This is a genomic window from Cellulomonas timonensis, from assembly GCF_900046455.1.
GTDB classification, from domain to species: Bacteria; Actinomycetota; Actinomycetes; order Actinomycetales; family Cellulomonadaceae; genus Cellulomonas_A; species Cellulomonas_A timonensis.
Genome location: NZ_FCOT01000011.1, coordinates 169,677 through 227,347 on the forward strand (window position 1 = coordinate 169,677; position 57,671 = coordinate 227,347).

The 57,671-nt window shown below is 71.0% G+C and carries 46 protein-coding genes and 3 tRNA genes (2 of these 49 cut by a window edge); 20 read left to right on the top strand and 29 right to left on the bottom strand.

The genetic code is table 11. From position 1 onward, the window contains the following. The 5 genes from BN3788_RS06315 to BN3788_RS06335 all read right to left on the bottom strand — a co-directional run. Nucleotides 1–739 carry the 5' portion of a VWA domain-containing protein gene (locus BN3788_RS06315; protein ID WP_066583205.1) on the bottom strand. The gene continues 404 nt to the left of window position 1, outside the view, so the window shows 739 of its 1,143 coding nt (coding positions 1–739); its start codon is at nucleotides 737–739; its stop codon lies off the left edge, out of view. Between the two features lie 13 nt (nucleotides 740–752). After that, nucleotides 753–3,191 (bottom strand): DUF5682 family protein, encoded by a 2,439-nt coding sequence (locus BN3788_RS06320; RefSeq protein ID WP_147525069.1) that lies wholly within the window; start codon nucleotides 3,189–3,191, stop codon nucleotides 753–755. Further along, the gene (locus BN3788_RS06325; protein WP_199824746.1) at nucleotides 3,188–4,294 is read right to left on the bottom strand and encodes an ATP-binding protein; all 1,107 of its coding nucleotides are present in this window, start codon (nucleotides 4,292–4,294) and stop codon (nucleotides 3,188–3,190) included. Before BN3788_RS06325 ends, BN3788_RS06320 begins: the two co-directional genes overlap by 4 nt. Before the next feature lie 2 nt (nucleotides 4,295–4,296). After that, the gene (locus BN3788_RS06330; RefSeq protein ID WP_066583237.1) at nucleotides 4,297–7,563 is read right to left on the bottom strand and encodes a DUF4132 domain-containing protein; all 3,267 of its coding nucleotides are present in this window, start codon (nucleotides 7,561–7,563) and stop codon (nucleotides 4,297–4,299) included. An 830-nt stretch (nucleotides 7,564–8,393) separates the two neighbouring features. Beyond that, nucleotides 8,394–8,476: transfer RNA gene (locus BN3788_RS06335), tRNA-Leu, on the bottom strand. A 381-nt stretch (nucleotides 8,477–8,857) separates the two neighbouring features. Between BN3788_RS06335 and BN3788_RS06340 the strand changes: the two genes are divergently transcribed. The 7 genes from BN3788_RS06340 to pknB are packed head-to-tail and all read left to right on the top strand — an operon-like array spanning nucleotide 8,858 to nucleotide 17,847. Next, nucleotides 8,858–9,568: an FhaA domain-containing protein gene (locus tag BN3788_RS06340; RefSeq protein WP_066583242.1), complete on the top strand. Its 711-nt coding sequence runs from the start codon at nucleotides 8,858–8,860 to the stop codon at nucleotides 9,566–9,568. Between the two features lie 9 nt (nucleotides 9,569–9,577). Then, the gene (locus BN3788_RS06345; RefSeq protein WP_066583244.1) at nucleotides 9,578–10,081 is read left to right on the top strand and encodes an FHA domain-containing protein FhaB/FipA; all 504 of its coding nucleotides are present in this window, start codon (nucleotides 9,578–9,580) and stop codon (nucleotides 10,079–10,081) included. Between the two features lie 6 nt (nucleotides 10,082–10,087). Continuing rightward, complete coding sequence (locus BN3788_RS06350) at nucleotides 10,088–11,383, top strand: Stp1/IreP family PP2C-type Ser/Thr phosphatase (RefSeq protein WP_082812650.1); 1,296 nt, start codon at nucleotides 10,088–10,090, stop codon at nucleotides 11,381–11,383. Continuing rightward, nucleotides 11,383–12,894 carry an FtsW/RodA/SpoVE family cell cycle protein gene (locus tag BN3788_RS06355; protein WP_066583247.1) on the top strand — a complete coding sequence of 504 codons (1,512 nt, stop codon included), beginning with the start codon at nucleotides 11,383–11,385 and terminating at the stop codon, nucleotides 12,892–12,894. Before BN3788_RS06350 ends, BN3788_RS06355 begins: the two co-directional genes overlap by 1 nt. Continuing rightward, entirely contained in the window at nucleotides 12,891–14,351 is a 1,461-nt protein-coding gene (locus BN3788_RS06360) for a peptidoglycan D,D-transpeptidase FtsI family protein (RefSeq protein ID WP_066583249.1), read from the top strand. Before BN3788_RS06355 ends, BN3788_RS06360 begins: the two co-directional genes overlap by 4 nt. Continuing rightward, entirely contained in the window at nucleotides 14,348–15,808 is a 1,461-nt protein-coding gene (locus BN3788_RS06365) for a serine/threonine-protein kinase (RefSeq protein ID WP_082812651.1), read from the top strand. The genes BN3788_RS06360 and BN3788_RS06365 overlap by 4 nt, the downstream gene beginning before the upstream one ends. A gap of 2 nt (nucleotides 15,809–15,810) precedes the next feature. Then, the gene (pknB, locus tag BN3788_RS06370) at nucleotides 15,811–17,847 is read left to right on the top strand and encodes a Stk1 family PASTA domain-containing Ser/Thr kinase (protein WP_082812652.1); all 2,037 of its coding nucleotides are present in this window, start codon (nucleotides 15,811–15,813) and stop codon (nucleotides 17,845–17,847) included. A 110-nt stretch (nucleotides 17,848–17,957) separates the two neighbouring features. Here the strand turns inward: pknB and BN3788_RS06375 are convergent, their stop codons facing one another. The 4 genes from BN3788_RS06375 to BN3788_RS06385 are packed head-to-tail and all read right to left on the bottom strand — an operon-like array spanning nucleotide 17,958 to nucleotide 20,353. Continuing rightward, nucleotides 17,958–18,593 carry an aminodeoxychorismate/anthranilate synthase component II gene (locus BN3788_RS06375; protein WP_066583258.1) on the bottom strand — a complete coding sequence of 212 codons (636 nt, stop codon included), beginning with the start codon at nucleotides 18,591–18,593 and terminating at the stop codon, nucleotides 17,958–17,960. A 1-nt stretch (nucleotide 18,594) separates the two neighbouring features. Then, entirely contained in the window at nucleotides 18,595–18,756 is a 162-nt protein-coding gene (locus tag BN3788_RS19225; RefSeq protein ID WP_159066864.1) for a hypothetical protein, read from the bottom strand. After that, nucleotides 18,753–19,538 (bottom strand): class E sortase, encoded by a 786-nt coding sequence (locus tag BN3788_RS06380; protein WP_066583262.1) that lies wholly within the window; start codon nucleotides 19,536–19,538, stop codon nucleotides 18,753–18,755. The genes BN3788_RS19225 and BN3788_RS06380 overlap by 4 nt, the downstream gene beginning before the upstream one ends. After that, on the bottom strand, nucleotides 19,535–20,353 hold the full coding sequence (locus BN3788_RS06385) for a DUF881 domain-containing protein (RefSeq protein WP_082812653.1): 819 nt from the start codon (nucleotides 20,351–20,353) through the stop codon (nucleotides 19,535–19,537). The genes BN3788_RS06380 and BN3788_RS06385 overlap by 4 nt, the downstream gene beginning before the upstream one ends. Before the next feature lie 104 nt (nucleotides 20,354–20,457). Between BN3788_RS06385 and BN3788_RS06390 the strand changes: the two genes are divergently transcribed. Beyond that, on the top strand, nucleotides 20,458–20,706 hold the full coding sequence (locus tag BN3788_RS06390; protein WP_066583266.1) for a cell division protein CrgA: 249 nt from the start codon (nucleotides 20,458–20,460) through the stop codon (nucleotides 20,704–20,706). 264 nt (nucleotides 20,707–20,970) lie between these two features. On the opposite strand, the gene BN3788_RS06395 is transcribed toward BN3788_RS06390, so the two are convergent. Both BN3788_RS06395 and BN3788_RS06400 read right to left on the bottom strand, forming a co-directional pair. Then, nucleotides 20,971–21,816: a rhomboid family intramembrane serine protease gene (locus tag BN3788_RS06395; RefSeq protein WP_066583272.1), complete on the bottom strand. Its 846-nt coding sequence runs from the start codon at nucleotides 21,814–21,816 to the stop codon at nucleotides 20,971–20,973. Between the two features lie 19 nt (nucleotides 21,817–21,835). Then, nucleotides 21,836–22,375 carry a peptidylprolyl isomerase gene (locus tag BN3788_RS06400; protein WP_066583275.1) on the bottom strand — a complete coding sequence of 180 codons (540 nt, stop codon included), beginning with the start codon at nucleotides 22,373–22,375 and terminating at the stop codon, nucleotides 21,836–21,838. A 119-nt stretch (nucleotides 22,376–22,494) separates the two neighbouring features. On the opposite strand from BN3788_RS06400, the gene BN3788_RS06405 reads away from it, so the two are divergent. The 3 genes from BN3788_RS06405 (at nucleotide 22,495) to BN3788_RS20170 (ending at nucleotide 25,936) form a co-directional block, all read left to right on the top strand. Further along, nucleotides 22,495–23,385, top strand: coding sequence for a hypothetical protein (locus BN3788_RS06405; RefSeq protein ID WP_066583278.1), 891 nt, complete (start codon nucleotides 22,495–22,497; stop codon nucleotides 23,383–23,385). Nucleotides 23,386–23,576: 191 nt separating this feature from the next. After that, the gene (locus BN3788_RS06410; protein ID WP_390619808.1) at nucleotides 23,577–25,634 is read left to right on the top strand and encodes a glycoside hydrolase family 9 protein; all 2,058 of its coding nucleotides are present in this window, start codon (nucleotides 23,577–23,579) and stop codon (nucleotides 25,632–25,634) included. Beyond that, nucleotides 25,631–25,936 carry a cellulose binding domain-containing protein gene (locus tag BN3788_RS20170; RefSeq protein ID WP_390619810.1) on the top strand — a complete coding sequence of 102 codons (306 nt, stop codon included), beginning with the start codon at nucleotides 25,631–25,633 and terminating at the stop codon, nucleotides 25,934–25,936. Before BN3788_RS06410 ends, BN3788_RS20170 begins: the two co-directional genes overlap by 4 nt. Nucleotides 25,937–26,125: 189 nt before the next feature. Here BN3788_RS20170 and BN3788_RS06415 read toward each other — a convergent pair. From BN3788_RS06415 to dnaA, 11 genes are all read right to left on the bottom strand, one after another. Next, nucleotides 26,126–26,198: transfer RNA gene (locus BN3788_RS06415), tRNA-Ala, on the bottom strand. A gap of 50 nt (nucleotides 26,199–26,248) precedes the next feature. Further along, nucleotides 26,249–26,368 (bottom strand): DLW-39 family protein, encoded by a 120-nt coding sequence (locus BN3788_RS19710; RefSeq protein ID WP_222705421.1) that lies wholly within the window; start codon nucleotides 26,366–26,368, stop codon nucleotides 26,249–26,251. 24 nt (nucleotides 26,369–26,392) lie between these two features. Then, a tRNA-Ile gene (locus BN3788_RS06420) sits at nucleotides 26,393–26,466 on the bottom strand. Nucleotides 26,467–26,544: 78 nt separating this feature from the next. Beyond that, nucleotides 26,545–27,117, bottom strand: coding sequence for a DUF3566 domain-containing protein (locus tag BN3788_RS19715; RefSeq protein ID WP_234346516.1), 573 nt, complete (start codon nucleotides 27,115–27,117; stop codon nucleotides 26,545–26,547). Nucleotides 27,118–27,512: 395 nt separating this feature from the next. Continuing rightward, nucleotides 27,513–30,125, bottom strand: a complete 2,613-nt coding sequence (gene gyrA, locus BN3788_RS06430) for a DNA gyrase subunit A (protein WP_066583280.1) — start codon at nucleotides 30,123–30,125, stop codon at nucleotides 27,513–27,515. A 43-nt stretch (nucleotides 30,126–30,168) separates the two neighbouring features. Then, on the bottom strand, nucleotides 30,169–32,193 hold the full coding sequence (gyrB, locus tag BN3788_RS06435; protein ID WP_066584317.1) for a DNA topoisomerase (ATP-hydrolyzing) subunit B: 2,025 nt from the start codon (nucleotides 32,191–32,193) through the stop codon (nucleotides 30,169–30,171). Nucleotides 32,194–32,418: 225 nt separating this feature from the next. Further along, nucleotides 32,419–32,985 (bottom strand): DUF721 domain-containing protein, encoded by a 567-nt coding sequence (locus tag BN3788_RS06440; protein ID WP_082812656.1) that lies wholly within the window; start codon nucleotides 32,983–32,985, stop codon nucleotides 32,419–32,421. Then, on the bottom strand, nucleotides 32,975–34,234 hold the full coding sequence (gene recF / locus BN3788_RS06445) for a DNA replication/repair protein RecF (protein WP_066583282.1): 1,260 nt from the start codon (nucleotides 34,232–34,234) through the stop codon (nucleotides 32,975–32,977). Before recF ends, BN3788_RS06440 begins: the two co-directional genes overlap by 11 nt. 9 nt (nucleotides 34,235–34,243) lie before the next feature. Continuing rightward, on the bottom strand, nucleotides 34,244–35,194 hold the full coding sequence (gnd, locus tag BN3788_RS06450) for a phosphogluconate dehydrogenase (NAD(+)-dependent, decarboxylating) (RefSeq protein ID WP_066583285.1): 951 nt from the start codon (nucleotides 35,192–35,194) through the stop codon (nucleotides 34,244–34,246). A gap of 80 nt (nucleotides 35,195–35,274) precedes the next feature. Next, a complete protein-coding gene (gene dnaN / locus BN3788_RS06455; protein ID WP_066583288.1) occupies nucleotides 35,275–36,405 on the bottom strand; it encodes a DNA polymerase III subunit beta in 1,131 nt (376 codons plus the stop codon). Between the two features lie 648 nt (nucleotides 36,406–37,053). Then, nucleotides 37,054–38,460, bottom strand: coding sequence for a chromosomal replication initiator protein DnaA (gene dnaA / locus BN3788_RS06460; protein WP_390619814.1), 1,407 nt, complete (start codon nucleotides 38,458–38,460; stop codon nucleotides 37,054–37,056). Nucleotides 38,461–38,999: 539 nt separating this feature from the next. On the opposite strand from dnaA, the gene rpmH reads away from it, so the two are divergent. From rpmH to BN3788_RS06495, 8 genes are all read left to right on the top strand, one after another. Beyond that, entirely contained in the window at nucleotides 39,000–39,137 is a 138-nt protein-coding gene (rpmH, locus tag BN3788_RS18550; RefSeq protein ID WP_034225701.1) for a 50S ribosomal protein L34, read from the top strand. 10 nt (nucleotides 39,138–39,147) lie between these two features. Continuing rightward, nucleotides 39,148–39,522 carry a ribonuclease P protein component gene (rnpA, locus tag BN3788_RS06465; RefSeq protein ID WP_066583291.1) on the top strand — a complete coding sequence of 125 codons (375 nt, stop codon included), beginning with the start codon at nucleotides 39,148–39,150 and terminating at the stop codon, nucleotides 39,520–39,522. Then, nucleotides 39,519–39,827, top strand: coding sequence for a membrane protein insertion efficiency factor YidD (gene yidD / locus BN3788_RS06470; protein ID WP_066583293.1), 309 nt, complete (start codon nucleotides 39,519–39,521; stop codon nucleotides 39,825–39,827). Before rnpA ends, yidD begins: the two co-directional genes overlap by 4 nt. Nucleotides 39,828–39,851: 24 nt before the next feature. Next, nucleotides 39,852–41,012 (top strand): membrane protein insertase YidC, encoded by a 1,161-nt coding sequence (yidC, locus tag BN3788_RS06475; RefSeq protein ID WP_066583299.1) that lies wholly within the window; start codon nucleotides 39,852–39,854, stop codon nucleotides 41,010–41,012. Nucleotides 41,013–41,050: 38 nt separating this feature from the next. Continuing rightward, nucleotides 41,051–41,566, top strand: a complete 516-nt coding sequence (locus BN3788_RS06480; protein WP_066583302.1) for a Jag family protein — start codon at nucleotides 41,051–41,053, stop codon at nucleotides 41,564–41,566. Between the two features lie 473 nt (nucleotides 41,567–42,039). Continuing rightward, the gene (rsmG, locus tag BN3788_RS06485; protein ID WP_066583305.1) at nucleotides 42,040–42,720 is read left to right on the top strand and encodes a 16S rRNA (guanine(527)-N(7))-methyltransferase RsmG; all 681 of its coding nucleotides are present in this window, start codon (nucleotides 42,040–42,042) and stop codon (nucleotides 42,718–42,720) included. 1,018 nt (nucleotides 42,721–43,738) lie between these two features. After that, complete coding sequence (locus BN3788_RS06490) at nucleotides 43,739–45,154, top strand: AAA family ATPase (RefSeq protein WP_390619818.1); 1,416 nt, start codon at nucleotides 43,739–43,741, stop codon at nucleotides 45,152–45,154. After that, nucleotides 45,151–46,473, top strand: coding sequence for a ParB/RepB/Spo0J family partition protein (locus tag BN3788_RS06495; protein ID WP_066583307.1), 1,323 nt, complete (start codon nucleotides 45,151–45,153; stop codon nucleotides 46,471–46,473). Before BN3788_RS06490 ends, BN3788_RS06495 begins: the two co-directional genes overlap by 4 nt. 168 nt (nucleotides 46,474–46,641) lie before the next feature. Here BN3788_RS06495 and BN3788_RS06500 read toward each other — a convergent pair whose 3' ends face one another. The 7 genes from BN3788_RS06500 to BN3788_RS06530 form a co-directional block, all read right to left on the bottom strand. Beyond that, nucleotides 46,642–47,601 (bottom strand): D-alanine--D-alanine ligase family protein, encoded by a 960-nt coding sequence (locus BN3788_RS06500; protein WP_066583309.1) that lies wholly within the window; start codon nucleotides 47,599–47,601, stop codon nucleotides 46,642–46,644. A gap of 82 nt (nucleotides 47,602–47,683) precedes the next feature. Next, nucleotides 47,684–48,913 (bottom strand): aminotransferase-like domain-containing protein, encoded by a 1,230-nt coding sequence (locus tag BN3788_RS06505; RefSeq protein WP_082812724.1) that lies wholly within the window; start codon nucleotides 48,911–48,913, stop codon nucleotides 47,684–47,686. Nucleotides 48,914–49,140: 227 nt separating this feature from the next. Then, nucleotides 49,141–49,485 (bottom strand): thioredoxin, encoded by a 345-nt coding sequence (gene trxA, locus BN3788_RS06510; RefSeq protein WP_066583312.1) that lies wholly within the window; start codon nucleotides 49,483–49,485, stop codon nucleotides 49,141–49,143. Beyond that, nucleotides 49,482–50,486, bottom strand: a complete 1,005-nt coding sequence (gene trxB / locus BN3788_RS06515; protein WP_066584326.1) for a thioredoxin-disulfide reductase — start codon at nucleotides 50,484–50,486, stop codon at nucleotides 49,482–49,484. The genes trxA and trxB overlap by 4 nt, the downstream gene beginning before the upstream one ends. A gap of 2,130 nt (nucleotides 50,487–52,616) precedes the next feature. Next, entirely contained in the window at nucleotides 52,617–54,377 is a 1,761-nt protein-coding gene (gene murJ / locus BN3788_RS06520; RefSeq protein ID WP_234346517.1) for a murein biosynthesis integral membrane protein MurJ, read from the bottom strand. Beyond that, complete coding sequence (locus tag BN3788_RS06525) at nucleotides 54,364–56,655, bottom strand: DUF6049 family protein (RefSeq protein ID WP_066583314.1); 2,292 nt, start codon at nucleotides 56,653–56,655, stop codon at nucleotides 54,364–54,366. The genes murJ and BN3788_RS06525 overlap by 14 nt, the downstream gene beginning before the upstream one ends. After that, the gene (locus BN3788_RS06530; RefSeq protein WP_082812658.1) at nucleotides 56,652–57,206 is read right to left on the bottom strand and encodes an NUDIX hydrolase; all 555 of its coding nucleotides are present in this window, start codon (nucleotides 57,204–57,206) and stop codon (nucleotides 56,652–56,654) included. The genes BN3788_RS06525 and BN3788_RS06530 overlap by 4 nt, the downstream gene beginning before the upstream one ends. Before the next feature lie 68 nt (nucleotides 57,207–57,274). On the opposite strand from BN3788_RS06530, the gene BN3788_RS06535 reads away from it, so the two are divergent. Beyond that, nucleotides 57,275–57,671, top strand: the 5' end (the start) of a protein-coding gene (locus BN3788_RS06535) for a CCA tRNA nucleotidyltransferase (protein ID WP_066583322.1). It continues 1,073 nt past the right edge of the window; the window shows 397 of its 1,470 coding nt (coding positions 1–397); its start codon is at nucleotides 57,275–57,277; its stop codon lies beyond the right edge, outside the window.

Sequence of the window (57,671 nt, forward strand, 5' to 3'; positions counted from 1 at the left end):
GCAGGCCGGCGAGGATGCCCGCCATCACGGCGCTGTGGATGACGGACCCGACCATCGACCCGCTCTGGTCGACGAGCAGGACGACCTCCCAGGGGATGCGGCGGGTGTCCCGCTGGAAGAACAGCGGCCGCTCGACGATGAGGCGCTGACTGTCCGCGTCCCAGTGCCGCAGGTTGGCCCGGATGGTGCCGCGGGGGTCGAAGTTCGCGGTGACGGCGAGCGGCGAGTGGCGGTGCTGGCTGAGCCGGCCCGTCAACGCCTGGCGGACCTCGTTCTCGAGCCGGCGTCGCAGATCGTCCACGACGGCGCGGACGATCCGGCGCACCTCGCCCAGCACGGTGGGGTCGAGGTGTCCTTTGAGGGACAGGAGGGTCTTGAGCAGCGCCTCGCTGGGCTCGATCCGGGCGAGCACCTCGGCGTCGCTCACGAGCTCTGTCAGGCCGTAGCGGTCCAGGGCGTGGCGCTCGATCGTCTCGACGGTCTCGCGCGGGAACAGCTCGCGCACCTCGCCAAGCCAGTCGACGATCGACGGTGCGGACGGGTCCAGGGAGCCGGGTGACAGGTCCCGGTCGGAGCCGTCCGTCCCGTCATCGGCGCGCCCGCCGCGGCCGGCGTACTCCCGCCCGTACAGGTACTCCAGGGCGGCCTCGTAGCGCAGCCCGTCGGAGTCCTGCGGGGCGGGGAGGCGCCCGTCGGCGTATCGCCCCAGGACGAGGCGCCATCGGTCCGTCGGCCTCATCGGTGCGACCGCCTCATGGGTGCGACCCGGTCGCGGCCCAGGCCCCGAGGCCGTCGCGCTCGAGCACCTCGACGAGGCTCTGGGACAACTCCGCGAGCGCCTGGACCGTGTGCTCGTCGACATCGCGCCGCAGCGGCACATCCGGCCGCGCGCCCCCGTGCAGTGCCGCGACAGCCCCGGCGACGCGGTCCGTCTCGCGAGGGGTGAGTCCAGCGAAGGCGAGCCGGAGGTCGGGCAGCGTGGACAGGAACGTGGGCTGGTCCCAGTCGACGAGTCGCGAGTCCAACGCTGAGACCACACCGGAGTCCTGCCACACCGTCTCCCGCGCCGTCGCGAAGAGGCCGCGCACGAACCCGACCGACTCGTGCGCGTCGATCGAGCCGGCGAGGTGCCCCGCGACGTCCCGCGCCAGGTCGTCGGCATCGAGCCGCCCGGCGGTGGACGCCAGCCCCGCCGACGCCCCCCGCACCAGCGCCCTCGTGTGCTCATGTCGCAGCCGTTCGACGAGCTCCCAGAACGGCGCCGCGTCCAGGTCCTGCCCCCCGGGCGAGGCGAGCAGCTCGCGCAGGCGCGCCAGCGCCGTCGCGACGTCTTCCGGGGGCTCCTCGTCGCCTCGCAGTTGTGCCCCCAAGTACAGGCAGCGCGCGTAGGAGTGCGCGACCAGCTCGGCGAGTCCTGCGAGGCGCCCGGACTCGACTGCCTCGCGGCCGTCTGCCAGGAGGGCCAACGCCCCCACCGCGTGCACCGCGTCCACAAAGGATGTCTCGGCCCCCAGCGCGTGCCGCACCAGCTCGACCACCGGCGCAGTCCTGTCATGCAGCCCCACGACTGCCCCCTGGGCGAGCAGGGAGACCGCGTCGACGCTCCTCGGCGTCCGGCCGTCCTCCGTGGCAGCGGCGACAAGGGACCCGAACCGCCCCTCCACGGCCTCGTCCAAAGTGGAGCCCAGCATCGACACCTCCGCGAGGCAGCCCTCGGTGGACGGTCCCCAGAGATAGGTCCACCGTTCCTGCAGACGGGTCAGGCCCCTCCCGCGCACGAAGTCCGGCCCCGCGACATGGGTGGCGAACGGCACGCCGAGCAGCGCCAAACCGTGCAGGGCCCGGCTCGTGCGGCGGTGCGGGGCGCTGCGGTACAGGTCCAAGGCCAGGGTGCGCGGCTCGATGGCGTCGGTGTCGAGGCGCAGCTCCCGCAGCCGGGCCAGGGTGTCCCGGACCAGCGGCGGTGTCCCGGCCCCGGGTGGCACGCGCCCCACCCGGTCGCCGGTGAGCATGCGACGGGTCGCGGTCGCCACGACGAGGCCCTCGACGTCGGCGTCGCCCTGCACCAGGCAACTGGTGATGGCGTCGACCAGGTCGCTGCGCAGCGGCGCCGGACGGCCTCGCAACTCGGCGAGCGTGAGCGCCTGCTGGTACGCCGCTGCCAGCGTCGGTGTCGCCACGGGCGACCCGTGGCGGCCCCTGAGCTCGGCCGCGAGGTCCAGCAGCGCCGTCAGTGTCGCGTTCACCCGAGCCGTGTCGGCGGCGGTGCCGCTGAGGTGCTCGTCCCAGACGCGTTGGTGCCATCCCGGCGATGTCATGCCGCTGTCGTAGCCGTTGAGCCGGTCGAGCCGGTCGAAGCCGTAGCGGACCAGCGCATGGCCGTCCTCGACGGCCCCGACGTCCACGTTGGGCCTGGCGGGTGCGGATGCGAGCAGGTCGGGCATGGCGACAGCGTGGAAGCCGCCGACGACGACCATCACCGGGCCGTCGCCCGGTTGCCGCGCGCGAAGCGCCTCCCGCACGTGCCACACCATCTCCGCCTCGCGCGGACGCGTCCCGTCACGGTCCAACTCGGCGTCGGTGCTGTCCCGCCGCGCGAGCACGCAGTACGCCGTCATCCGGTCCAGGTGGGCGTCCAGGCCGTCGTCGGCGCCAGCCTCGAACAGCAACTCCCACAGGTCTTCCTGGTCGCGGCAGCCGAGGCGCTCGGCGAGAGCGGCCAGCGACCGGCTGTGCGCGTACACGTCCTCGCGCAGCAGCGACCCGGCGCCGGGCAGCACCGTGCTCGACGCGGCCGCCGCTTGCTCCCCGACCTCGAGGTCGCAGAAGGCGACGGGCACGCCGGCCGCGTGGGCCAGCCGCGTGGCGACCAGCTCGGGTGAGTAGTCGCAGAACGGGTAGTACCCGCCATGCCCCTCCCCCGGCGCGGTGGACCGGCCAGCCGGTCGGGACCACGCGTACACGGCGAGCGGGAATCGCGCCTCGGGGTGGCAGAGCAGGTCGACCAGGCCGGTGAACGACCGCGGCCCCTCGATCAGCACACGTGACGGGGCATGCCGCTCGAACGCCGCGGTGACAGCGCGCGCGCACGCGGGGCTGTGGTGCCGCACGGGGATCACCACCACGTCGTCGCTGACGAGCCGGGCGGACAGCGCCCGCACGTCGTCGCCGGTCGGAAGCGGAAAGGTCAACGGTCGAGCTCTCCGCGGGTCTCCAGGACGGACTTCCAGCGTCGGTCCCGCTTCGCGCGGGGCCGCACGACGACGTCGAAGTAGTGCTGCAGCTTCTTCCCGTCCTCCGGGTTGTCCTTGAGCACGGTGCCGATGAGCTGCCGGGCGAGGTGTCCGCCGCCCACCTCGCCGTCGCCGAAGTAGTGGGCGTCCAGCGCCGCCGCGTACCCCACCGCGACGGCCTCGGCCGAGCTCATCACCGCGGTCGGCCTCTCGACGGCGATCCCGTCGGCCGTCACCCCGTCACGCAGATCGTGGAACGCCGTGACCAGCAGGTCCACGACATCCGGGGCGAGGCGGGTGTCGATGCCGCCCTGCGCGAGTAGCTCGGACGTCTGCTCCAGGATGAGGCGGCGCTCCAGGTCGCGGTCCCGGATCGGGCGCACCGTCTCGAAGTTGAACCGGCGCTTGAGGGCGCTCGACATCTCGTGGACGCCACGGTCGCGTAAGTTCGCCGTGGCGAGGACGTTGAAGCCCCGGGCCGCGAACACGACGCTCTCCGGCCCGGCGAGCTCGGGGACGTGGAGGACCTTGTCGGACATCACGCCGATCAGGACGTCCTGGATCTCCGGCTGGACGCGGGTGACCTCTTCGAACCGGCACACGGCGCCGTCGGTCATCGCCCGGTGCAGGGGCCCCCGCACGAGCGCGCGGGGTGTCGGGCCCTCCGCCAGCAGGAGCGCGTAGTTCCACGAGTACGTGATCTGGTCGCCGGTGGTGCCGGAGCTGCCCTGCACCGTGCAGGTCGAGTCGCCTGAGACCGCCGCGGCGAGCAACTCGGACAGCATCGACTTCGCCGTGCCGGGCTCACCGACCAGCAGCAGGCCGCGGCTGCTCATGAGCGTCACGACGCACCGGTCCACCAGGGCGTCGTCACCGTAGAACTTCCGGGTCACGCCGAGCCGTGGGTCGCCGACGATGAAGGCCCGCACCGCGCGGGGCGTCAGGCGCCAACCCGCCGGCCGGCTCCCCGCGTCGGCAGCGGCCAGGGCGGCCAGCTCGGCGGCGAACTCGACCTCGGCCGGGGCGCGCAGCACCCTGGTGGTCACGGGGTCAGCAGTCACTGTCAGTACTCCGCCTTCTTCTGCCAGTCCGGGTCGAACCCGCCGCCCTGTGCCGCCATCTGGCGCAGGTCATGCCAGCACTCGGACACGAGGACCGCTGGGACGTCGCCGAGGGTGAGCTGCTCGCGCTCGGGCGCGCCGGGCCGCACACGGTGGAATGACAGCGTGCGCAGGGCCACCAGGCGGTCCTCCTCGGGGAGCGTGTTCCCGGTGAACTCGACCTCCGCGACGATGCCGAGCGTCGGGAACCGCTTCGCGTAGGAGGTGAACCAGCCGCCGTCGCCGGGCGCACCGCGGGTGTAGCCCAGCCGGGTGGCGCGGCTCCGCAGCGCGTACGCCTGGAGCGTGTGCCCCTCGAAATCGTCCAGCGTGTGCCGCGAGCGGTCCTGCGCGGTGACGGCGTGCACGCCACGCCCGAGCTGCTGGAACAACGGGGAGATCTCGTAGTCGGCCAGGTGGGCGGTCCACGCCTCGACCTGGCCGGCCGTCAGGACGCTGTCATGCGCGAGCCGCACCCGTGCTGTCGCCGCCAGGGTCACCGGCTCGTCGTCGACGTCGGTGAGGCTCCCGTCGTCGAGGGGCCGGAACACGACCGGCTCGGCTCCCGCCCCGTCGGTCGCGACCCACACCAGCCGTCGGACGGCCGGTCCCACGACGGGGTGCGCGGCGAGGTAGCGCTGCCAGTCCTCGGCCGACCACGACCGCTCGGTGCACAGCGCCTCGTACAGCCGCCGCGACTGCAGGTCCGCGACCGTCTTGACGTCCTTCTTGGCCATGGTGAGCGCCTTCTTGGCGTCCTTGGCCTGCTCGGGGTCGTCGGACTGCCGCGGCGCCGGAAGGGCCTTGATCGGCTTGCCGTCGGGGTCGCGCAGGTCCACGGTCAGGCCGGGGAGCAACCGGGCGGTGAAGACCCGTGGCCCATAGGACAGCTCGAGCAGCCCGTCGTCGCCGAAGCCGCCCGTCGGGATGGTGCGGTCGGCCAGCTCGTCGACCGTCCACCCCTTGCGCTCGGCCAACGCCTGCGCCTGCGCCATGGCCTCCTCCTGGAAGCCCTTGGTGCGGAACCGGGAGCCGATGGCGAGCACGAGCTGCGTCGCGGACGGATGGTCCACCCAGGCCAGCATGGCGATGAGGGCCTTGCCCTGGGCTGCGCGCTGGCCGAACCACTCGCGCAGGTACCGCTCCGTGGGGGCGACAACGTCACGACCACCGCATGCGGCGATGACGGCGAGCACCCCCTTGCTGGAGATCGCCGATCCCGCTGGCTGTCGCAGATACACGGGCAGCAGCGCCGCAGTCAGCTGCTCGACAGTCATCCCGTGGAATGGGCTGTCCGCGTCACGCGTCCAGGGATGGCTGCTCACGGCGTCATTCCGGGCGTGTTCCTCCGCGACATCCGCGGGGATCGGGCGCACGTCAGCCTGCAGCCACCCGGTCAGCAGGTGGTGCGCGAGCCGCTGCCTGTCAGCGGGCGCGAACAGTGCCGCGTACTGCCGCAGCACAGCGTCCGGCTCGGGCGAGCGGGCCTTGACGGCAGTCGCGCACAGCCACTGCACGACCTCGCGCGGCACCCTCTCCCCCGAGGCGGCCCAAGCGATGTCCGGGAGCGCGTCCCAGTCGCACCAGTCCAGTGCGGAGGGCAACCCCTTGCTGACTGCCTTCGCCGCGTTCTGGCTGGTCGCCTGCGGGTCGAGGTAGGTCTCGGCGCGCTCACCCAGCGCGAGCAGGGCGTCGAGCAGGGCGCCCCGCACGACGTCGTTGCGTTCCTTGGCCCAGGCGGCCTGCAGCGCGGGAAGCGTCGCGGGGTCCGCGAGCCGGGTCAGCCACTGCGTCGCGACGAGGCGACGGTCGCTCTTCCCGTCCTGAAGCCCGGCGGCGGCGCGGGACGCGATCTGGGGGGCGCCGGCAAGCGCCTCCTGAGCGGGCCCACGCAGCGCCTTGCGGGACCCGAGCGCGAGCGGGACCAGTGCGTCGACAAGCCGCGCGGGCCGCGTCGGCAGCGTGGCGGTCGCTGCGAACAGCGCGAGCTCGTCGACCTCCCACCCGGTGCGGGACGGCTCGGCGAGAATCCAGTCCAGGTGCTCGGCGACGAACGGCCAGACGTCCGCGTCGTCCCAGCCACGGCCCAGCCGCGGACCGTAGGAGCCGGAGTAGGAGCCCCAGACCCGCGCACGGCCGTCCAGTCCCATCTCGTCGAACATGGCCTTGAGCGTGCGCAGATCAGGCTTCCCGGTGCGGCGGTACAGGTCGTCCAGGACGGCCACACCCCCGCCGTACCCGCCGCGCCTCTCGAGCATGTCGAGCACGGGGATGAGCTTCACCGCGCTGACCACGTCGAGGAGCCCCTCACCGGCCAGCTTGAGGAGCACTCGCGTGGTCGACCACGTCGGCGCCTCGAGCCACGCCTGCGTCGAGGGAGCCGCGTCGGAGACGAGCACGGCCACCAGGTCCCGGAACGTGCGCTCCGTCGGCAGGGGCATGACACGCCCGGCACCCTGGCCCGGCGAACGCGCCATGACGCTCTGGTTGTAGCCCTCGATGGCACTCGACAATTCCGCGACGAGGCGCCGCGCACACGCCTCCGCCGCCTGCCGGGGGACGGCCCAGCGGATCGGTGGCAAAGGCTCGGGCCGGTCGTCATCCTCCGGCGGGTCGACGAGCACCGCCGCGTCCCACTTCGTGACCAGAGCCTGGACGCTCGCGGCGCGGTCGGCCAGCGCCGTCTTCCGGGCCCATTCGAGCTCCTCGGGCCGGGCCGCGAGCAACTCGAGGGCGCGCCCGCGTACTTGAGGGCTGCCCTGGACCGCGGTGACTCGCGGCGCCGCCGCCGCTGGCCCAGCCCCGCGCCCCAGGGGGGCCTCGGCGTGCCCCCGCACCTGCCGGCTCGTCCCGGTAGCCGCCTCGACGAGCGGATCGACGACCGCCTCGAGCTCGTCGTCGGTGAGCGCGGCGCCGACGACGCCCAGCGCCGCGACCCGGGCGTCGACCGACTCCGCCGTCAGCATGGCCGCGACCCGGTCGGGGTGCGCGAGCAGGGCGTCGCCGAACCCGGGCAGCCGGGCCAGCTGCGCGCAGGTGTATCGCGGGCAGTAGTGCGACCGTGTCTCGATCGTCAGCATCGCGGTGACGAGCTCAGCAGGGCCCACCTCGTCCAGCGCGGCGATCCGCGCGATGTCGACGAAGCCGCCGGGCAGCGGCCCAGGCGCGGGGGTGGCGGCGACCATCTGGGCGATCATCAAGTCATGCCAGGACTTGCCGGCGATGGGCACCGCCGTCCTGCCCCAGACGCGCCGACCCTGGACGGCGTCGAGGACGTGCCCCCACCTGCGCAGGACGGAGGCATCGACAGTTCCGAGCCCGGCATACAGGGACCGCAAGGCCGGCAAGTCGGCCTTGCCTGTGTCGCCATTCCCCCTCGGGAGCCACGAGATATGGCTCGCGCTCATGAGGTTCGACAACACCCCCAAGAAAGCGGGGTCGCGTCCGGTCAGCACATAGTCGGCGACCCGGCGGGCTTCCGGAAGTGAGGAGGCGACCTTTTCCAGGTCCCGGACCCACCCCCGTGAGGGGCGTCCCACGGTGTCCGCACCACGTCGTCCGAGCCCGAACAGCGCCATCGCCATCTCCCTAGGGTCGATCCCGCCGCGAGCGTAGCGGCGTCCACCGACGCGAAGGATCGACCAGCCGCGGCCAAATGGGTGGCTCATCGCTCAACCGAGCCCGTATCGCCCCTGGGAGCTCCGCGCCCAGGTCAGAGCGCCAAAAGGCTCGTGATCAGCCGTCAACTCCGCTTCGAGATGGCGACCGCGGTCAGGGCGGCTGCGACGCATACCGGGTAGACCGCATTGGGCTGGGCCCACCGCTACGAGAAGGGAGTTCTCCGCATCGGAACCGTCGGGGCCTTGCTCACCGGGCGTTCGCGTCGAGGCGAGACGTGCGTTCGAGGCGGAGCGACGCGGTCCCGAGTGGAGGAGGAGCCGGTGCCAGCGCTGCCCTCTCGACAGCCATGCCGCCCATCCCGACGCCCAGAATGACGAAGAACCGGAGACCCTGAGGTCTCCGGCTCTTCATCGGCCTGGGACATCTCCCAGGCAACACGTGCGCGAGGGGGGATTTGAACCCCCACGCCCTTTCGGACACTGGCACCTGAAGCCAGCGCGTCTGCCGTTCCGCCACTCGCGCGTGCTGCAGAACATTATCACGATGCGGAGGGGGTCCCTCCCACCGCCCTGCGGCCCTCCGACCAGGCCTCCGGCTGCCCTCCGTCTCGATCTGTGGCGACCTCACCGGGTCGGGATCCACGTCGGCTGGGGGTGGCGCGCCCGGGGTGCAGGCGGCTCTCAGGTTGGGCAGTGATCCTTGTCGCATGGGACTGACGTGCAGGTCATCACGTCGCCGAACGGGACATAGGGGGACACCTGCGCCCAGCGCGCACCGCTCACCAGCGGGTTCTACCCCGCGACGCGGGCGCCAAGTGCCAGGCGAACGAGGGTTCTGGGCGGTGTCCGTGGATACGATCAAGCCCGACGACCAGCGTAGGAGCACCTGAAAGGAGGTGGAGGCGTGGGCATCCTCGACAAGTTCGAGCACTCTGTGGAGCGCGTGGTGAACAACGCCTTCGCCAAGGCGTTCCGTTCTGAGGTGAAGCCCGTCGAGCTCGCGAGCGCGTTGCGCCGTGAGGTGGACGATCGTGCCGCGGTGGTGGATCGCAACCGCACGGTCATCCCGAACGAGTTCACCATCGAGCTCTCCCCCGCGGATCACGAGCAGGTGGAGACGTGGGGCGCGGAGGCGCTGGCCGATGAGCTGGCGGCGAATGTCACGGAGCACGCGGCGAGCCAGCGGTACGCGTTCGTGGGCCCGGTGACTGTGACGTTCTTGGAGCATGAGGACCTGGAGACGGGCCGGTTCCGGGTGCGGAGCGCCACGATCCGCGGCGCGGTGGCCCCGGCGACCACGTCCTCGCCGAGCCCTCGTCATCCGCTGGTGGACATCGACGGCCAGCGGTATCTGCTGACGGGGCCGGTGACGGTGATCGGCCGTGGCTCCGAGGCGGACATCATCGTCGACGACCCGGGCGTCTCCCGCCGGCACCTGGAGATTCGGGTCACCCCGGACGGTGTGGTGGCCAGCGACTTGGGCTCGACGAATGGGTTGTTCGTGGAGGGCCATCAGGTTCCTGCCGCGACGCTCCTCGACGGCAACACCCTCACGATCGGCCGCACCCGCATCATGTTCTGGACGGGCGAGTCGTCCGATGAGCTGGACGAGTGATCGGCCCGCATGAGTGAGCTGACGGTCACGCTGCTGCGCGTGGGGTACTTGGTGCTCCTGTGGGTCTTCGTGCTGTCCGCGATCGGCGTGCTGCGCCGCGACCTGTACGGCACCAAGATCGTCGACCGCAGGGTCCGTTCCGGCCGTCAGCCCGCTGCTGTCAGCGCGGGCGGCGGCGATGCGCCTCGTGTGGTGACCCCGTCCCGCGGCCGTGGGTCGGCTGGCCCGACGCGGCTGGTGGTGACCGAGGGCCCGTTGCGCGGCACGACGCTGCCGTTGGGCACGTCGTCGGTGCTGATCGGCCGGGCGCCGTCGTGCACGCTCGTGCTGGACGACGACTACTCCTCATCGCGGCACGCCCGGATCTTCCCCCAGGGCGACCAGTGGTGGGTGGAGGACTTGGGCTCCACGAACGGCACTTTCCTTGGCGACCAGCGCGTCGACCAGCCCACTCCCGTGCCACCAGGTATGCAGGTGCGCGTGGGTCAGAGCGTGCTCGAGCTGCAGAGGTAGCCCCCGGTGTCCATCGCGCTGCGTTATGCGGCCAGGTCCGACGTCGGGCTGGTCCGCTCCAACAACCAGGACTCCGCCTATGCGGGCCCGCATCTGCTGGTGGTCGCGGACGGCATGGGCGGCCATGCCGGCGGCGATGTGGCGTCGTCGGTGGCCGTCGCGGCCCTGGCGCCCTTGGACGGCGAGTCGCATGGGCCCGACGACGCGCTCGACGAGCTGGAGCGCGCGTTGGAGGCGGCGCGGGACGAGATTGTGGCGCGCACGCACTCCGACCCCGATCTGGCCGGCATGGGCACCACCGTCACGGCGATCCTGCGGGCGGGCAACAAGCTGGCGATGGTGCACCTGGGCGACTCGCGCGGCTATCTGCTGCGTGATGGCGCGTTGTCGCAGGTCACCACGGACCACACCTTTGTGCAGCACCTGGTGAACACCGGCAAGATCACCGCCGAGGAGGCGGAGCACCACCCGCAGCGCTCGGTGGTCATGCGGGTGCTGGGCGACTTCGAGCCGGATGTCGCCCCCGACCTGTCGGTGCGCGAGGCGCGCCCGGGCGACCGCTGGCTGCTGTGCTCGGATGGCCTGTCGGGCTTCGTCAGCGCCGAGACCATCGCCGACACGATGCGCTCGCTCGAGGATGTCGACGCGTGCGCGGACCGCCTGGTCCAGCTCGCGCTGCGCGCCGGTGGCGGGGACAACGTGACGGTCATCGTCGCGGACGTCGTCGAGCTGGACGACGTGCCCGACGGCACCGGGCCCTCGACTGCGGCGAGCGTCGTCGGCTCCGCGGCCACGACCCGGCACCGCCCCACGGCGGCCGCCGACGGCCCCGCAGCGCGCGCGGCCACCCTCAGCAAGCAGGCGGCTGCGGCGGCCCGGGACGGCGATGAGGACCTGGCCGGCGCCGACCTCGACCCCGACGACGAGGACGCGCAGCACGACGACGAGCCTGTGGACCCGGTCCGCCGGCGTCGGCGTCGCGTGGTGGGAACCCTGTTCAGCGTGCTGCTGGTGGGCCTGCTCGCGGGCGCCGGGTACCTCGGGTACCGCTGGACGCAGACGCAGTACTACGTGGGCGTCACCGACGATGTCGTGACGATCTACCGGGGCATCCCGCAGACCATCGGCCCCATCAAGCTGTCCACCGCGCTGGAGAGCTCCTCGACGCACGTCAAGGAGTTGCCCGCGTACGTGCGCGACCGCCTGGACCAGACCATCCCCGCTGACTCGCTCGACGATGCGCGCGACCGTGTGCGCAAGCTCGAGGACGACGCCCGCACAGCCTCGGTGGCGACCGGCTGATGGCCACCGTCCAGCCGCACCGCGTCCGGCCGGGCAGGGGTATCGAGCTCGGCCTCCTCGCCCTCGCCCTCGCGATCGGCATCGCCGCGTATGCCCTGGTGGGCATCGGTGTGACGGGCGAGGTGCCGGCCGACGTCGTCGGGTACGGCATCGGCATGACGGTTCTGGGGCTCGGGCTGCATGTGGTGCTGCGGTGGCGCGCGCCGTATGCGGACCCGGTGATCATGCCGTCGGTGATCGCGCTCAACGGCATCGGCCTAGCGATGATCTACCGGCTCGACCTCGCCGAGGACACGTCGTTCGCGACCCGCCAGCTCGGCTGGACGGCCGTGTCGGTGGTGCTCGCGGGCGCGGTGATCGTGCTGCTGCGGGACCACCGCACGCTGCGCCGGTACACGTACACCGCGATGATCGTCGGCCTCGTGCTGGTGGTGCTGCCACTGGTCCCGGGCCTGGGCGCGCAGATCAACGGCGCGAACATCTGGATCCGCCTGGGCCCGTTCTCGCTGCAGCCCGCCGAGCTGGCCAAGATCGCGCTGGCGATCTTCTTCGCCGGGTACCTGGTGACCAACCGCGACACGTTGGCGCTGGCCGGCCCGAAGGCGCTGGGCCTGCAGCTCCCCCGCATCCGCGATCTGGGGCCCATCATCATCGCGTGGGCGGCGTCGCTGGCCGTGCTGATCTCCGAGCGCGACCTGGGCACGTCGCTGCTGTTCTTCGGGCTGTTCGTCGCGATGTTGTACGTCGCCACCGAGCGGCTGAGCTGGGTGATCATCGGCCTGAGCATGTTCGTCGTCGGCGCGGGCGTCGCCGCCACCACGTTCCCGCACGTCGGGGCGCGTTTCGACGTGTGGCTCAACGCCTTGGACAACGACATCTACAACCGGTTCCCCGGCGGTTCAGGGCAGCTCGTGGGCGGGCTGTTCGGCCTGGCCAGCGGGGGGCTGTTCGGCACCGGCTGGGGCGCGGGCCGCCCTGACCTGGTGCCCTATGCGGAGTCCGACTTCATCGTCGCGTCCCTCGGCGAGGAGCTGGGCCTGACGGGCGTCCTGGCGATCCTGCTGGTGTACCTGGTCCTCGCCGAGCGTGGCCTGCGCACCGCCATCGGCGTGCGGGACGGCTTCGGCAAGCTGCTGGCCGGCGGGCTGGCGTTCGTCGTCGCGTTCCAGTGCTTCGTGGTGGTCGGCGGGATCACCCGGATCATCCCGCTCACGGGCCTGACGACGCCGTTCCTCGCCTACGGTGGGTCGTCGTTGCTCGCCAACTGGATCATCGTCGCGCTGCTGCTGCGCATCTCGGACGACGCGCGTCGTCCGGCGGGGGTGGTGCGGGGACCGCAGGGCGGGTCACCCGCGACGCCGCCGCAGGGCTCTCCGGGGCCGATCCGTGTGGGTGGATCGGCCGCGGCGCCCACCCGGCCGCCGCGGTCCGCACGCGACACGGGCGCGCCCGGCGCGTCGGACACCCGGCCCACCGAACGGATCGACGAGATGCGAGGTGATGACGCATGAACACCCCTCTGCGACGTCTGTCGCTGGTCGTCGTGACCATGTTCCTCGCGTTGATGGTCGGCACCTCGTGGGTGCAGTTCGTCCAGGCCGACGCGTTGAACAACGACTCCCGCAACGTGCGGACCCTGTACCGCGAGTTCGGCAACCCGCGCGGCCCGATCATCGTGGCCGGCACGCCCATCGCGTGGTCGGAGCCGGTGGACGACGCGTTCGGGTACCAGCGCATCTACTCCCCCGGCGCGATGTACTCGAACGTCACGGGGTTCTACTCGATCGTCAACGGCCGCACCGGCATCGAGTCGGCCGAGAACGACGTGCTGACCGGCAGCTCCGACTCGCTGTTCCTCAGCCGCATCCAGGACCTCATCACCGGCAAGCAGCCGCAGGGCTCGTCGGTGGAGCTCACGCTGAACCCGGCGGCGCAGCAGGCCGCGTGGGACGCGCTGGGCGACCAGGTGGGCGCCGTGGTGGCCCTCGACCCGACCACAGGCGCCGTGCTGGCGCTCGTCTCCACGCCGGGCTTCGACCCGAACGCGCTGGCCACCCACGACACCGCCGCGGCGAGCGCCGCCTACCAAGAGCTCAACTCTGCGGCGAACGACCCCCTGGCGGACAAGGCGATCAAGGGCAAGACCTACCCCCCAGGCTCCACGTTCAAGCTGGTCACGGCCGCGGCGGCCCTGGAGAGCGGCCAGTACTCCGCCGACAGCGTGCTCGCGGCGCCCGACGTGCTGTCCCTGCCGCAGACCTCCGCCACGATCGGCAACTACGGTGGCGCGTCCTGCGGATCGGGCGGCCAGACGACCCTGTCCGACGCGCTGCGGGTGTCCTGCAACACCGCGTTCGCGCAGCTCGGCATGGACCTGGGCGCCGACGCGCTCCGCGAGCAGGCGGAGAAGTTCGGCTTCGGCGAGGCGCTGAGCATCCCGATGTCGGTGACGAAGAGCTACTTCCCCCCGAACGAGGACCTCGACCCCGCGAAGCTCGCGAAGTCCGCGATCGGCCAGCAGGACGTGCGGACCACCCCCATGCAGATGGCGATGGTCGCCGCGGGGATCGCCAACGGCGGCAAGGTCATGACCCCGTACACCGTGGCCACGGTCCGCACTGCCGACCTGGACGTCATCTCCGAGACCGAGCCCTCGGTGTTCTCCACGGCCATCTCCGCGGGGACCGCCTCGACGCTGCGCGACATGATGGTCTCCGTCGTGGACAGCGGCACCGGCACCGCCGCGAAGATCCCCGGGGTGCAGGTCGCGGGCAAGACGGGCACCGCCGAGACCACCAGCGAGCAGTCGCCGCATGCCTGGTTCACCGGGTTCGCCCCGGCGAACGACCCGAAGGTCGCCGTCGCGGTGATCGTGGAGCACGGCGGCAGCAGGGGCAACGAGGCCACGGGCGGCAAGGTGGCGGCCCCCATCGCCAAGGCCGTCATGCAGGCGGTGCTGGGCCAATGAGGCCGACAACGGGCACGATGCTCGGCGAGCGCTACCGCCTGGTGCGGGAGATCGCCGTCGGCGGGATGGGCGAGGTCTGGGTGGGGCATGACGACGCCCTGGCCCGCGACGTGGCCGTCAAGGTGCTGCGCGAGGAGTTCGCCGGCGACCCCGGATTCATCAAGCGGTTCCGCACCGAGGCCCGCAACTCCGCGTCGCTCTCCCACCAGAACATCGCCCAGCTCTACGACTACGGCGAGCAGGAGGGATCGGCATTCCTCATCATGGAGCTCGTCCTCGGCGAGCCCATGAGCGACCTGCTCGAGCGCGAGCCCGTGCTGCCCATGCAACGGCTGCTGCGGATCCTCGCGCAGACCTCCCGCGCGCTCCACGCCGCGCATGTGGCCGGTGTGGTGCACCGCGACGTGAAGCCGGGCAACATCCTGCTGGGCCGCGCAGGGCGCGTGAAGATCACCGACTTCGGGGTGTCGCTGGCCACCAACCAGGTGCCGATGACGGCCACCGGCATGGTCATGGGCACCGCGCAGTACCTCTCCCCCGAGCAGGCCGTCGGCAAGCCGGCCACCCCCGCCTCCGACCTGTACTCCCTGGGCATCGTGGCGTATGAGTCCCTCGCCGGGAACCGCCCGTTCACGGGCCCGACGGCTGTGGACATCGCCGTCGCGCACGTGAACTCGCCCGTCCCCCCACTGCCGGCCTCCGTCGACCCACGCCTCGCGGACATCGTCATGCGGCTGCTGTCGAAGGACCCCGCCGAGCGCCCGCGCTCCGCCGCGGCGCTGGCCCGCAGCCTCGACGCGATGGTCGAGAAGACGCCGCCCACCGGCATGTCCGTCGTCGTCGCCGATCCGGCTGCCCGACGCGCGGAGCCGGTGGCGTCCGCCATCGAGGTCGCCCCTCCCCCGCCCGGCGCGGACCCGGAGCCGGCGCTGCGCTCCCGCGCGGCCGCCCGCAAGGGGACCCACTGTCGAGGTCCGGCCGGCGGGCGAGATTTGAAAAGGAGCCGGCCCCGGGCGCGCCCCTGCCCCCCCGGCGCGCCCCCCCGAGGGGGGGGGGGGCCCCCCCCCCCCCGGCCCCCCCCCCCCCGCCGCGAGCTCCGCGACGGCGCCGAGGCCCGCCGGGCGAGCGGCTCGCACCGCGCCCAGTCGAAGCCCGCACGCCGCGGCCCCCTGTCCATGGGTGTCCGGGTCGGGCGGCTGACCTGGCCGTTAGTGGCCCTGTTCTTCCTGGTCGTCGCGGTCCTGGGGGCCGCCGTCGCAGATAGGCTCACGCGGGCCGAGCAGACGATCGGCTCAGATCAGCAGGTCACAGCGATGACGACCCTGCAGCCCGAGGTCGCCCCGGCGGTCAGGCTGCCCGGATACCCTTCTCCGGGCCCTGACGATGGGATGATCACCGAACGCGCGCCGACCGCCACCGCGGACAGCGCCGGAACGACGACAGCTAAGGACGTCTAGTGATGGACGACGGATCCCGGATCCTCGCCGGACGATACGAGGTCGGCGAGCTCATCGGGCGCGGCGGCATGGCCGAGGTGCACATCGGGCACGACACCCGGCTCGGACGCACGGTCGCCATCAAGGTGCTGCGCTCCGACCTGGCACGCGACCCGTCCTTCCAGGCACGGTTCCGCCGCGAGGCCCAGGCCGCGGCCTCTCTGAACCACCCGGCGATCGTCGCGGTGTACGACACCGGCGAGGACGTCGTCACGGAGGCGTCCGGCGTCGTCGCGCACGTGCCGTTCATCGTCATGGAGTACGTCGAGGGCCACACCGTCCGCGACATCCTCCGTGACGGCAACGCAGTGCCGATCGAGGAGGCCGCGGAGATCACCGCGGGCGTCCTCTCGGCGCTCGAGTACTCCCACCACGCGGGCATCGTGCACCGCGACATCAAGCCCGCGAACGTCATGCTCACGCCGACGGGCGCGGTCAAGGTGATGGACTTCGGCATCGCGCGCGCCGTGGCCGACTCCGCCGCGACGATGACGCAGACGCAGGCCGTGATCGGCACCGCGCAGTACCTCTCCCCCGAGCAGGCACGCGGCGAGACCGTGGACGCCCGCTCCGACCTCTACTCGACGGGCTGCCTGCTCTTCGAGCTGCTCACGGGCCGCCCGCCGTTCATCGGCGACTCCCCCGTGGCCGTGGCCTACCAGCACGTCCGCGAGGCCGCGCCGACGCCGAGCTCGATCGCCTCCGACATCCCCGAGACGTTCGACCGCATCACGCTCAAGGCCCTCGCGAAGGAGCGCGACTCGCGCTACTCCACCGCCGCGGAGTTCCGCTCCGACCTGGAGGCCGCCGTGCGCGGTGGCCACGTCAGCGCACCATCCGTCGGCGCGCTGATGGCCGCTGGCTCCGGCGACGCGACACAGGTGATGGGCGCCACCCCCGGCTCCACGCAGGTCATGCAGGGCGCGGCTGTCCCCGCCGCCGGGACGCCCCCGTGGGGCATGACCAGCCCCGGTGGGCCCGGCTCGGGCCAGCCCGAGCAGCCCGGGGCTGCCGCTGAGGACGAGGACGCGCCCAAGAAGCGCTGGCTCCTGTGGACGCTGATCGCGGTCGCCCTGGCCGCGGTGATCGGCATCGCCGCGGTGCTCATCGCGGGCAACCAAGAGGACCCGCCCGCGCTGGTCACCATCCCCACCACGCTGGTGGACACCCCCGCCGACGACGCGGTGGCGACGTTGAGCGGGCTGGGCCTCGTCCCGGTGGAAGTGGAACAGGCCAGCGACTCGATCGCCGAGGGCAACGTCATCGGCACCGACCCCAAGGGCGGCGAGCAGCTCGAGGAGGGCTCGGATGTCACCGTCTTCGTCTCCACGGGCTCCGACTCCGTCCAGCTCGAGTCCTTGGCAGGGCTCAGCCAGGAGGCGGCCCGTGCGCGCCTCACCGAGCTCGGCCTCACTGTGGGCGACGTGACTCCCGAGAACAGCGCCGAGCAGGCCGCTGGCGTCGTCACCAAGACCTCCCCGGCCGCAGGGGAGTCCGTCCCCAAGGGCTCGAAGGTCAACCTCTTCGTGGCCAGCGGCAACGTCGAGCTCCCGAACCTCGTCGGCCGGACGCAGGCCGAGGCGGAGGAGGTGCTGCTCTCGCTCAAGCTCACCCCGGTCGTCGAGTTCGAGGAGACGGAAGACGCCGCGGCTGGCACGGTCATCAGGCAGAACCGGCAGGAGGGCCTGGTCCAGCAGGGCGCGGCCGTGCGCATCACCGTGGCCGAGGCCCGCGACCTCCCGACCGTCCCGGACGGCCTGGTCGGCATGACCTACGACCAGGCAGCCGCGCGGCTCGAGGCGATCGGGCTGCGCGCCCAGCGCGAGAACGTCGACTCCGACCGGCCCAAGGACGAGGTGATCTCGACGAATCCCACCAAGGGCACCGCGCTCGAAGAGGGGTCCACGGTCAAGCTGAACGTGTCCAAGGGCCCGTCGGGCGGCAACAACGGCAACAACCCGAGTTCGTCGGCCACGCCCACGACCCCGGCGAACCCCTAGCGGTCAGCACCCACGCAGAGAGCCTGCGACCGGGGCGGAGCGAGCCGAGAGGCTCCCGCGCTGGTCGCAGGCTCTTCGTGTGCGTGGCCGCGGGTGGAGCGGCGCTCAGATCAGGCGCGCACCAGCGGGTGCAGCCCGGCGGACCGCCCCACCGCGTCCGCGTCGCCGCAGATCTCCAGCCAGTTGGCCAGCAGCCGGTGGCCGCCCTCGGTGAGCACCGACTCGGGGTGGAACTGCACGCCGTGCAGGGGCAGGGTCTTGTGCTGCAGGCCCATGATGATGGGCCCGTGCGCGGAGGCGACGGTGGCCGTCACCTCGAGCTCGTCCGGCGCCGTCTCACCGATCACGGCCAGCGAGTGGTACCGCGTCGCGGTGAACGGCGTCGGCAGGCCCGCAAGCACCCCGGCGCCCGCGTGCTCGACCTGGCTGGTCTTGCCGTGCATCAGCTCGGGGGCGTGCGCCACAGTGCCGCCGAAGACCTCCCCGAGGGCCTGGTGTCCCAGGCACACGCCGAGCATGGGGGTGCCGGACGCGGCGCAGTCGCGGATGACCTGCATGCTCGCCCCGGCCTCGGCGGGCGTGCCGGGCCCGGGGGAGATGAGCACCCCGTCGAACTCGGCGCGCTCGTCGGCAGGGGGCACGGCGTCGTTGCGGACCACGACGGTCTCGGCGCCGAGCTGCGCCAGGTAGCCCACGATCGTGTAGACGAACGAGTCGTAGTTGTCGACCACGAGGATCCGGGTCACGTCACTCCCCCACTGTCGTGTCACTGAACGGCATGTACGGCGCCACCGCGGGGAAGACCCACTGGAAGCACACCGCGAGCACGGCCACTGCCGCCACGGCGAGGATCAGGATCCGCACAGGCGCCGGCCCTGGCAGGTGTCGCCACAACCACGGGTACATCATGCGCCTCCGAGGAGCTCGGCAGGGGTGCCGTCCGTGACGGGCGCCCAGTAGTCCAGCACGCCGTGCACGATGTACCTCTCGCGCGCGGAGAACATCGGGTGGCAGGTGGTCAGCGTGATGATCCGCTCGGTCGGCTCGACGCCGGGCTGCCCGGGGGTGGGCGCGATCACGTCGACGTCCTGCGGGGTGACGACGGCGCTGGACGTCACCCGGTACACGTACCAGGTGTCCGCTGTGCGCACGACGATCGGGTCGCCGTCCTGCAGCTCGGCGATGCGGTTGAACGGCTTGCCGTAGGTGGTCCGATGGCCGGCGAGGGCGAAGTTGCCCACCGCGCCGGGCATCGCCGTCTCGGGGTAGTGCCCGATGCCCAGCACGTCCAACACTGTGGGCCGGTCGACGCCCTGGCTGACGGGCCGTTCGGGCTCGCCCTCCCAGCGCGGCACCTGCAGCGTGGCGAACATGACGGCGTGATCAGGCTCGGCCATGACGGGGGGCTCATCGCGGCGCGGCTCGGCGATGACGGGCCCGGTCTCGCCGGCGGCCGCCGTTGGCGGCGGGGCCCAGGGCAGGTTCTCGACGACCTCAGCCTGGGCGCGGTTCCCCTCGACGTCGGTCCACCAGAGCTGCCACACGAGGAATGCGAGCACGAGGACGCCGAGGGTGATGAGCAGCTCGCCGAGAATACCTACCGCGTGGTAGACGATGCCGGGCCCACCCGCTGCGCGTCGCGACGACCTGCTATGCCGGGGGACGAGTCCTGGCGAAGACGTCGTGGTCATCTGTCGTCCTCGTCGCTGGATCCACGGGGGAGCGCCGTCCTCGTGCGGGGAGCCGCGACGACATCCCGGGACAATACCTCGACGCCCTCGGGGACCGCGGCGTGCGCCAGGTCGGCCGGACCCTCGTACGCCGGCAGCTCAAGCGAGTCCTGGACGGCGACGGACCAGCCCAGGCCGTACGTGTCGACGTAGTCCTGGTACCTGTCGATGACGGGGTCCTTCGCGAGCGCGGCCTGCAGCCGGGCGGGGTCGCCGATGACCTCGATCGTGTAGGGCGGCGAGTACCGCAGCCCGTGCAGGTAGACCACGGCGCCGATGCAGCGCACAGCGCTCGTGGAGATCACGCGCTGGCCCATCAACGTCATGGCCTCGGCGCCGCCCGCCCACAGCGCGTTCATCACCGCCTGGATGTCCTGCTGGTGCACCACGAGGGAGTCGGCGTCGACACTGGCACTGGTCCGCACGGGCGCGTCGTCGAGCCGCACGGTCAGGCCGGTGCCGGTGACCGGCATCTTCGCTGCCGCGACCTGCTCCGCCACGCTGGCGGCCGGGAGCTGCAGTCCGGACGTGCTGGTCTGCGCGTCGAGCAGCTCGGCGACCTCTGCGCGGAGGATGACCGCCTCGTCGGTGAGGCGCTGGTTGCGGCTCTCCTCAAGGCGTGCAAGGTCGACCAAGTCGTGCGGGCGCCGCTCCTCGCTGTCCCTCGTCAGGCGGGCATTGGCGGCGAAGAGCGCGCCGGAGAGCGCCAGCACGAGGGCAACGGAGATCGTGCCCCGCGCGACCCGGCGCGGACGGCCGTGCGAATGCTCCGGCACGATGCTCCTCTCCCACGATGTCGCGCACTACGCTAGGCCACATCCTCGCGGGTCGGCTTCAGCATGCCCCCGGCTCGCCCCCACGCGTGACAGGAGCAACCGACGTGCCCGAGTCGAGGCCGCGGAAGAAGCCCGCATACACCCCACCCCCCGCCAAGGCGTCGGGCCCCAAGACGAACCCACGGTGGCTCGTCCCCGTGATGCTCGGCCTGATGCTGCTGGGCCTGGTGTGGATCGTGGTCACCTACATCTCCTCCTCGCAGTACCCGATCCCGGGGATCAGCCAGTGGAACCTCGCAATCGGTTTCGCCTTCGTGATCGCAGGTTTCGGCTTGACCACCCGGTGGCACTGAGCTGACCTGTTGACCGTCGCCCACACCGCTGCCCACAGGTGTGACGCAGCACGTCCTCCACAACATGTGCGCTGACCAGGGACGACACAGCCGTTGTCCCCAGCGGTGGACAGACCTGTGGATAACTACAGCGGTGTAATTCCACAGCTGTGAGTAAGTCTGGGGAAGCACGCAGAAGGCCCGGAACCTTCGCCAGGAGTGATCCTGAGCGAATGCTCCGGGCCTTCGTCGTACGTGTGGCGTGGGAGGAGCGCGGCGCGGTGATCAGACCGTCATGTAGCGCAGCACCGAGACGAGCACCAGCACAGCGGCCACCACCACGGTCACCCCGACGCCCACCATCCGTCGATGATCCCGTGGCGCATACGCGTAGGCAGCGCCCAGGACGGCGCCCACGGCGAGCCCGCCCAGATGCGCCTGCCAGGCGATCCCCGGCACCACGAACCCCATCACGACGTTCAGGGCCAGGATCACCAAGATCCCGCGCGCGTCCCGTCCGAGCCGGCGCAGCACCACCAGCACAGCGCCGAACAGCCCGAACACCGCCCCGGACGCCCCGACCACGCCGGTGTACCAGGAGAGGGCGTCCGGCGAGGCGAGGAGCAGCACGCCCACCGATCCGCCGATCGCGCTCAACAAGTACAGCGCCGCGAACCGGGCTCGGCCGAGCATCCCCTCGAGGTACGGGCCGATCATCCACAGCGCCACCATGTTGAACAGGATGTGGAACACCCCGCCGGTGGAGTGCAGGAACGCCGCCGTGAGGAACCGCCACGGCTCCACCTCGCCGATGAACGGCGCGAACGCCCAGCGGGACGTCCAGCCGGGCACCACCTGCTGCGCCACGAAGCTCGCGACACAGATCGCGATGAACGTGATCGTGACCACCGGCCGGCCCTGGCGCAGCGTGCCGCCGAGCGCCGTGCGGGTCGGACGCTGGGTCCGAGCCGCCGCCGCCACACAGTCGACGCACTGCACCCCGACCGCCGCCTGCCGCTGGCACTCCGGGCACGCCGGACGCCCGCAGCGCTGGCAGCGGACGTACGAGACGCGATCGGGGTGCCGCGGGCAGACGGGGGTGTCGACCGGCGGGGGAGTTCCGGTGCTCATGCGGGGCCGTTCAGCCTGGTCAGTCCTCGACGGTGATCGAGGAGATGACGACGTCCTCGACGGGACGGTCGCCGGGGCGGGTGGGGGTCGAGGCGATCGCGTCGACGACAGCGCGGCTCTCGTCGTCGGCGACCTTGCCGAAGATGGTGTGCTTGCCGGTGAGCCACGTGGTCGGGGCCACCGAGATGAAGAACTGCGAGCCGTTGGTGCCGGCCGGCTTGCCCGTGATCGGGTCACGGCGCAGGCCCGCGTTCGCCATCGCGAGCAGGTAGGGCTCGGTGAAGCCGAGCTCGGGGTGGATCTCGTCGTCGAAGTTGTAGCCCGGGCCACCGGTTCCGGTGCCCAGCGGGTCGCCGCCCTGGATCATGAAGTTGGGGATGACCCGGTGGAAGATGACGCCGTTGTACAGGGGGTCGGTGCGCTCGGCACCGGTCTTCGGGTCCTTCCACGCCTGGGTCCCGGTCGCCAGCCCGGTGAAGTTCTTCACCGTCTTGGGGGCGTGGTTCGGGAAGAGCTCGATCCGGATGTCACCGGCGGTCGTGTGCAGCGTCGCGAACATGGCGACATTCTCCCACGACAGATCGGGTGTGACCGGATGTCGACCCTGCGCCGCGGAGCACCTGGTGGCAGAGTGTGGGGTCAGCAAACCGTCAACCGTGATCGTTGGGGAGTGCAGCCATGAGCTTCAGCATCCGCCGTCCGAATCTCGAGTCGATCGACACAGGTCGGCTCAAGGGCCAGGCCGCCGACGTCGGCTCCTCCCTGTCTGACGCCGGGAGCCACGCCGCCGATCGCGCCACCGTGCTGGCCGCGCAGGCCGCCGACGCCGCCTCTCAGGCGATGGAGTGGACCACGCCGAGGGTGGAGGCCGCCATCGAGTGGCTGCGCCCGCGGGTCGAGCACCTCTACCAGGAGAGCGTCAAGGCCGCTGCCCCCCGCGTCGAGAAGGCCGCGGACAAGGCGGCACCGGCCATCGACACGGCGCATGACAAGCTCGTCGACGAGATCCTGCCGCGTCTGGTGGCCGCGGTGAACGAGGCCGCGGTCCGCGCGGGCGCCGCCGTCGAGAGCGCCGCCGACCAGGTCGCCGCTGCTCCTGCGGCCGTCTCCGCCGCGGCGGCGGCGAAGACCCACAAGAAGCACACCGGCGCCAAGGTCTTCTGGATCTTCGCGGCCATCGCCGGCGCGGGCGCCGCGTTCGCGGCCTGGAACAAGTCGCGCGTCACCACGGACCCGTGGGCCGAGCCGTGGGAGCCGACGTCGGAGCCGCTCTCCGGCACCGAGGCGCTGCGCGAGCGGGCGCATGAGGCGCGCGAGGAGATCAACGAGGCCGTGGGCGGCGCCGCCGAGGCGCTCGGCGAGGCCGCGGGGGTCACCGTGGCGAAGAGCCGCGAGGCCACCCGCAAGGCCGCCGACAAGGTCAGCGCCGCCGCCGATGACCTGCAGGAGCGGGCCGCCGAGGCGCGTGAGGCCACCAAGCGCGCCACGACGCGGCGCTCGGCCGCGAAGTCCACGGACGAGCCGGCCGCCGATGCCGCCGCCGAGGAGGACAAGCCCCGCGAGATCTGACCTCGGTCGTCACGCACCACAGGCCCGGCCCGAGCAGCTGCTCGGGCCGGGCCTGTTGCGTTCCCTAATCGATTCACTCGTTGACCCCGCAGGGCGCGCGTCTAGACGATGCGCGAGGCGGCCGGCCCCGACGGGGGACCGGGCGGGCGCACCGTCGCGCCCCGTCTCCCGCGCCGAAGAAGGGGTCCTTGATGCCACGTCCCACGTCGTCGGAAGGCCTGTCCCGACGCCCATTCCGCTCCCGGCGGCGCATCGTCGCGGGCGCCACCGCGCTCACCGTCGCCGCTGGCGCCGTGGTCGCCGGAGTGATCGCCCTGCCGGCGACCGCCGCGCCGGCGTACAACTACGCCGAGGCCCTGCAGAAGTCCCTGTTCTTCTACGAGGCGCAACGCGCAGGCGACCTCCCCGCGAGTAACCGGGTCTCCTGGCGCGGGGACTCCGCGCTGACGGACGGCGCCGATGTCGGCCTCGACCTCACCGGCGGCTGGTACGACGCGGGCGACCACGTGAAATTCGGCCTCCCGATGGCCTTCACGTCCACGATGCTCGCCTGGGGCGCCATCGAGAGCCCCGGCGGATACACCAAATCCGGCCAGATGGCCGCCCTGAAGGACAACCTGCGCTGGGTCAACGACTACTTCATCAAGGCGCACCCCTCGCCCAACGTGCTCTACGTGCAGGTGGGCGACGGCGAGGCCGACCACAAGTGGTGGGGCCCCGCCGAGGTCATGCCGATGGCCCGCCCGTCGTACAAGGTCGACGCGAGCTGCCCCGGAACCGACGTCGCGGGGGAGACGGCCGCGTCACTGGCCACCGCCTCCATCCTGTTCAAGACCGACGACCCGGCGTACTCCGCGAAGCTCCTCACCCACGCGAAGCAGCTCTACACGTTCGCCGACACGTACCGCGGCAAGTACTCGGACTGCGTCACGGCCGCCGCCTCGTACTACAAGTCCTGGTCCGGGTACCAGGACGAGCTCGTGTGGGGCGCGTATTGGCTCTACAAGGCCACCGGCGACGCCGCCTACCTGGCCAAGGCCGAGGCCGAGTACGACAAGCTCTCCGTCGAGAACCAGACCAGCACGCACTCCTACAAGTGGACCGTCGCCTGGGATGACAAGACCTTCGCCGCCTACCCGCTGCTCGCCATGGAGACCGGCAAGCAGAAGTACGTCGACGACGCGAACCGCTGGCTCGACTACTGGACCGTGGGCGTCAACGGGCAGCGTGTGCCCTACTCGCCAGGCGGCCAGGCCGTCCTCGACACGTGGGGGTCGCTGCGCTACGCGGCCAACACCGCCTTCGTCGCGCTCGTCTACTCCGACTGGCTCACCGACACGACCCGCAAGGCCAGGTACCACGACTTCGGCGTGCGGCAGATCAACTACGCCCTCGGCGACAACCCCCGCAACTCGAGCTACGTGATCGGCTTCGGGGCCAACCCGCCGCAGAACCCGCACCACCGCACCGCCCACGGGTCGTGGCTCGACTCGATGGCCAACCCCGAGAAGACCCGGCACGTGCTGTACGGCGCCCTCGTCGGCGGACCGGGATCGGCCAACGACGCCTACTCGGACAAGCGTGACGACTACGTGGCCAACGAGGTCGCCACCGACTACAACGCCGGCTTCACCAGCGCGCTCGCGCGGCTCGTCGACGAGTACGGCGGCACGCCGCTCGCCGGCTTCCCGGTGGCGGAGAAGGCCGACGGCCCCGAGATCTTCGTGGAGGCCATGCTCAACCAGCCGTCGAGCAGCGGGTTCACCGAGGTCAAGGCCATGATCCGCAACCAGTCCGCCTTCCCGGCCCGCGCGCTGAAGAACGGCTCGCTGCGGTACTGGTTCCGACTCGACCCGGGGGAGAGCGCCGCCAACCTCACCCTCACCTCGAACTACAGCGAGTGCGGCACGCAGACGGCCAAGCCGGTCTCCGCCGGCGGGGACCTCTACTACGCCGAGGTCAGCTGCGTCGGGCAGAACATCTACCCCGGCGGGCAGTCCGCCCACCGGCGGGAGATCCAGTTCCGCGTCTCCGGCGGCGGCGGATGGAACCCGGCGAACGACCCGTCGTTCACCGGGCTCAACGCCACAGCCCTGGCGGCGACCTCGAACATCACGCTGTACGACGCGGGGAAGCTCATCTGGGGCACTGAGCCGGGCACCGTCAACCCGACGCCCACCCCGACCCCGACGGTCACTCCCACGCCAACCCCGACGCGGTCACGGCGCCCGCCCCGGCCTGCGCCGTGACCTACTCGTCGAACGCCTGGTCCACCGGGCTGACCGGCTCGATCCGCGTCACCAACACCTCCACCGCCCCGCTGAGCTCATGGAAGCTGGTGTTCGCGTTCCCGTCCGGCCAGCAGCTCTCCCAGGGCTGGAGCGCCACCTGGGCGCAGACGGGCTCCACCGTGACCGCCCAGAACGCCGCGTGGAACGGCGCCCTGGCCGCAGGTGCCAGCACGGATATCGGGTTCAACGCCACTCACACCGGCACCAACACGAACCCGACTGCGTTCACCCTCAACGGAGTCGCCTGCACGGTCCGGTGACTCCGCCGCACTGACGCGCACCACCTCACGGGCCCTGTCCAGCCACGCCGGACGGGGCCCGTGTGGCGTCTTCGGCCCACTGGTGTGGCTGCGGCCTACCTCGAGGAGACCGTCACAGCGGGCGGAGACGAAAATGCCCCGGCCGAGACTTCGGACGGGGCATTTCTTGCAGTTCAGGTACTGATGATGTGGAGCCAAGGGGACTCGAACCCCTAACCCCCTGCTTGCAAAGCAGGTGCGCTACCAATTGCGCCATGGCCCCGCGCGGCGGGCGGCGGGCGGCCGACTTCGCCCGGCCCGACCGTGTGAGGCTCACTCGAAGGTGTCGGTGACCTCGGCCCACAGGTCGCGCTCATCGCGATCCTGGGAGTAACGCTGCCACACGACGTAACCGGCGGCCGCAGCTGCCAGCAGGAGCAGTACCTTCTTCATGCGTCCCTCGCAGTGGTCCGGGAGTGGGCCTAACAGGACTTGAACCTGTGACCTCTTCCTTATCAGGGAAGCGCTCTAACCGTCTGAGCTATAGGCCCGTGCGCGCACCGTCCGTGGACGACCGCGCCGGTTGAGACTACCTCAGCCTGGGCTGTGGTCCCAAACGCGGCGACTGCTCACTCGTCGGTGAGCGTGAGGTGCACGCCACCGACGAGCGACGCCGTGATGTTGTAGAGGAACGCGCCGATGGTCGACAGCGCCGTCAGCAGGAAGACGTCGACGACGGCGACGAGCGTCGCGGCGGAGATGATCCGCTGGAACTCCACGTACTGGAGGACGTTGACGTCGCTCTCCGCGCCGAGCACCTCCTTGACGAGGGTGTCGACCTGCGTGAAGACGTTGAGGCCGTCCAGGGTGAACCAGACGACGGCTGCGGCCACGACGATCATGATGCCGATCGCCACGGAGAGCAGGAACGACAGCTTCATGACGGACCAGGGGTCCACGCGCGAGACAGCGAGCCGCACACGACGCGGGGCCCCGGGCGCCGGGATGGTCGTCGGGCGGCCCACCGAGGGGCGCTGGGGAGTCGAGCGCGGCGCGTCGGCGGCCGCGTAGGCGCCGGTGTCGGGCTGGTCGTTGGCGGCGCTCGTGGTCGAGCTCATGGTGTCGTCCTTGGGGCGGGGGTGCGTCGCCGAGGAGAAGGCGGCGCTGGTCGCGGCCGCCGCCTTCTTCAGCGAGGCTGTCACGGAGTCAACCGCTACCTGCAACGGCGACGGGGGCTCTTCACTCTCATCCGGTCCGACTGCGCCCGTCCCAGAGTCGCGAGCCGACCCTGAGCCGTTGGAGCTGATCGGCTCACGTGTGGCGGTCGGCGCGTAGGCCGCTCCGGGGGCGGTCCCCACCGCGTCGGCCTCGGCCTTCGCCGCCGCCGGCCGGGGGGAGGAGGCCGCAGGCCGTGGCGCGTGGTCGCCGGCGGCCTGCCCGTTCGACGCGGAGGGCGTGGCGCCCTGCCTCGACCCCTCCGTCGCGTCGCCCGTCGGCCCAGCGCCCGTCGCGCCGCCCGCCGCCTTGGCGGGCGGGCGGTTGGAGGGCGTCACTGCTCGTTTGCGTGGCGGGATCGACGGCGGAACGGAATCGCTGCTCATTCGTCCTCCAGTGCGGATGACTCGGCGACGGCCGGCTCCACCGACTCGCCCTGCACGGAGGCCTCCGGCACGTCGTGTGTCTCGTCCGGCGACCCATTCTCGTCGCCCACGCTACCGGCATCCTCACCGAGGTGCCGCTCAATGTTGCGTGCGACGGCGATGATCCGATCGTTGTTGTCGGGCTTCGCGAAGATGACGCCCTGCGTGGTGCGTCCGGTCGCGTTGACCTCGGAGACGGCCGAGCGCACGATCTTGCCGCGCTCCATGATGACCATCACCTCGTCGTCGACGTCCACGACCAGCGCGCCCACCAGGTCGCCGTTCGCCTCGGGGAGGTTCGCGACCTTGATGCCCAGGCCGCCACGGCCCTGCACCCGGTAGTTGTCGACGGTCAGGGCGGTGCGCTTGGCGATGCCGCCCTCGGTGACGGTGAACAGGAACGCCTCCTCGCGGACCACGTCCATCGCGAGCAGCTCGTCGTCGCCGCGGAACTTCATGCCCGTGACACCCGACGTCGCACGGCCCATCGGGCGCATCGCCTCGTCAGTGGCGGTGAAGCGGATCGACTGGCCCTTGCGGGAGACCAGCATGAGGTCGTTGCCGGCGTCGACGGCGCAGGCGGAGACGAGCTCGTCGGGGTTGCCCTCGTCGTCCTCGCGCAGGTTGATGGCGATCAGGCCGCCGCTGCGGTTGGAGTCGTACTCCGAGAGCCGGGTCTTCTTCACCAGGCCCCGCTTGGTGGCGAGCACCAGGTACTCGGCGGCCTCGTAGTCGGGGATGTCGAGCACCTGGGCGATGCGCTCATCGGGCTGGAAGGCCAGCAGGTTCGCCACGTGCTGGCCCTTGGCGTCACGGCCGCCCTCGGGCAGCTCGTAGGCCTTCGCCCGGTACACCCGGCCCAGGTTGGTGAAGAACAGCAGCCAGTGGTGGGTGGTCGTCACGAAGAAGTGGTCGACGATGTCGTCCTCGCGCAGCTGCGCGCCTCGCACGCCCTTGCCGCCACGACGCTGCGCCCGGTAGTTGTCCGAGCGGGTGCGCTTGACGTAGCCGCCGCGGGTGATGGTGACGACCATCTCCTCCTCGGCGATCAGGTCCTCGATCGACACCTCGCCGTTGAACGGCAGGATCCGCGTGCGGCGCTCGTCGCCGTAGCGCTCGACGATCTCGGCGAGCTCCTCGCTGACGATCGTCCGCTGGAGCTGCGGGTCCGCGAGGATCGTCCGGAAGCCGGTGATCTCCGCCGCGAGCTTGTCGTGCGCCTCGATGATCTTCTGCCGCTCCAGGGCGGCCAGGCGGCGCAGCTGCATCGCCAGGATGGCGCCGGCCTGCACCTCGTCGATGCCGAGCAGCTCCTGCAGGCCGGTGTTGGCCTGCTCCGCGTCGGGGGAGCGGCGGATCAGCGCGATGACCTCGTCCAGCGCGTCGAGCGCCTTGAGGTAGCCGCGGTAGATGTGCATCTGCTCCTCGGCCTTGCGCAGCCGGTAGCTGGTGCGCCGCACGATGACCTCGAGCTGGTGCGTCACCCAGTGGCGGATGAACGCGTCGATGCTGAGTGTGCGGGGGACCCCGTCGACCAGCGCGAGCATGTTCGCGCCGAAGGTCTCCTGGAGCTGGGTGTGCTTGTACAGGTTGTTCAGCACGACCTTGGCGACGGCGTCGCGCTTGAGCACGATGACCAGGCGCTGGCCGGTGCGGCCCGACGTCTCGTCGCGGATGTCCGCGATGCCCGTGACGCGGTTGTCCTTGACCAGGTCCGCGATCTTCCGCGCCAGGTGGTCTGGGTTGACCTGGTACGGCAGCTCGGTGACGACCAGGCAGATGCGGCCCTGGATTTCCTCGACCTCGACGACCGCGCGCATCGTGATCGAGCCACGGCCCGTGCGGTACGCCTCCTCGATGCCCTTGTGGCCCAGGATCGTCGCGCCCGTGGGGAAGTCCGGGCCCTTGATGATGGTGAGCAGATCCTCGAGGAGCTCCTCCTTGCTGGCCTCGGGGTGGTCCAGGTACCACTGCACGCCCTGGGCGACCTCGCGCAGGTTGTGCGACGGGATGTTGGTGGCCATGCCGACGGCGATGCCCGCCGAGCCGTTGACCAGCAGGTTCGGGTAGCGCGCGGGGAGCACTGACGGCTCCTGCGTGCGGCCGTCGTAGTTGTCCTGGAAGTCGACGGTGTCCTCGTCGATGTCCCGGACCATCTCCATGGCCAGCGGCGCCATCCGGCACTCGGTGTATCGGGGGGCGGCGGCGGGGTCGTCGCCGGGGGAGCCGAAGTTCCCCTGCCCAGACACCAGCGGGTACCGCAGCGACCAGTCCTGCACGAGCCGCACGAGCGCGTCGTAGATCGACGTGTCGCCGTGCGGGTGGAACTTGCCCATGACGTCGCCGACCACGCGCGTGCACTTCGAGAACTGGCGGTCCGGCCGGTAGCCCCCGTCGTACATCGCGTACAGCACGCGCCGGTGCACGGGCTTGAGGCCGTCGCGCACGTCGGGCAGGGCACGCGTCACGATGACGGACATCGCGTAGTCCAGGAAGGACCGCTGCATCTCGAGCTGCAGGTCCACCTGCTCGATGTTGCCGTGCTCGATGTCGGTGTGGTTCTCAGTCACAGATCAGTCCTTGGTCTCGCGTGGGGGCGGATGCGCGCACTCCTCAGATGTCGAGGAAGCGCACGTCCTTCGCGTTGCGCTGGATGAACGAACGACGCTGCTCGACGTCTTCGCCCATGAGCACGGAGAACGTCTGGTCGGCCGCCGCGGCCTCGTCGAGCGTCACCTGGAGCAACGTGCGGTGCTCCGGGTCCATGGTCGTGTCCCAGAGCTCGGTGTAGTCCATCTCGCCGAGACCCTTGTAGCGCTGGATCGCGTTGTCCTTCGGGATCCGCTTGCCGTGCGCCTGCCCGTCGAGGAGCACGGCGTCGCGCTCCCGGTCGGAGTAGACGTAGTCGTGCGGCGCGTTCGTCCACTTGATCCGGTACAGCGGCGGCTGTGCCAGGTAGACGAATCCGCCCTTGATGAGCCCCGGCATGTACCGGAACAGCAGGGTGAGGAGCAGCGTGCGGATGTGCTGGCCGTCGACGTCCGCGTCGGCCATCAGCACGATCTTGTGGTACCTCAGCTTGGAGATGTCGAAGTCCTCGCCGATGCCGGTGCCGAACGCGGTGATCAGCGCCTGCACCTCCTGGTTGCCCAGGGCACGGTCCAGCCGCGCGCGCTCGACGTTGAGGATCTTGCCTCGGATCGGCAGGATCGCCTGCGTGCGCGGGTTGCGCCCACGGACGGCCGAGCCGCCTGCCGAGTCGCCCTCGACGATGTAGACCTCGCACTCCTCCGGGCGGTTCGACTGGCAGTCCTTGAGCTTGCCCGGCATGCCACCCGACTCGAGCAGGCCCTTGCGCCGCGTCGCCTCACGCGCCTTGCGGGCCGCCATGCGGGCCGCCGCGGCCTGCTGCGACTTGCGGATGACGTCGCGCGCCTCGTTCGGGTGGGAGTCCAGCCAGTCGCCGAGCTGCTCGTTGACCACGCGCTGCACGAACGTCTTGGCCTCGGTGTTGCCGAGCTTCGTCTTCGTCTGGCCCTCGAACTGCGGCTCGCCGAGCTTGATCGAGATGACAGCCGTGAGCCCCTCGCGGATGTCGTCGCCGGTGAGGTTCTCGTCCTTCTCCTTGAGCAGCCCCTTCTCGCGCGCGTAGCGGTTGATCAGGGACGTCATGGCCGCGCGGAAGCCCTCTTCGTGGGTTCCGCCCTCGGTCGTGGAGATGGTGTTCGCGTAGGTGTGCACCGACTCGGAGTACGCGGTGGTCCACTGCAGCGCGATCTCGACGGAGATGCGGCGCTCCACGTCCTCCGACTCGAAGTTGATGATGTCGGGGTGGACCAGCTCGACCTTCTTGATCGAATTCAGGTAGTGGACGTAGTCCACGAGGCCGCCGTCGTACTTGTAGGTGACGGTCCGCTGCTGCGGCGCCTCCGCCTCCTCCGTGACCTCGTCCTCGGTGCCGATGTGGCCCGGGCGCTCGTCGGTCAGCGTGATCTGCAGGCCCTTGTTGAGGAAGGCCATCTGCTGGAAGCGCGACCGCAGCGTCTCGAAGTCATACGTCGTCGTCTCGAAGATCTGGTCGTCGGCCCAGAACGTGACGACAGTGCCCTGCTCGTCCGTCATCTCGCCCTTGGCCAGCGGGGCCTGAGGCGCGCCGCGCATGTACTCCTGGCGGTAGACGTTGCCCTTGCGGACCTCGACCGCGAGCCGCTCGGAGAGCGCGTTCACCACTGAGACGCCGACCCCGTGCAGGCCACCCGAGACCGAGTACCCCGCGCCACCGAACTTGCCACCCGCGTGCAGCACCGTCAGCACGACCTCGACGGCCGGCTTGCCCTCGGACTGCACGATGTCGACGGGGATGCCACGACCGTTGTCGGTGACCCGGACGCCACCGTCCTCGAGCAGGCTCACCTCGATGTGATCGCAGTACCCCGCCATGGCCTCGTCCACGGAGTTGTCGACGACCTCGTAGACAAGGTGGTGCAGGCCACGCTCACCGGTGGAGCCGATGTACATGCCGGGACGCTTGCGGACAGCCTCGAGGCCTTCGAGGACCGTGATCGCGCTGGCGTCGTAGCCGCCGTTGGAAGATGCTGGGGGGGTGCCGTCAGTCGACGTCGAAGCTTCGTCGGTCAGGCTCTGGTCGGCCACTGGTTGCGGTGCTCCTCAAGGTCTCACACGCGGACGGGGCGATCCCAGAGAGCGGATCACCCCATGACGCTGGAGTTCTTGGCGCAGACGCGCCAAGAATGACCCTCACAGTCTACCTGGACATAGGTTCTGGACCCCCCTCGGGGGCGGCGCGGCGGGGGATGCCCTCAGGGTGGGCCCAGGTGATCCCCAGATCGACCCCTGGAAGCCTCAGCCGAAGGTGTCGCGGGGCCCGCGGCCCGGCACCGAGCGAGGCCCGCGCTTGAACCCCGGACCAGCCGGGCCGAGCACTCGCACCTCGCGCACCACGTCCTCGCCCACCACCGTCGCGATCTCGCGGAGCATCGCCGACGAGTACAGCCGGACGTTCGTCGCATACGCCGTCGAGTCGGCCCGGACCGTGAGGACCCCGTCCTCGACCGTCTCCGGGACGCAGTGATCGGCCCCGTCGCCGACGATCTCGCGCCACCGCCCCATCAGGCCGCCCACTGACAGCTTCTGCACCCAGCCCTGGTTGCGCACCAGCACCGGCAGCGTCGCGCCGATCATCTGCGGGTCTCGGCCGCCCGGCCCCGAGGTGCCGCGCGGAATGTCCAGGGGTGAGCGGCGGGGGGCCTGACCAGGGCGGATGCCCTTGGCACGGGCTGCCTCCTTGGCCCGCTCCAAGGCGGCCCGCGCGACCTGGGCAGGCGGGATCAGGTCGACGACCTCGCCTGCGGGGACACCATCGACCGCGGGCGCGGGAGCCGTCGGGACGTCAGGCTGCTCAGAGGACACGCTCCACCTCCCCGCCCATCACCTGCACGCGGGCGCCCGCGAGCTGCTCGGGGACGTCGCCGGGCACTGCCGCCGTGATGAGCACCTGCCGCGCGGGCGCCACGAGCTCCGCGAGCCGGTCCCGGCGCCGCACATCCAGCTCGGCGAACACGTCGTCCAGGATCAGCACGGGCTCGCCGTCCTCGCCCCAGTCGGCCATCCACAGATCGCCGTCCTGCGCCGCGCCGTCGATCTGGTCCGGCCCGCGCGTCAGCAACGTGTACGACGCGAGCCGCAGCGCGAGGGCGAAGGACCAGGACTCGCCATGGCTGGCGTACCCCTTGGCGGGCAGCCCGCCCAACGTCAGGGTCAGATCGTCGCGGTGCGGGCCCACCAGGCACACGCCCCGTTCGATCTCCTTCGCGCGCAGCGCGCCCATGGCCTCGAGGAGCTGGGCCTCGACGACAGCCGCCGGCGCTGGCCCGAGCCCTTCGCCGGCCAGGGGAGCCCCGTCGGATCGGCCGGCTCCCTGGAGTGCGGCGTCGAGCGACGCGCGGTAGGTGACCACAGCCTCGCCCTGCCCGGCGCTGACCTGCTCATACGCCCGCGCGACATGCGGGGCGAGGGCCGCCACGATGGCCCGGCGCGCCACGATCAGCTCCGCGCCGACCTGGGCCAGCTTCGCGTCCCAGACGTCCAACGTGCGCAGATCAGCGCCACCACGGGAGCCGCGCATCGCCTGCCCCGCCGACTTCAACAACGCGCTGCGCTGGCGCAACACCCGGTCGTAGTCGGCGATGACCCCGGCGAGCCGCGGTGTCACCAGCACCGCCAGCTCGTCGAGGAACCGCCGACGGCCATCCGGGTCGCCCTTGACCAACGCCAGGTCCTCCGGTGCGAACAGCACCGTGCGCAGCAGCCCGAGGATGTCGCGCGCCCGGCCCGGGGAGCCCCCGTTCACCCGGGAGCGGTTCGCCTTGCCCGGGGTGATCTCGACCTCGACCAGGCTGGTCCGCACGGAGTCCCGCTCGTCGGCGCGCTCACGCACCACCTTCGCCCTGACCACCGCCCGGTCCGCGCCGGCCCGCACCAGGGCGGCGTCCGACGGCACCCGGTGGCTGCCCAGGGTGGCGATATACCCCACCGCCTCGACCAGGTTCGTCTTGCCCTGCCCGTTGGGGCCCACCAACGCGGTCACCCCCGGGTCGAGCGGGAGCTCGATCTGCCGGTAGGAGCGGAAATCCGTCAAAGAGAGATAGGAGACATACATCTGTGCAGGTCAGGCCGGTGCCACGGGAGGAGCGGATGGGGACGACAGGCCGACGCCGCCAGTCGACGAAGACGACCCGGCCGGACGCACGGCATGCCCCCCGAACTGCTGGCGCAACGCGGCCACGGCCTTCATCGCCGGCGACTGGCCCTGCCGCGACGAGAACCTCGCGAACAGCGCCGCGGAGATCACGGGCAACGGGACCGCCAGCTCGATCGCCTCGTCCACAGTCCACCGGCCCTCGCCGGAGTCGTCGACCCAGTCCTCGATGGCCGAGAGGTCCTGGTCCTCCTCCAGCGCGGCGACCAGCAGGTCCAGCAGCCAGGAGCGCACCACGGTGCCGCGCGACCACGCCTTGAGGGTGCCGGGGACATCCGTGATGAGCCCCTTCGCCTCGAGGAGCTCATAACCCTCGGCGTAGGCCTGCATCAGGCCGTACTCGATCCCGTTGTGCACCATCTTGGCGTAGTGGCCGGCGCCCACCGGGCCCGCGTGCACGAAGCCCTCGTCGCGCGGGCCCTCGGGGCGCAGGGCGTCGAAGATCGGCATCGCGCGGGCCACATCGTCGGCCGCGCCGCCCACCATGAGCCCGTAGCCGTTCTCCACCCCCCAGATGCCACCCGAGACCCCGACGTCCAGGTAGCCGATCTGCCGTGCGGCGAACATCTCGCCGTGCCGCTCGTCGTCAGCGAAGTAGGAGTTGCCACCGTCCAGCACCAGGTCGCCCGGCGCCAACAGCTCGGAGAGCTCGGTCAGCACGGTGTGCGTCACCTCGCCGGCCGGGACCATCACCCAGATGATCCGCCCGCCCGAGGGCAGCGACCCTGCCAACTCGGCGAGGGTGGCCGTGTCCGACACGTCAGGACGCGGGTCGTAGCCGGACACCTCGATGCCCGCGGCACGGATACGGGTGCGCATGTTCGCGCCCATCCTGCCGAGTCCGACCAGACCGATGTGCATGACGTCGCCTTCCTTCCAGGGGCTCAACCTCGGCGACAGTGTCTCGCCACGTGCCCTCAGGCGCCTGTTCGCGCCGGTTGTCAGCTGGCGAACCGGATCGGCACCAGCAGGTACCGGTACTCCTGCAGGTCGTCACCCTCGAGGGAGTCTTGGCCGGTGAACTCCACCGGCTTGTTCGGGTGGGTGAACGACAGCCGCACGAACGGGGTCGTCAGGGCCCCGAGGCCGTCCAGCAGGAACTGCGGGTTGAAGGCCACCGAGATGTCCTCGCCCACCAGTGTCGCCTCGAGGGCCTCGGACGCCTGTGCGTCGTCACCCTGGCCGGCGTCGAGGACGACCTGGCCCTCGGTGAACGACAGCCGGATCGGGGTGTTGCGCTCGGCGACGAGTGCGACGCGCTTCGCGGCATCGGCGAGCGACTGCGTCAGCACCACCGCGTGAATGGGGGTCTCGTCGGGGAACAGACGGCGCACCGGCGGGTAGTCGCCGTCCACGAGCAGTGACGTGGTGTGACGGCCGTTCGCCTCGAAGCCGATGAGGTCGATGCCCTGCCCGGTCGACAGCGCGATGTTGACCGAGGAGCTCGAGCCGAGTGACTTCGCGGCGTCGGAGAGCGTCCGGGCGCGGACGAGCGCAGTGGTCGACAGGTCGGGGGAGGCCGGAGTCCAGGTGAGCTGACGCAGTGCGAGCCGGTAGCGGTCGGTGGCGAGGAGCGTGATCTTCTCGCCCTCGATCTCCATGCGGACACCGGTCAGCAGCGGGAGTGTGTCGTCACGGCTCGCGGCGACAGTCACCTGCGCGACGGCGTGCGCGAGCTCGTCGCCGTCGACGGTGCCGGTGACGTCGGGCATCACCGGGAGCGCCGGGTAGTCGTCGACGGGCATCGTCAGCAGCGTGAAGCGGCTGGCCCCACACGTGACTGTGACCTTGGTGCCGTCGAGGACGACATCGACGGGCTTGGCGGGAAGCGCCCGGGAGATCTCCGCGAGCAGCCGGCCAGAGACGAGCACGACGCCCGGCTCGCTGACGTCAGCGGGGATCTCAGATCGGGCCGAGACCTCGTAGTCGAAGCTGGAGAGCTGGATGACGCCTGTGGCATCGGCCTCGATGCGCACACCGGCGAGCACCGGCACAGGAGGACGCGTCGGCAGGCTACGTGCAGTCCACGTGACGGCATCTGCGAGAACGTCACGGTCGACGCGGAACTTCATGCCCCACCCTCTCGATCCCTGGCTCAGTGACCCGTGCACCGCGATGAGCCTGTCGGCCATCGGTCCGCGGCGCGGGCCGATGTGGCGAGGGCTGTGCCCGGGTCGGAGGGCAACACTACGCGAGAGCGTCCCGCGCCGGTACCGCGAGAGGTGTGTCAGAGCGGGTCTGTCGGCCAGGTTCGCCAGAACCTCCATGACGGTGTGCTGATTTCTTTCCTAGAGGGGACTCGTCGTAGTCATCGGGTCTGTGCATCGTGTGGATGACGTGCGTTCGCGCAGGTCAGCTCGGGTGGGCGGTTGTGCACGGATGGTGGGACGCAGCGGTGGATGAACAGCGGTTCTGTGGACGAGCACTTTCCCGTGGTTCTCTGTCCACCGACTAGCCCCTTCTCGTCCACATGTGTGGGGCCCTTGTCCACCGTCATCCACAGGTCTGTGCACAGGTGTGCACAATCGTCCTACCGATGCTTGGACATGAGGTTCGACCTTGGCCGCCCATCTAGCGCATACCGGGATGAACGGGGCGGGCGTGTCGTGCGGGCAGGGGCATGCGGGCAGGGGCATGCGGGCAGAGCCGATCCAGCCAGAGGTGATCGGCGTCGGGTTCGGGCGAGGCGCGCAGCCCGGCTGGGCCGCGCACCGGGGGTGTCAGCCCCGGTTCTGCTGCTTGATCCGGTTGGTGAGCTCGGTGACCTGGTTGTAGATCGAACGACGCTCAGCCATCAGCTCGCGGATCTTGCGGTTCGCGTGCATGACGGTGGTGTGGTCACGTCCGCCGAACGCCTGCCCGATCTTGGGCAGCGACAGGTCCGTGAGCTCCCGGCACAGGTACATGGCGATCTGACGGGCCGTGACGAGCACCCGGGACCTGGAGGAGCCGCACAGGTCCTCGATTGAGAGGCCGAAGTAGGCAGCCGTCTGCCCGATCACGGCGGTCGCGGTGATCTCGGCCGTCTGGTCGTCCGTGATGAGGTCCTTGAGGACGATCTCGGCGAGGGACAGGTCGACCTGCTGGCGGTTGAGGTTGGCGAAGGCCGTGACCCGGATGAGGGCGCCCTCGAGCTCGCGGATGTTGCTCGAGATCTTCGACGCGATGTACTCGAGCACGTCGTGCGGCGCCTGCAGCCGCTCGCTGCCGGCCTTCTTGCGAAGGATCGCGATGCGGGTCTCGAGGTCCGGCGGCTGGACATCGGTGATCAGGCCCCACTCGAAGCGGGACCGCATGCGGTCCTCGAACCCGTTGAGCTGCTTAGGCGGCAGGTCGGAGGTGAGCACGATCTGCTTGCTGGCGTTGTGCAGGGTGTTGAAGGTGTGGAAGAACTCCTCCATCGTCTGCTCTTTGCCCTGCAGGAACTGGATGTCGTCGATGAGCAGGACATCCACCTCGCGGTAGCGCCGCTGGAAGGCCCCCGCGCGGCCCTCGCCGATCGAGTTGATGAAGTCGTTCGTGAACTCCTCGGAGTTCACGTAGCGCACGCGCACGCTCGGGTAGAGGTTCTGCGCGTAGTGGCCGATGGCGTGGAGCAGGTGGGTCTTGCCCAGTCCTGAGTCGCCGTAGATGAACAGCGGGTTGTATGCCTTGGCCGGCGCCTCGGCCACAGCGACCGCGGCAGCGTGCGCGAATCGGTTCGAGGAGCCGATGACGAACGTCTCGAAGAGGTACTTCGGGTTGAGGCGCGCCGGCTCCGTGGGCGGGGTGCGCCGCGCGGTGCTCATCCGCACGGGCTCCTGGTCGAGCGGCGCGGCACTCGTCAGGTAGTCCTGCGGGTCAGAGGTGAGGGACTCAGCCGACGCGCCGCGCTGGGGAGTGGACGACGACGTCGCAGGCGTGTCAAGCGGGGCCAGGTCGGCGTCGACCGTGATGGCGAACCGGGCCTCACGCCCGAGTGCGGTGGTCAGCGCCTCGGTCACCTCGGCGCGCACCCGCGTCTCCAGGTACTCCTTGGTGAGGTCGTTGCCGACCGCCAGGAGCATCGTCCCGTCGAGGAGGCCGAGCGGCTGGGCGAGCTTGACGAACGCGAGCTGGCGCGGCGTGATGTCGGGGCTCGAGTCCAACTGGGAAAGGGCATGAGCCCAGACATGGGCCAGCTGCTCGTCCTGTGGTGACACGTCCTACCCTCGCTGCTGGTGAAAACTCGTGGTCGAGTGTCACACGCTAGCCGGTCATCCACACAGTTATCCACAACCTGTGTGTGACGGATCTCCGCGCTTCACCGCTCGGCAGCGAGGCTCGGTGGTGGCCTTGGCCCCGCTCGGCGCGGCGGCCCCAGGTTCGCCTGAGAAGATGAGGCGTACCCGTGGGGGAGACCCCACGGATCAGCTCGAGCATCATGGCCGTCTCGATCCGTCGAGCGGCCAGAATCGGCCGGGTGGAGGGACGCGATCTGCGCGGACACCTCTCGGCCACCGCCTGGTTTGACCCTCGGAGCGAGCCCGGCGTAGTGTTGACCAGCCCTTCCTGATGGCTCCTGCTGGCGCGCCTTGACGCCGGACGCGCACGTGCGTCGAATAACGGAGCAGTCGAGCTCGGCACACCTACCTGGTCGCGCGCGACACCGTGCGGGACCGTTGCCCCGAAGTACTTGGAGATCCTCGTGAGCAAGCGCACTTTCCAGCCGAACAACCGGCGTCGTGCCAAGACCCACGGCTTCCGTCTGCGCATGCGCACGCGTGCAGGCCGTGCGATCCTCGCTGCCCGTCGGCGCAAGGGTCGTACCGAGCTCTCGGCCTGACCCACATCCGGTGCTGCCCGCAGCGCACCGGATGCGCCGACCTGCGGAATTCGAGCAGGCGGTGCGGCGCGGTGCGCGCGGTGGACGGGAGTCGCTGGTGGTCCACCTCGTGACTCGGACCGACCCCGGACCTGGTCCGGTGGTCGGTTTCGTCGTGTCCAAGGGGGTCGGGAACGCCGTGGTGCGGAACAAGGTCAAGCGGCGGTTGCGCGCGTTGGTGCGCGAGCGCTTGACCACGATCCCCGCCGACAGCGGCATCGTGGTGCGTGCCCTCGCGCCCGCAGCAACCCGTGAGTACGCCTCGCTGGGCGCCGATCTGGACTCAGCGCTCGACGTCGCGCGAAGCCGCGCGCGTCGACGGTCCGAGGCCGTGGGATCGCGATGACGCGCCAGCGCCTGGTCACCATGCTGCGGTTCGTCGCGGCGCTGCCGGGGCGCGCTCTTCTGCTCCTGCTGCGCGGATACCAACTCTTCATCTCGCCGATGACAGGGCCGTCATGCCGGTACTACCCGTCGTGCTCCCAGTACGCGGTGATCGCGGTGCAGCGCCACGGCGCTGTCCGCGGCGCCCTGCTCGCCGGCTGGCGGCTGCTGCGCTGCAACCCCTGGAGCGCCGGCGGGATCGATGACGTGCCCCCTGCGCGGTCCCACAAGCACAGCCTGACGCACGTGGCTTCCCCCACGTCCTGACCCCCCACCGAGGAGCTCTGCCACATGTCGTGGTTCGACGGACTGCTATGGCCGATCATGGTCGTGGTCGCTTGGATCATGGTCCAGTTCCACAAGGTGCTCGCTTGGTTGGGAATGGACCCCGCCGGTGGCGTCGCCTGGACGCTGTCCATCGTCGGCCTGGTGATCGTGATCCGGATCATCCTGATCCCGCTCTTCTTCAAGCAGATCAGGGCTTCGCGCGGCATGCAGCTGCTGGCGCCCGAGATGCAGGCGATCCAGAAGAAGTACAAGGGGAAGCAGGACCCCGCGTCGCGTGAGGCCATGAGCCGCGAGACGATGGCGCTCTACAAGAAGCATGGGACGAATCCGTTCTCGTCGTGCCTGCCGATCCTGCTGCAGTCACCGATCTTCTTCGCGCTGTTCCGGGTGCTGTACTCCATGCCCCTGATCGCCGCGGGCACCTACGAGCGCAGCCCCAACATCGGCCCGATCACCCCTGCTGTGGCGCAGGAGTTCGAGTCGGCCACCATCTTCGGGGCCCCGTTGTCCGGCTACTTCCTGCAGCCTGGCGCGGACATCAACATCAAGATCGTCACGGTCATCCTGATCGTCGCGATGTCGGCCACGACGTTCTTCACGCAGCGCCAGCTCACGATGAAGAACATGCCGCCGTCGGCGCTGCAGGGTCCGATGGCCCAGCAGCAGAAGATGATGCTCTACGCGCTGCCGGTCATCTTCGCGATCTCGGGCGTCAACTTCCCGATCGGTGTGCTCATTTACTGGACCACGACCAACGTGTGGTCGATGGGCCAGCAGTTCTACACGATCCGCCGCATGCCGGCCCCCGGCTCCGCCGCCGAGAAGGCGTTCAAGGAGCGGAAGGCGCGCAAGGCCGCTGCCAAGGGCATCGTGATCGAAGAAGAGAAGCCCGTCATCGAGGAGAAGCCGCGCGGTCAGCGGCCGCAGCCGAAGCGCAAGGACCGCGCGAAGCCGCGTCCCGTGGACGGCACGTCGACAGGCGCCGAGGCGTCGAGCACGGCGGAGCCCAGCGAGACGTCTGTGGAGAAGCCGCGTCCGGCGGCTGGACAGCGTCCCAAGTCGTCCGGCGCGTCCGGTGCGTCCGGCGCCCGGAAGCCGTCCAGCGGCGCTAAGCCCGGCGCCGCGCGTCCGAAGCCTTCCCCCAAGAAGAAGCCCACGAAGTAACGCTCACCCGGCGCCGAGCCGACTGACGAGGAGCACCGATGACGTCTTCTGAAACACCCGCCGCGCCTGCCGAGGCGAGCCCGACCACGCGCCTCGAAGAAGAGGGCGAGATCGCCGCTGACTACCTCGAGGAGCTGCTGGACATCGCTGACCTCGACGGCGATATCGACATCGACGTGGATCATGGCCGCGCCGCGGTCGAGATCATCGGCGAGGAGGGCTCGGTGCGAGCCCTTCGCCGGCTCGTCGGTCGCGACGGCGAGGTGCTGGACTCGCTCCAGGAGCTGACGCGGCTGGCTGTGCAGGCGAAGACGGGGGAGCGGAGCCGGCTGATGCTCGACATCGCCGGGTTCCGCGCCGCTCGTCGACTCGAGCTGATCGAGATCGCCAACGAGGCCATCGCGCGGGTCAAGGCCGACGGCGCCGATGTGGCGCTCTCGCCGATGAACCCGTTCGAGCGGAAGGTCGTCCACGACGCCGTCGCGGCCGCCGGACTTGTCAGCGACTCTGACGGCGTGGAGCCGTCTCGCCACGTGGTGATCCGCTCCGCATAGCTCGACGCAGCGGCGGGCGTCGAGACTGGCGCCAATCGACGCGAGAACGGCCGGTCCTTGGGGCCGGCCGTTCTCGTTTCACGTGAAACGACGATCAGGATCCCGCGGCGCCACCCCCGTCGACCCTCTCGTGGAGCGGCATCGGATCAGCGTGGTGCGATGACTGCCGCGGTGTTCCACGTGAAACAGGAACTCGATCGTGAGGTGTCGTTTCACGTGGAACATGGGCACGGGTGGATGACGGAGTGGTGCCCGTGCGACACGTCGGCAGCGCGGTACGGTAGGGCAGCCCCAATGCCGGAGTTCTGGCGAGCGCGAACGGCTGAAACAGTGACCGCGCGACCAGTAAGCAAGCGTAGGGCTAGTACGTCACAGGACGTCGGACGGACGAGTGGTGCGCGATCTTCGCCCATAACGATTCGTAGTGAACATCGCAGCCCCGGCATTGCGGGTAGCACGAGGAGGGGACCAGCGTGTCGAGCGGCGAGCACAGTGCGGAGCAGTCGGAGATCGACCCGTGGCAGGGCGACACGCGGCTGGTCGATTTCTTCGGCCCTGCGTGGCCTGCCATCGAGGGATTCCATCGACTGTTGACCGATGAGGGCGTGCTGCGCGGTCTCGTGGGACCGCGTGAGGTCGGCCGACTCTGGGAACGGCACCTGTTGAACTCGGCCGCCGTCGTCCCGTTCCTTCCGGAGACCGGCAGGATCATCGACATCGGCTCCGGCGCAGGCCTTCCCGGCATCGTGGTCGCGGCGATGCGGCCCGATGCCGAGGTCGTGCTTCTCGAGCCGATGGAGCGTCGCATCGACTGGCTCACTGAGGTCGTCGACGAGCTGGGCCTGGCCAACGCTGTGGTCACGCGCGGACGAGCCGAGGATCTCCACGGTGAGCTGCGAGCGGATGCCGTGACGGCGCGCGCGGTGGCGCCCCTGGACCGGTTGTACCGCTGGGCTCTCCCGTTGCTGGGCAAGGGGGGAGTGCTCGTCGCCCTCAAGGGCGCCCGCGCACAGGAAGAGGTCGACGCCGGCGCCCGCTGGGCGAAGAAGCTCGGTGGGGGACCTGCGGAGGTCATCAGTGCGTCCACGATCGCAGGAGCCGAGCAGACGACCGTGGTCCGCGTCGTTCGGGAGGCTGAGCGCGGTGTTCGGTAGGAAGAAGCGACGACAGCGGGCCGCTGAGGAGGCTCAGGTCGCCGCTCCCACAGCGGACGCTGCGTGGACGCCCGGGCCAGGGGCGATGGAGCCAGGCGTCACGGCGAATGCCGCGGAGAGTGCGGGCATCGCCGCGGAGATGGCCGACGGACCAGGCGCGCCGGCCCCCGCGCTGGCTGTTTCACGCGAAACTGGTGCCCTGGCGGGTGGACCGGGGGGAGTCTCTGGCGCGGAATCGGCAGATCGACTCGTGACCGTGGCCTCGGCCTCAGATGCGCAGCCGTCGATGGAGCTGGGCGACTCCACGGCCGGGCTGCCCCAGCGAAGCCGTCGTTCCGCGTCCGAGAGCGTCGACCGAGAGCGCGAGATGGTCCCCGCACCCTTCGCCGGCCTCTCCGAGTCGGCTCAGGAGTTCCTCCAGGCAAGCTCGGCGCGTGCTGAGCCGTCACCCACCGTTGGGTCGGCCAGTGGGCAGGTCGCCGGCGCCCCGACGGCGGACGGCGACGGCAGCGCGAGCGCCGCTCGTGGTGTCGTTCTTGCCAGTGGCTCGGCAGCCACCGACGGCCTGGCGCCCGCCGAAGCCTCGGCGCCGGTTGTCGGCTCGGGGTCTGTTATCAGCTCAGGGTCCGTCAACGGCTCAGGGTCGGCCGATGGATCCGCATCCTCAGGCGCGTCGGCTCATTCCGGAGCTACGGCATCGGGTGCGGAGGCACTGGCCGATCACCCTGTTGCTCGGCGGCACTTCTGGGCACCCGTGGACAGTGGTCGCGAGGTCCCCGCGTATGACGAGTCAACGTCAAAGGACGCCGATGATCACGCGGTGGCGCCTGCCCGCCGAAGCCCTATCGGTGACGATGAGAACTCGACGCCACACGGAGCAGGGGCTGTCCGGAGTCCTGGCGACGCTGGTGGTGGGCTGCCCGCTGTTTCACGTGAAACGGAGCAGCCCTCTGACGATGCGCGCGATGCGCTGAGCCTCGAGGGCCTCGCCGTGCTGGAGGGGGGTCCTCCGTCACCGGTGGCAGAGGAGTCGGATGCCCCGGCCTCCGGTCCGGCCGAGAGTGTGGCGGATGACGCTGTCGATCCACTCACTTCGCCGCGGCTCGACGACCCGCGTTTCGACTCCCCGCCGCCGAACCACGGCACGGGTCAGACACCCGATGGCGAGCCCGTGGCCTTGCCGCCCTTGGTGGCGGGTGCCGCGCGGGAGGCCGCCGAGGCCGCCGAGAAGTACGCCTCGACGCGGCCGTCCGGTGGTGGCGGCTCCACCTATAGCAGCGAACACGCAGGTCAGAGGCTCGACGATCTCTCGTCATCGTCCTCTGCCAAGTCCAACCCGCCCACCGACTCCGATGAAGAAAGGCGTGCGGCGCTCGTCAAGAGCCTCCCGGACGCAGATGAGGACACACCGCTGATGGCCCAGATCCAGGAGGATGCGCGTCGGCGCATCGAGCTCCGTGGACGCAAGTTCCCACGTCCTGCCAAGACTCGCGTCATCACCGTCGCGAACCAGAAGGGTGGGGTCGGCAAGACGACCACCACTGTCAACATGGCTGCGGCGTTGGCCCAGGCCGGGCTGAATGTCCTCGTGCTCGACAACGACCCGCAGGGCAACGCCTCCACGGCGCTCGGCGTGGACCATCGCGCGGGCACTCCGTCCATCTACGAAGTCCTGGTCGAGGGCGCCCCGATGGCGGATGCCGTGCAGGAAAGCCCGGATACGCCGAACCTCTGGTGCCTCCCAGCCACGATCGATCTGTCGGGCGCCGAGATCGAGTTGGTGTCGATGGTCGCGCGCGAGACCCGCCTGCGCACCGCGCTCGACCAGTACCTCGAGGGCCGCATCGCCGCTGGTCAGGAGCCGATCGACTATGTCTTCGTCGACTGCCCGCCGAGCCTTGGCCTGCTCACGGTCAACGCGTTCGTGGTTGCTCGGGAGGTGCTCATCCCGATCCAGTGCGAGTACTACGCGCTGGAAGGGCTCACCCAGCTCCTCAAGACCATTCAGCTGATCCAGGCGCACCTCAACCCGCAGTTGCACGTCTCCACGATCCTCCTGACGATGTACGACGCTCGCACGAACCTCGCCCAGCAGGTCGCACAGGAGGTGCGCGAGCACTTCCCCGACGTGACGCTACGAACCGCGGTGCCGCGATCGGTGCGCATCTCCGAGGCTCCGAGTTATGGGCAGACGGTCATCACGTACGACGCCGGTTCGTCTGGCGCTCTGGCGTACCTGGAAGCAGCCCGGGAGTTCGCGGAGCGCGCTGAGCCGGCGGTCGGCGGTGGGGGAGCGATGTCCTCCACCGTGCAGCGCGCATGGCAGGCTGCCGACGCGATGGCCTCGGCGCACAACAGCACGTCGGCCCCCGCATCGAACGGTTCCGGCGATGACGCCGGCACCGCGACCCCCCAGCAGCAGGAGGAGTTGTGAGCGAGAAGCGTCGTGGTCTCGGGCGAGGTCTCGGGGCACTGATCCCGACTGGCCTCGATGGGCAGCGTTCCTCAGAGGGCCAGCGTCCGGTGGACGTCTTCTTCCCTGACAACCGCAAGGACGAGCGCGCATCGAATGAGGCTGCGGCGAAGGCGGCAGCGCAGGCTGAAGCTGTTTCACGTGAAACAGCGGCACCGACGACGACATCAGCGGCGACGGAGTCGTTGACCACCGAGGCGCCGGAGCAGGCTGGCAGCAACGGTGAAGCGGGCGCCGCTGCCGGACGTGGTGCCGAAGCCGACACTCCGACCGCGCAGCCGGTGGAGCAGGAAGCCGGGAAGGTGGCCAGTGCTGCCGTAACGGTTGGCGCGGACGCGCGGGTCGCGAACGGCACACTGTCGAATGGCGTCCCCGGTGCGGGGACTGGGGCTGGCGCCGAGGTCGCGGATGTGGCTCCCACGGCGACGGCGGCTCCCGCGGATGAGGGCGATGCGCTGCTCACCGTGCCGGGGGCCCGGTTCGCTGAGCTGCCCGTGGGATCCATTCGACCGAACCCTCGGCAGCCACGGACGGTCTTCCAGGAGGACGCCCTCGACGAGTTGATCGGGTCGATCCGGGAGATCGGCGTCCTGCAGCCGATTGTCGTGCGGCCCGACGGCGCCGACGGCTACGAGCTCATCATGGGCGAGCGCCGGTGGCGTGCGACGCAGGCTGCCGGGCTGGCCACCATCCCCGCGATCGTCCGGGACACCGAGGACAGCGACCTGCTGCGCGACGCGCTGCTGGAGAACCTGCACCGTTCGGAGCTCAACCCCCTCGAGGAGGCGGCTGCGTACCGCCAGCTCCTGGATGACTTCGGGTGCACGCATGAGGAGCTGGCCACGCGGATCCACCGCTCGCGCCCGCAGATCTCGAACACACTGCGACTGCTGCGCCTGCCTCCGCTGGTGCAGCGGCGGGTGGCCGCTGGAGTGCTCTCCGCCGGACACGCGCGGGCATTGCTCGGCCTCGAGGACGGCGCGGCGATCGAGCGTCTTGCCCAGCGCATTGTCTCGGAGGGCCTGTCGGTGCGCGCGGTCGAGGAGATCGTGTCCCTGGGGGGAGAGGCGGCGCCGGCACGGCGTCAGCCTCGCGCTGGTGAGCGGAACGAGGCGCTCGACGAGCTGGCGTCACGGCTCTCCGACCGGCTCGACACCCGGGTGAAGATCAACCTCGGCAAGTCCCGCGGCCGGCTGACCGTGGAGTTCGCCTCGGTGCAGGACCTCAATCGCATCCTGGAGAGCCTGACCCCGGATGAGCCGGGGTTCCTGCGCTCCTGAGCGAGCTACCCCACCCGGCGTTCCACGTGAAACGGCCAGCCAGATCACTCTGGCTGGCCGTTTCACGTGGAACATCGCGGTAGGCGCGGTGTGGACCTGATCCGGTTCAGTCGACGCGCGTCGCACGACGGGTGGCCGCCCCGCACGTCCGCGGCCAGAGCCTGGACGTCAGGGCTTTCGTGCGGCCTCGGCGAGCGCGCGGTAGAGCGTGCTGAGCTCGTGCCCCGCAGCCTCGGCGGCCTGGGGGAACAACGACGTCTCGGTCATGCCTGGTGCGACGTTGACCTCGAGGAAGTAGACGGTCCCGTCATCGCCGATGATGAGGTCGGTCCGCGACAGGTCCTGGAGGCCCAGTGCCCGGTGAGCCGCCACAGCGACCTGACCTGCGCGTTCGGCCAACTCCGGTGACAGCCGTGCGGGTGTGAAGTACTCAGTGCGGCCGGGGTTGTAGCGCGCGTCGTAGTCGTACGGGCCATCGGTGACGATCTCGACGGCGGGCAGCGGCTCGGGCCCGTTGCCGATGTCGATGACGCTCACGGCGACCTCGGTGCCGCTGATCGCCCGCTCGATGAGCGCGGTGTCGCCGTAGGCGAAGCAGTCCACCATCGCCCGCGGAAGCTCCCCGGCTTCCCGGACGAGGTTCACCCCAAGCGCCGAGCCGCCGGTGGCCGGCTTGACCACCAGGGGAAGCCCCAGCCTGTCGATGATGGCGTCCAGGACGCGGCTGGCCCCGAGCTCGCGGAAGAGGCTCTGGGGGAGCGTCACGAACTCCGGGGTGTCGATTCCCTCCCGCGCGATGACGGTCTTCGCGATCGGCTTGCTCCACGCGATCCGGCTGGCCCGCGGCCCGGTGCCGAGGTATGGCATGCCCAGCAGCTCCAGGACGTCGCGCACGGAGCCGTCCTCACCGCTGGCGCCGTGCAGCAGTGGCCAGACGATGTCGGGTGCGGTCTCGCGGAGGGCGGGGACGAGGTCGGCGTCGACGTCGTGCACGGTGACCTCGGCGCCTGAGGCGCGCAGCGCGTCGGCGACCCGTCGACCGGACCGGAGTGACACATCGCGCTCATGGGAGAGGCCACCGGCAAGGATGACGACGCGCAAGGGGGAGAGGCTGGTGGTGTCGGTCACGGGGGCGGACGCTCCGGGTTCTGCAAGGACGGTGCTCGAGCCGGGGTGGTCGAGCCGGGGGGTGCTCGGGTGGATCAGACGATCAGGTGAGGTCGGGGCCGGGCGCCTGGATCGTGCGGTTCGGGGCGCCGGGACCCGTGCCGAACAGCGAGACGAGCTCGGTCTCGCCGGCGACGACGCCTGCGAGCCGGCGCACGCCTTCGCGAATGCGCTCGGGGGTGGGGAAGCAGTACGAGAGTCGCATGTGGCTGGCTCCCTGCCCATCGGCGTAGAACGCGGTGCCGGGCACGTAGGCCACCCGCGAGGTGACAGCGCGCGGCAGCATCGCCTTCGCGTCGAGGCCGTCGGGGAGCTTCACCCAGGTGTAGAACCCGCCGTTCGGGACAGTCCAACTCGCATCGGGCAGGTGCTCGGCCAGGGAGCCGATCATGGCGTCGCGCCGTTCGCGGTAGAGCTCGCGGAACGACTTGACCTGCCCCTTCCAGTCACAGGTGGACAGGTAGGCGCTGATCGCGAGCTGGGACGCGTTCGACGGGCAGAGGATCGCGGACTCGCTGGCCAGGACGAGTTTCTCCCGGACGGCGTGGGGGGCCACCGCCCAGCCGACGCGGTAGCCAGGTGCGAACGTCTTCGAGAACGAGCCGAGGTAGATGACGCCCTCGTCGTCCATGGCGCGCATCGCGGGGAGGGGGTCGCCGTCGAAGCCGAGCAGGCCGTACGGGTTGTCCTCGAGCACGAGCACGCCGTGGCGGCGCGCGATCTCGAGGATCTGGGGTCGGCGCTCGGCGGAGAGCGTGACCCCGGCGGGGTTGTGGAAGTTCGGCACCGTGTACAGGAGCTTGACCCGCCGGCCCTCGCGCTCGAGGGAGGTGAGGGTCTCCTCGAGGGCGGCGGGGATGAGCCCGTCCGCGTCGAGCGGGACGTGCACGACGTCGGCCTGGTAGGCGCTGAAGACGCCGAGCGCGCCGACGTAAGAGGGCGCCTCGGCGACCACCACGTCGCCCGGGTCGATGAAGATGCGAGTCACAAGGTCGAGAGCTTGTTGAGAGCCGGTGGTGACCACCACGTCGTCGGGGTGTGCGGTGATCCCCTCGAGGCGCATCACCTCGAGGATCTGCTCACGCAGCCCTTCATCGCCCTGCCCGGACCCGTACTGGAGGGCTGTGGTGCCGCGGGTGGCGATGACACGCTGGGTCAGCTCGCCGAGGATATCGAGGGGCAGGCCCTCGAGGTACGGCATGCCACCGGCCAGCGACACGACCTCAGGCCGGTTGGCCACGGCGAACAGCGCGCGGATCTCGGAGGCCCGCATGCCCTGGGTGCGGGCGGCGTAGGACGACAACCAGGGGTCGAGCCTGGTGCCGGCAGCAGCCGCGTGCGGGGGGTTGCCCGACGCGGTGCCGCCGGGAGTCAGGTTCTCGTTCACCTTCCGAGTGTCGCACGCACCGACGCCGCCGACGTCCCGTCGTCCATCCGCCGCGCGCGCCGACACCGCTCCACCACCAACCCGCGCGCGGCCCGTCGCTCAGTGCCGCCTGGTCAGACGCCTGTCGCGGCCTCGGCGAGCACCGCGTCGAGCTCCTTGGCGATGGCCTGCTTGGGATGCGCCCCGATGAGGGTCCGTGCGAGCTCGCCACCCACGTAGAAGTTCAGCGTCGGGATGGACGCCACGCTGTAGCGCGCGGTGATGCCCGGGTTCTCGTCCGAGTTGACCTTGACGATCCTCGCGCGGCCGGCGTACTCGTCGGCGAGCTCCTCCAGCACGGGCGCCACCAATCGGCACGGACCGCACCAGGGCGCCCAGAAGTCGACGATGACCGGCAGCTCGGCGTCGAGGACCTCAGACTGGAAGGTGGCCTCGGTGACGTCGGGGGTGGTGCTCATACGGCCTTCTCCTCTTCCACGAGCGCCGCCGGGATCTCGGACGGGGACGCCGGGTCGACATGGGCGAGCGCGGCGAGGTAGTTCTGCGCGTCGATCGCCGCCGAGCAGCCCGTGCCGGCGGCGGTGATGGCCTGCCGGTACGTGTGGTCGACGACGTCGCCGCAGGCGAAGACGCCGGGCAGGTTCGTGGCAGTGGTGCGCCCGACAACCTCGATGTAGCCGTTCTCGTCGACGTCCACCTGGCCGACGACCAGCTCGGAGCGCGGGACGTGCCCGATGGCGACGAAGACGCCCGCAGCGCCCACCTCGCGCTCGGCTCCGGTGACGGTGTCGCGCAGGGTGACCCCGGTGACCTTGTCGGCGCCGTGGATGGCCACGACCTCGCTGTTCCACGCGAAGTTGATCTTCGGGTTGGCGCGGGCGCGGTCGGCCATGATCTTCGAGGCGCGCAGGTCGTCGCGGCGGTGCACGATCGTGACGCTCTTGCCGAAACGCGTCAGGAACGTGGCCTCCTCGACGGCGGAGTCGCCGCCGCCGATCACGAGGATGTCCTGGTCACGGAAGAAGAAGCCGTCGCAGGTGGCACACCAGGACACTCCACGGCCGGACAGGCGCTTCTCGTCGGGCAGCCCGAGCTCGCGGTACGCGGAGCCGGTGGACAGGATGACGGCGAGGGCGCGGAACACATCGCCGCTGCCGAGCTCGATGGTCTTCACGTCGCCCGTGAGGTCCATCTTCACGACGTCGTCCCAGAGGATCTCGGCGCCGAACTTCTCGGCCTGCTTCTGCAGGTTCTCCATGAGCTCGGGGCCCTGGATGCCGTCGGGGAAGCCGGGGAAGTTCTCAACCTCGGTGGTGTTCATCAGGGCGCCACCAGCGGTGACGGACCCGGCGACGACCAAGGGGGCCAGACCGGCGCGGGCCGCGTAGATCGCTGCGGTGTACCCGGCGGGGCCCGAGCCGACGATGATGAGGTCGCGCGGGAGGAGCTGCTCAGTCACTTGACGTCCTTGGCGGTCGCGGGTCGGTGTCGACAGCAGAACTGTCTGTCGATCTCTTCTGTCCCCCCGCCCGTGGGCGCCCGGTCGGGGGGGGAGTGATCGGCGGGGGCAGGGGAGGGGGATCTCCGTGAGCTCGATGAGGGACCCGCCGCTCGTTGCCGTGGGGGGCTCGGGGAACCAGATGACGAGGGAGTCGGTGGTGACCGGCTCGGAGAACTCGAGCACCGTGTTCGCCGACATGGCGCCGCTGGCGAGCACGGAACCGGACTCCGGGTCGGCGGCGGTGCCCTCGCGCACCTCGACCTGGCCGCCGGCGCCGTTGACGTTGAGCGTCACGCTGCTCACGGTGGTGGAGCCGTCCAAGGTGAGGACGATGCCGACCTTCGGCTTGCGTGGCCCGAGGAAGTTCGAGTTGTTGTAGGTGTGCGTCTTCCAGAAAGTCGCCGGGTCGCCGTCGAAGGCGCGCCCGATCATGTCCTCGTACTCGCCGTCGTCGTCGGACGGGTCGATCGTCGTCGCAGAGGCGACGACCGGCGCCGCGCCAGCCTCGGCGCCACGGCTCGGGCTGGGGGTCGCCGACGGCGTCTGCTGCTGCTCCGTCGTCGGGCTCTGCTCGGACTCGTCCTGGGTGCTGGAGGTCGAGGCCGGGGCGGCGCCCGCGTCGTCGTCTCTGCCGCCGATGGGGCTGAACAGCGAGGTCAGGGCGACGATGACGCCGATCACCAGGAGGATCCCGACGACGAGCAGGACGAGCTTCGTGGGGTCGAAGCGCCGCGTGGTGACCGTCTCGTCGTCATCTGCCGCCGACGAGAAGTCGAACGGGCTGGTGGGGAGGCTGGGCGGGACCGGCGGCGGCGCGGACGATGACGCGGCGGGGCCGCCGGGGATCGCGGCGGTGCGCTGGACGGTTCCCACGGGGATGGGCGCCACGGTGGGCCTGGCCTGCGCGAGTCCGGGCTGCGGTGCGCTGTGCTGCGTGCGGGCCGGCGGGGTGGCGTGCGTGGGGGCCGCAGGAGTGCCAGCGGCGGCCTCTGCGGGCCACCCGGCGGTGCCGGCGCTGTGGGCGCTGGACGGGAACGCCCCACGGCCGCGCGGAGTGGCGGGCGGAGGCGTGCCAGGACGCCCGGTGCCGGCGGACGGCGCGTCGTGGAACGCCGAGCGCACGGACTGCCGCTCAACCCGGCCGGGCATGGTCATCTGCGCCGTCGCCTCGGCGTCGGACTCGGCCGAGACGTCGCGGACCGGCTCCTGCAGCATGGTGCGCGCGGGATCCGCTGAGGCGTCGAGCGGGCCCAGGGTGCGGATCTCGCCCCAGGGCTCGAGCTCGCGGACGAGCTCGGCAGGGCTGCGGGGGCCGTCGTCGTGCGGGCCGAGGGTCACAGCGCACAGCGTGTCGAGGTCGGCGCGCACGTTCGCGGCGAGGTCCCCCGGCGCGCCCAGCACACCGTCGACCACCGGGGCAGCGGGCAGGCCTGAGGCGGGGACGTCGCCGTCGCCCTCGGGCCAGTGGCCGGTGAGGGCGGTGTAGAGCAGGCGCACGAGGCCGATGGTGTCGGAGCGGGTGGTCGCCGCCGCGTCGCCGAGGCCGTGGCCGAGCAGCGCGCCGTCCATGGCAAGCCCGCTGAGCAGCAGGCGGCCCTCGGGGGTGATGTGCACGACGGAGGGGCGCAGCGCGAGGTGGTGGACTCCGCGGCGGCGTGCGACCTCGAGCGCGGCGGCGGCCTCGCCGACCACGGAGCGCGCCTGGTCGGACGTCAGCGGGCCGCGGGCGACGAGCTCGGCAAGGGACGGCCCGGCCACGTGCTCGGTGACGACGTAGCCGACGCCCTCGTGATTGCCCACATCGAGGATGCGGACGAGGCGCGGGTCGGAGACGAGGGCGGCGCGGCGCGCGGCGTCGAGCGCCTGCGCGGCGTTCGCGGAGTCCAGGATGCGCACGTGGACGGCGCGGTCGAGGATCTGGTCGGTGGCCTTCCACGACGTCGATCCCTCGAGGTCGGAATCCATCGGTTGCAGGACTCGGTACCGTCCGGCCAGCACTGAGCCGCGTCCGACGACGTCCTCCACCGGGCCTCCCGCAGTTGTTCTTGTCCCGACTGTGTGCCGGTGCTCCATGCTAGGCGGTGCCGCTCAGCGCCGCCGACCCCTTGCCCTTCGGATCACCATCTGGACCAGGGCGTCGACCTCCCGCACCCGCAGGACCTTGAGCAGGAGCACGTAGACCAGGCCGATCGCGAGCCCGGCGGTGACGCAGGTCACGATCGCGCTGCCCATCCCGCTGACGGGTCCGAGCAGGTGGACCACCAGCAGGCCCACTGCCGCGGCCACGATCGCCGCCCCGACGGCCTTGGCGTGGACGATGGCCACCCTGCGGCCGTCGACCCCGTGCAGCCGGCGGCGCAGCACGATGAGCGCCACGATGGCGCCGACGACGTAGGACAGGCTGGACGCCAGGCCCGCGCCGGCAACCCACCAGGACGGCTCCAGGACGGCCTTCGCGAGGTACGTGCCGGCCACCACGACAACTGCCATGCCGACCTGCATGGGGAACATCGACCGGGCGTCCTCGTAGGCGTAGAACACCCGCTGGCACAGCGACCACGCGCCGAACGCGACGAGGCCGAGCACCATCGCCACGATCACGGGGGCCAGCGCCGACCACGCGTCATCCCCGCCGGACGGGAACATCACGCGTCCGATGGGGTAGGCCAGCACGGCGATGGCGGCGGTGGCCAGGACGGTGAACAGGCCCACGGTGCGCAGCCCGAGCGACAGGTCGGCGCGCACGCCGTCCACGTCGCCAGCCGCCGCGGTGGCGGACAGCCGCGTGAACAGGGCCGTCGCCAGCGACACCGTGACCAGCGAGTGGGGGAGCATGAACACCAGGAACGCGTAGTCCCACAGCGCGTTGCCGGCGTAGGCCGGGTCGAGGCTGCCGGCCCGGGAGGTCACGCGGCTGACCGCGAGGACCCCGAGCTGGCCGACGACGAGCGCGGCGAACGTCCAGCCGGCCACCCGGCCCGCCGAGCGCAGCCCCACGCCGCGGAAGCCCCAGCGGGGCCGGTACCGGAAGCCCGAGCGGTACAGCGGGATCAGGAGCACGAGGGCCTGCGCGGCCACGCCCACGGTCGCGGTGCAGGCGAGCAGCGCGACCTGGCCGCCGCCCCACGCGCTGGGATCCTCGAGGGCGGAGGTCTGGAACGAGCCGTTGACCAGCACGAACACCAGCAGGCCAGCCATCGACACGAGGTTGTTGACCACCGGGGCCCACATGTACGGGCCAAAGGACCCGCGCGCGTTGAGCACCTGGCCGAGCAGCGAGTACAGGCCGTAGAAGAAGATCTGCGGGATGCACCAGTAGGCGAGCAACACCGTCAGCGACTGCACGGCCGGGTCGCTGAAGTCCGTGTACAGCGCGGTCAGCAGCGGGGCGGCCAGCGTGAGCAGCAGGGCCAGTCCCAGCAGCATCGTGGCGCCGAGCGTGAGCAGCCGGTCGACGTACTGCTGGCCGTCGGCCCGGCGGTAGGCGCGGACCACCTGCGGGACGAGCACCGCGTTGAGGACGCCGCCCGCGATCAGCAGGTAGAGCACGTTGGGCAGTTTGTTGGCGGCGGCGAAGGCGTTCGCGGCGTCGCCCGTGGCTCCGATGGCCCACACCACCATCGCGGCGCGGACGAGGCCCAGGATGCGTGAGACGAGCGTGCCGGAGGCCATCAGCGCCGTCGAGCGACCCATGCCTGTGGCGTCGCCCGCGGGGGCCATCGGGACGGAGCCGACGCCCTCGGCCACGTCGGGCCCGAGCGTCGCCTCGGCCTCAGCGTCGACCGGGGGTGCGAGGGGCTCGGCGCCACCGTCGTGGGGTGGCACGGCCGAGCCGCTAGCGGTGCTCACCAACGTCCTCCTGAGTGTGGGGTGCCGGGTGCTCGTCCTGTCCGGCGGCCTCGGCGGCTGCGGCGGCCTCGGCGTCGGCCTGCGCCTGCGCGGCGAGCCGCGCGCCGCGGTGGGCCGTCTGGCCCCGGCGGACGGTGCGCACGATACCCGCGACGAGTCCGGCGGCGAGGATCGCGCCGACGATGCTCAGCCCGACGTCCTCGATCGAGGGTGTCACGCGCGCGCTGAACGCGACGGGCGCCGACAGGACCGTGCCATCCTCCGCGCGGAGCACGACGTCGACCATCACGTCGCAGGCCGAGGTCGCCCGGACGTCCACGGTGACGACCTCCTCGGAGGAGGCGGCCACCGTGGTGACCGGCGACGCGGTGGCCTTGAGGCAGGACTGCCGGGAGAGCATCTCGACCCGCACCGTCGCCGGCTGGTCGAGGGCGTTGCGCACGACGAGCCGGATCTGGCTCGAGCTGGCCGCCACGGTGACCTGCTCGCTGAGCAGCACGGTGAGCCCGCTGCGGCGTTGGGTCGCCTCGTCGAGCACGGTGTCGACGAACACCTTGCGCTCGGCGAGGTCGGAGCGCCATGCGACGGCGAGCGGCGCGATCAGCCTGCGGTCGAGGCCGTCGAGCAGGCGCTGCGGGTCGGGCACCGCCTGGGCGAAGGCCGCGACGTCGTCACGGGCGCCCCCGAGGGCGTTGACGTGGGCTGGGGAGAGCTCACTCGAGCTGTTGGCGGAGGCGGGCAGCGTCACGGTCTCGGCGTCCTGCGCCACCAGGTCGGACACGGAGGCGGACTCGACCCACGGCGCCGCTGTGAGCGCCTTGAGCTGGGCCTGCACCAGGGCCGCGTCAGGCTCCCAGTCGCGCGGCACGGTGATCAGCAGGCTGGTGCCCGAGAGGGACGCGGTGCGCGCCGCGACGGCAGTCTCCGCCAGGACCCGCTGGGCGACGGTCGCGGGCGTGGCGCCGGGCTGCACGGCGTCGGGCGTCGCGAGCAGCTTGTTGAGCGTCGCGTCGGGGACCAGCAGCGACGCTCGGCCGCCGGAGGTGTCGACGTCCACCCGGGAGGTCGCCTCGGGGAGGGCCGAGCTGCTGGCGGACGTGCTGGACGGCGCCCCCACGACCAGCGGGCCGGCGCCCGACCGTGCCGCGAGCTCCGCGGTCTCCTCGTCGACGGTGGCGTCGGCGGCCCACAGCAGCCGCGCGGGGGAGTCGCCGAGCACCTGCGAGGAGGCGGGCGACGTGATGCCCAGCGCGACGTCGAGGAGCTCGCTCTCCGACGCGTGCGCGATCGCCGCGAGGTCGGGGTCGGACCAGGGCAGCGCCATGACGTCGGTCCGGCCCGCCTCCGCCGCGAGGCGTTGCAGCCAGGCGCGCGCGGCGTCCCCTCCGACGGCGGCCTGGTCCAGCAGTCCGGGGTCGATGGCCCAGGTCACGGTCGACTGGCCGGCGGTGGCCTGCAGCAGGGTGTCGAGGCGGCCGCCGGTGGAGGTGAGCGCCTCGAGCGCGTCCCGGGAGCGCTCGGTCGAGGTGTCCACGGCGCCGTCGTCGGCCCCCTCCACCCCTTCCGCGCCCGACGTGTCGGCCGTGCCGGTCGCCGCGTCCGCGGAGGCGGCCTCCTCAGCGGACGCCAGCTCCAGGGCGTCGAGGTCCGCGGTGGTGAGCCCGTCGCCCACGACAGGCACCAGCACGTTCACCGCGACCTGGCTGAGGTCGGCCGGGTCGTCGGAGGGCGACCACAGCAGGAAGGTGCGCTCCAATCCCACACGGCGGGATTTGTCCGAGAGCTCGACGGAGAGCCCGCGCGGGCCCCAGGCCGAGGCGGAGCGGAGCAGCCCGACGGACGCGGCGGGGACCGTCAGCACCACCTCGGCGCTGGCGCCCGGCTCGAGGGGCGCGTCCAGGTCGATGGCCTGCACCGGGCTGCCGGCGTCGTCGCCGGGCGCGGAGCTCGTCCAGGCGGCCAGCCGCTCGCTGCTGGCGAGTCGGTAGCGGCTGATCCGCAGTGTCGCCCGCGGCTGCTCGATGGCGGTGTCGCCCGTGTTGCGCACCACCGCCTTGACGGTGAGGTCCTGGTCGACGGTCAGCACCTGCGGCTGGACGGCGGTCACCGACACGTCGACGGTCAGCCCGTCGGTCGCGGGGGCCGCGCTGGCCGTCCCGCCGGCGCCCGGGAGGGCGGGGAGCAGCACCGCTGCCAGCGCCAGGAGCATGGCGAGCATGACGAGCGGCCCGCGATGCGCGTGCCGCCGGAGCGTGGGGGTCGAAGGGATCAGGTTCATGCCTCGCCGACGAGGACCGCATGCGCGGCCTCTGCTAGTCGTCGCTCATTGGGGTAGGCGAGCCGGGCCGGCAGGTCGGTGAGCGCCACCCACTCGACGTCCTCGGCCTCACCGTCGGGATCGCCCTCGACGCTGAGCTCGCCGCCCACGGCGCCGAGCAGGAAGTGGTGGACGACCTTGTGCACGCGGCGATCATCCCCGGTGAACCAGTAGTCGATGACGCCGAGCCGCCGCACGATCTGGCCGACGATGCCCGTCTCCTCGGCGATCTCGCGGACCGCTGCCTCTTCTGGCGTCTCGGCGCCCTCGAGGTGGCCCTTCGGCAGGCACCACTCGAGGCGGCCGGCGCGGTTGCGGCGCGCGATGACCGCCGCATGCCGAATGCCGTCCATCGTGTGCACGACGAGCCCCCCGGCGGAGGTCTCATCGACCACCGGCAGGGTGTGCGGCAGCGTGCGCGCGGACGCGGCATCCGGGTCGATCCGGAGCGCGTGTCCCCCCGGCGGCGCCGGGACGCCACCCGGTCGCGCGGGATGCGCAGGGCTCGACATGTCGCCACTGTAACGACTTCTCCGTATCGGGCTTTCATGCCCAGCGGCGTCTGGCAGGCTTGGACGTTGTGCCGACCACCGACCAGACCGCCCTCCTCGCCCTCCAGCGGCGTGCTCTCACCGTCCTCGCCGACCTCGCGCCCGCGGCGATCGAGCTCGGCGAGGTGTTCCAGGCCGCCGGTCACGAGCTGGCCCTGGTGGGCGGGCCCGTCCGGGACGCGTTCCTGGGGCGGGTGAGCGCGGACCTCGACTTCACGACGTCGGCCTCCCCGGACGAGACCGAGGCGCTGCTGGCGCGGTGGGGCGACGCGCACTGGGACATCGGCCGGGAGTTCGGCACGATCGGCGCACGCCGGCACGCCCGGCGCACGGGTGGCGAGGACGTCGTGGTGGAGGTCACCACCTACCGCACGGACGCGTACGACCCCGCGTCACGCAAGCCCGAGGTGGTGTTCGGCGACACTC

Excerpts from the sequence above, each read along its gene's own strand:
- BN3788_RS06345 (WP_066583244.1), top strand. The coding sequence starts at position 9,578 with ATGAGTGAGCTGACGGTCACGCTGCTGCGCGTGGGGTACTTGGTGCTC.
- BN3788_RS06355 (WP_066583247.1), top strand. The coding sequence starts at position 11,383 with ATGGCCACCGTCCAGCCGCACCGCGTCCGGCCGGGCAGGGGTATCGAG.
- BN3788_RS06360 (WP_066583249.1), top strand. The coding sequence starts at position 12,891 with ATGAACACCCCTCTGCGACGTCTGTCGCTGGTCGTCGTGACCATGTTC.
- BN3788_RS06365 (WP_082812651.1), top strand. The coding sequence starts at position 14,348 with ATGAGGCCGACAACGGGCACGATGCTCGGCGAGCGCTACCGCCTGGTG.
- pknB (WP_082812652.1), top strand. The coding sequence starts at position 15,811 with ATGGACGACGGATCCCGGATCCTCGCCGGACGATACGAGGTCGGCGAG.
- BN3788_RS19225 (WP_159066864.1), bottom strand. The coding sequence starts at position 18,756 with ATGATGTACCCGTGGTTGTGGCGACACCTGCCAGGGCCGGCGCCTGTG.
- BN3788_RS06380 (WP_066583262.1), bottom strand. The coding sequence starts at position 19,538 with ATGACCACGACGTCTTCGCCAGGACTCGTCCCCCGGCATAGCAGGTCG.
- BN3788_RS06395 (WP_066583272.1), bottom strand. The coding sequence starts at position 21,816 with ATGAGCACCGGAACTCCCCCGCCGGTCGACACCCCCGTCTGCCCGCGG.
- BN3788_RS06400 (WP_066583275.1), bottom strand. The coding sequence starts at position 22,375 with ATGTTCGCGACGCTGCACACGACCGCCGGTGACATCCGGATCGAGCTC.
- BN3788_RS06405 (WP_066583278.1), top strand. The coding sequence starts at position 22,495 with ATGAGCTTCAGCATCCGCCGTCCGAATCTCGAGTCGATCGACACAGGT.
- BN3788_RS06410 (WP_390619808.1), top strand. The coding sequence starts at position 23,577 with ATGCCACGTCCCACGTCGTCGGAAGGCCTGTCCCGACGCCCATTCCGC.
- BN3788_RS19710 (WP_222705421.1), bottom strand. The coding sequence starts at position 26,368 with ATGAAGAAGGTACTGCTCCTGCTGGCAGCTGCGGCCGCCGGTTACGTC.
- recF (WP_066583282.1), bottom strand. The coding sequence starts at position 34,234 with ATGTATGTCTCCTATCTCTCTTTGACGGATTTCCGCTCCTACCGGCAG.
- gnd (WP_066583285.1), bottom strand. The coding sequence starts at position 35,194 with ATGCACATCGGTCTGGTCGGACTCGGCAGGATGGGCGCGAACATGCGC.
- dnaN (WP_066583288.1), bottom strand. The coding sequence starts at position 36,405 with ATGAAGTTCCGCGTCGACCGTGACGTTCTCGCAGATGCCGTCACGTGG.
- yidD (WP_066583293.1), top strand. The coding sequence starts at position 39,519 with ATGACGCGCCAGCGCCTGGTCACCATGCTGCGGTTCGTCGCGGCGCTG.
- yidC (WP_066583299.1), top strand. The coding sequence starts at position 39,852 with ATGTCGTGGTTCGACGGACTGCTATGGCCGATCATGGTCGTGGTCGCT.
- BN3788_RS06480 (WP_066583302.1), top strand. The coding sequence starts at position 41,051 with ATGACGTCTTCTGAAACACCCGCCGCGCCTGCCGAGGCGAGCCCGACC.
- BN3788_RS06505 (WP_082812724.1), bottom strand. The coding sequence starts at position 48,913 with ATGCGGGCCTCCGAGATCCGCGCGCTGTTCGCCGTGGCCAACCGGCCT.
- trxA (WP_066583312.1), bottom strand. The coding sequence starts at position 49,485 with ATGAGCACCACCCCCGACGTCACCGAGGCCACCTTCCAGTCTGAGGTC.
- BN3788_RS06525 (WP_066583314.1), bottom strand. The coding sequence starts at position 56,655 with ATGAACCTGATCCCTTCGACCCCCACGCTCCGGCGGCACGCGCATCGC.
- BN3788_RS06530 (WP_082812658.1), bottom strand. The coding sequence starts at position 57,206 with ATGTCGAGCCCTGCGCATCCCGCGCGACCGGGTGGCGTCCCGGCGCCG.